Source organism: Paenibacillus sp. J22FR83 (assembly GCF_059691955.1).
In genome coordinates this window covers 1-57,671 of sequence record NZ_JCAUAM010000019.1, presented here as the reverse complement: position 1 = coordinate 57,671, position 57,671 = coordinate 1, and the positions used below count along the sequence as shown (strand labels likewise).

The following is a 57,671-nucleotide window of genomic DNA, read 5'->3' as shown; positions in this document are numbered from 1 at the left end:
GCTTCTCGTCTGCATGTAGCTGGAAATACCGATCGTTGAAACCGTAAAAATCAGAATAGTAACGATGATGGAGATGAGCCGCCATTTGAGGGAACGTTTCAAGCTCTTGACCATATAGTTAATCAAATTGATCTCCCCTTGTGAACAGACAGTGGTGTGCTTAGCGTCTCGTATTTAAATAATATGCCCATTTTCGGCCCTGAGCAATGAGGTAAGCGTTTTATTTACTGTAGGGATCGTACTTTTTCGTTTACAATACGACAAAAACCGCGCCTACGGATAGGCACGGTTTACGCCTTGCATTTTATTAGTACATAAATTGGAATAATCGGTACAACATAACGGCCGTTTCCGCTCTGGTTGTCTGGCCCAGCGGATTTACTTTGCCGGCGTCGCCTTCGACTAAACCTTGCTGAACGAGGGCGTTTACAGCCTGCACCGCATAAGAAGCGATATCGGCTCCGTCCGTGAATTTACTTGCGTTATTCGCTGCTGGCAAGGCTTTGTTCACTTGAGCCAGGGCTCTAGTAATCATAACGAACATATCTTGACGCGTGATATTCGCTTGCGGGTTAAAGTGTTGATCGTCTACGCCATTGGCAATCCCAAGTTTACTTGCGATGCCAACTGCCCTCTCGTAGTAGCCCCCCCTCTGAACATCCGTGAAACGCGACTCAACTGTCGCTTGCAGCCCGAAAGTTTCGACTAGCAATTTCGTGAAGTCAGCTCGTGTAATAGCTGCTGTCGGATTGAACGCTTGAGCCGTAACTCCTTGAATAATCCCTTTGGCAGCAAGGGTTTCAATGGCTTTCTGCGCCCACGTTGTGGAAGCGAGATCTTGGAAAGCTGGCTTGTTGTAGGAAACCGCGTACATACTGAAATGATTCGTGCTGAATTCCATGCTGCCCGTAGCAGCATTATAGCTGCCCGTCGGTACGAGTTGAGCTTCACCTTGTGCATTCACGTACCAAACATTTAACAGTTCTGGATGAGCTTTCTCTTCTGAAGATAGAGCGTAAGGGATACTCACCGTAACAGAAGCAGCCTTGTTCTCGAATTTCAGCGGTTGACCCGATGCTGTGAATTGTAGATCAATGACGACTCCGGCTCGACCCAACAGATCGGTTTGTGCAGGGAGTTTATCTCTCGAAATGTTGAGCGTAAGCGTGGACTGCCCAGCCGCTGCTGCGTTAGTAGCAAACATATGGCTAGAAAGAACAACCGTACCCAGTTCCGTGGAAATCACAAACTCGTGTGCTGGAGCTTGCTGTGTCAGATACACCGTTGGCAGCTCAAGGGCGTAGCTGTTAGCTCCTGCGACTTGGGGTACTTGCAGGGTTACTTTGGAAGTCGTGCCCCCCGCTTGTGCAGCCATCTGCTTAAAAGCTTCTTCCAATGTTGTTGTATCAATGGTTGCTGTGGCTTTCCCATCTTTGGTTGTTACGCTAGTTGCTGGGAAAGTAATCTTAGCCTCCCCATTGGTAAGAGATATCGTCGGCTTTCCAGACTCTGATTGCGTCCCGGTCCCTGTTCCTGTAGATGGCCCAGTTGGCGAAAGAACAGTTTGCGTTCTAACCTGAAGCGTTGGACCATTGCTTGACCAGTTGTTCGCCGCATCCGCCGCTTCAACCTTGAAGTCATAAGCCGTATCGGCAGTTAATCCGGTCACCTGCCATGTCGTGTTTGGCGTAGTTGTCACTACATTGCCATTCATCAGCAATTTGTATTGGGTTACACCTATACGATCAATTGCTTGACTCCATGAAAGTTGAATGGTACTTGATGTTACGTTTCCTTGTGTCAAAGCGCTTCCCGCAGGCCAACCAGGCGCTGTTGTGTCACTCGGTATTGGAATTTCTGGATCATCCGTGCTCGGCCCGAATACGGTCGCGTTGCCGACATAATCCTTCGCCTCAACTTTATACACGGCTGCAGCGTCTGGTGTACCCATGATGGAGTAACTTGTATAAGTAGCGTCTACTTGTGCCACTTGAACGCCATTACGGTACACGAGATACCATTCAATGCCAGCGTTGTCTGTAGCTCTATCCCATTCCAAGTTCTCGCGATCGGACAACTTCGTAGAATGGATTCTTGAACCAGTCGGCCATTGCGGCGTAATGGTATCTAGCTTATAGACACTAGTTGTCAGTTGCAGCGGTTGTGACGCATTACCTGCCTTGTCCATGGCGACAACGGAGAAAGGATACTGAGTATTAGCGTCCAGGCCATTAACGTAATAAGTTCGTACATCATTGGCAACCTGTGCAATTGCCACACCATTCTGCTCTATGCGGTAGGCATGAACCTCCGTATCATCTGAAGCCGTAGGCCAATTCAGTTGTAACCCCGATGATGTTATACCCGACACGATTAGTGTACTATTCTGGCTCCATGTAGGCGGAGCCGTATCCGGTGCAAGCGTCGTTACTTGAATCCCAGGTCCTGCAGCATGATTGCCTGATGCATCTCGCGCACTGACATGGAAGTCATAAACTGACCCTGCCGTAAGTCCTGTTACGTGATAGGTTTGCACATCACCATTAACAGTGCCTACAACCGAATTTCCGTTATAAATATCATAGGCTGCTATCCCATACTGATCCGTAGCTGCAGGCCATTGTAAGGTAACGCCAAAACGCGATACATCTTGCGTAGATAAAACAGCCGCTCCTGACCAAGTTGGCGCTAGGATATCTGCGCTTGGGGTTGTAAGGCTAGTTGCAGGACCTGTCGTTGATACCAAACTTCCATCTTTGGCCTCAATCTTGAATGTGTACGCTGTTGCAGGCGTTAACCCCGTTACTGCATAACTGTAGACATCAGAGCCAACTGTGGCAATCTCAGTACCATTACGATAGATGGTATAGCCATTAACGCCCCTCTGATCCTGTGCACTGGACCAAGTCAGCGTTGCTCCGAGAGGTTGTACTTGTGTAGCACTTAATGTACCGCTGCTCCAAGTAGGCGGTGTTGCATCCACGGGCATTTGCTCTGTGCCGACAGATAAGTAAGGCTTATAAATGGCATTTGCACCCGCTGCTTCTTTGGAATGGATATCAACATTCTGATCTAGCCAAGCATCGTCTTGAAGCTTGAAGGAGATCGTTCCATCTCCATGGAGTTCTGTTGCCACCTGACTCGTCACCGAGAACGTTTTCCAAAAATTAGCGTTTCGTACAAGGGTAGAAGCTATCTTAGACCCGTCAACAGGTTTGTTCAACCAGTTTACCGGTGTTGCGCCTGCTTCCGACCAGTTATCCCCTGTCTGATAAAGATCCATAGGAATATCCATATTCGGTGTTTGAACAGCAAACACATAGAGATTCAATGAGGCATCATACACATTTCCAGTAACCGATGTTAATGGGAACTTTAGATAAGCACGTCTGTTATTTCCTGTATTTTTGTTCGTATCACTCGGCGTAGCACCTGCCGCATTCTTATAACGAAGATAGGCAATATTATTGTTCGTACCTGCTCCTCCGAATGTTGCTGGCGCTTGGATGAAGGTATCATCGCTCGGGTACAGAATTTGCTGCGTTCTTGTCACTCCTGGAACGGTTGTTACCGTGACTGAAGGTCCACCCGCGCTCCAATTCCCCGTTGCATCACGAGCTTCAATGCGGAATGCATAGTTCCCACCTGCAGTCAGATTGGTTACAGCATAAGTCTGTTCAGACCCATAGACATCCGCAATGACGCTGTTGTTCTGATATACCCGGTAACCGGATACATCCATGTTATCAACGGCTGGCGTCCAGTTTAACGTCACCGTGTGATCCGTTAAGGCACTGTACGTCAACATACGATTATTCGGCCACTGTGGTGCTGAGTTATCCGCTCCTATAAGCGTTTTAACCGTACTTACCGGCCCCGTTACAGACCAGTTATTACTGCCATCTCCAGCTTCTACTTTGAAGGAATAGCTAGTGTTAGGAGCTAACCCGTTCACTTGGAATTGTTGCGCTGTGCCTGGCAATGTCACCAGCTCTTGATTCCCCTGATATACACGATACGCACTCACTCCGCGTGCATCCTGTGCGGTGTTCCAGTTTAATTTCACACTGGTCGCTGTAGTTTCCGCCGCATTAAGTTGATCTGACGATGTCCACGCGGGAGCTGTCACATCTGTCACACCGAGTGATCGGAACGTAACGATCGGTCCACCTGCGGACAAGTTCCCCTCAGCATCCTTCGCTTCAATACGAACCGTATAGAGACTGTTCTCAGATAGATGACTCAACGAATAAGAGGGTACATCCGAGTCCCCTACGATTTGACCGTTAACATAAATACGATAGCCTGTAACAACATCATTATCAACAGCTGCCGGCCAAGAAAACGTAGCCTCTGTCTCCGTTATGTTGGAATTGTCTATGGTGATAAACGAGCCCTTCTCCCAGCCAGGTCTTGTCGCATCCGCTGCCGATCCTGTTGCCGTCTGAATATCTGGGCTAGGAAGCGAAAGATTGCCATGCGCATCTACCGCCTGGACACGCAGCACATAAGTTTGCCCCGGTGTTAGTCCTGTCACATCATAGCTCGTTACATTCGCTGTCGTTTGTGTCACGAGGCGGCCATTATTAAAGATGCGATACCCCGCTACATTCAAATTGTCATGAGCTGCTGGCCAACGGAATGTCACTGAAGTCGGCGTTGCCTCCGATACGGCAAATGTGCTGCCATACGGCCAAACTGGAGCCGTGATTTCTGCATTTTGAGCAGGTATAGTTAGAGGCACGAAGGTTTCTGTCGTTCCACCTTGTGAGGGTACTCCCCATACAACGGACACTTTATTATCTTGGCCTTGCAATAAGGAAGCTTTAACCGTCTGACTGACGCCGTCCTTCGTGACGATAATGTCATAGTCCCCATAGAATCCACGCGTTTGGTACTGACCGCTGGCATTCGTTGTGCCTGTCACGTCCGTCCACCATGTTCCGTAGATCAGATTGCGCCACTGCTCGCCTGAAGGCTTCAACGTCCAGTTGCTGCGAAACAGTGGAGCGTTATTCTGCCAATGAGCGCCATCCCAGAATCCCCACATCGTAAACGATGTCACATTCGGGTGGCTAAACGAAGCAAGCAAGATATCCCGTGTAAATTTCCCTTGAATATCTTCTTTCGGTGAATTCACGTCAAATTCCGTAATGGCAATTTCAGGTGCGTACTGCGTAAAATGCGTAAGTTGATTATAGAACGCCATCGGACTTACCGGCGTACTGCCGAAATGCGCCTGAATGCCGACCCCATCGATAGGAGCGCCGTTATCTTTCATCCCTTGCAAAATATTCGAAAAATTTTGAATCACAGGCGCATCTACGCCAAGAATTTGCGTTTCATTGACATATAGCTTAGCCGCTGGATCCGCTTCTTTGGCCATTTTGAACCAATTCGCCATCAGCGCGCCTTGGTCTGTATACGTACTGCGGATCATGCTGTTCAGAACAGGTTCATTCAGCACATCCCAGTTATATAATCTCCCCCTGAAGAAGCCTGCCAGCTCATGGAAATGATCTTGAATCCGCTTCTCCAGCGCTGTCTTATTGCTCACCATACCTGGAATATCTGCTGGCACGCGCGTAGAACCATCCCATAAGAGAGCATGTCCGCGAATATCAAATCCGTTGGAACCCAACCAATTATAGAGATTTACGGTGCGGCTTCGATCTTGTTCCCACCATTGCCACTTCATTTCATTTTCCATAACGACCGAATTAAAATTCTCTTTGAGCTTAGTTCGATACGCTTCTGCATTCGCATCCGTACCATTAATCATCGTGCTATTAACAGCAGTACCGAACTTGAAGTCATGTTTCATCATCTTCACATGAACATCTGCCCCCTGGATGGGAAGACCGTTCTCATCCTTCACCTCAACCTGCATATCTCCTTTGCGAATCTGCTCAATACGCTGATTGGCTTCTGCGCGCCATGGAGCGTCTTCTTCCATTCCATCGTAAATAACTGGCGTGCTCGGCAAGTTCTCGAATGTAACCGCTTTCTTATAATTCACGACTTTCAGATTGCCGATTTCGATCTCCTGTGGCTTATAGCCAAGTCGGAACGCAATCTGTGGTGTGTTCGTTTCCATCAACAAGGCAGCTTTAATCGGCACAATGAATTTCTTCCATTGTGTAGGAACCGTTATCGTCTCGGTAATCGACTTCTCAAAATTCCCTCTCTTCTCCATTACCAATGCGACTGTACCTTCAGCCGTTTCAACCGTGGATCGCAGCGTTCTTGCATAGAATGTTGCCAGAATCACATCATCTTTCTCAATACTCGCTTCAATTGGGAGCACATATTGCAAAAGATACGTACTAGCTGGCTGCACGTTCGTCGCAAAGCGTAATGCCTCTGTAAACGATTGCCCCTCCACTGTTGAGTTTGCAACAGTTCCATACAACGCAGCCTCGGGGTTCAGCGCCGCTCCCTGCATGCGAATATCAGAAATAAGAACCTCACTGCCAGGCAGTTGACCCAATTCCTCTTCCGTCAGCACCTGTGCTAAGGAAACCTTGGGTTGGAACGGTACAACCAGCATCGCGCTGATTAACAGAAGAGCAAGAAGTCTCCCCATTTTACCCATTCTCATCATCACCGATCTCATCCTTCCTTCAATTACATCCATCATTCATAAAAGAGGACCCATCTGAGCAAGTATCCTACCAGCTTCAGATGGGCATGTGTCAAGTCATGCGACTACCTTACGACTACCTTACTTCTTGCGGTTAGCGTTATACCAGTCCGTCAATTCCTTAATTGCTTTGTCTCCACCTTGTTTCTTCCAGTTCGCTACATACTCATCAAAGTAGTCCAGCGGCTTCTCGCCAAGAATAATTTTGGCTGCAGCTTCCTGGAAGGAACCTTTATAACCAAGATCTGCGTTCTTCGTCAACGTTTCTGAAGGCGGCATACCTGCCGTTGGATTCGGGATACCTTCTTTACGGGACGTTTCGATCGTTTGAATCAGCTTGTTGTACGCTTCATCGTTATTGATCAATACTTTCTGAGCTTGCTCATGGAAACCATGCATTTGGAATACAGCAGAACGCCATTTCAAATCAGGATCTTTGTCTGCATTGTACTTAAGTGCTGTACCTTCTTTGGTATACGATTGACCTTCAATACCTAGCTCCGTGAACAATTGTCCTTCTTCCGAAACGAGCCAATCGAACATTTTGACAACAGCCTCAGGATTTTTCGTATCTTTGTGCACGACAAATGTTTTCAGAACAGGCTTCTCAACACGTCCCAGTTTCCCATCGTAACCTTCACCTCTTGGTGTCGGAATGCTTAGTACGTTAGGTTTTTTGTCAGGAAGCAACTTGCTAAGCTCTTTTTGCCAAGGATCCCATGCGCCAAATACAACGTGATTCCACGAACCTACGAGGTCGGACTTAATTTTTTGATCCCAAATCGCCCGTGTATTCGTCAAGAATTCCGTATCGATCAACTTCTCTTTGTACATTGTGTTGAGCATGCCCAGCGCTTTTTTCATATTCGGGTTCACATAACCAGGCATAACCTCGTTATTGTAGAGACTGTTGGAGTCCAGATTCACACCGTACATGCCAAAAATGTTATCCGCCCACTCGAATTTCTCACGGGAAGCAAAAGGAATCTCATCCTTCTTGCCATTGCCGTTCGGGTCTTTATCACGGAAAGCACGCAGCATATCCAGGAACTCAGCAGATGTCTTCGGTTCCTTAATGCCCAGCTTATCCATCCAATCCTTACGCACATAAATGACACGTTCCGCTGGTGCATTCCCTTGTGCTAATTGTGGGATCGCAAGGATTTTGCCATTCAGCGTAACTGCATCCCAAGCGGACTGCGGAATGTTTTTCTTCAAATTCGGTCCATATTTATCGATTAAAGGCTTCAAATCCATCGCTAGACCATTGATAACAAGATCAGAGGTCTCAATGCCCCAAACCATGTGAACGTTGGGAATATCACCGGAAGCGAACTTCAATTTCAGCTGATCCATGTAGTTTTCATGCGGGAGGAAGGTGATGTTTAGATCTGTATTTGTTTTTTGAGCGAGATACTTAACGGTAGCTAGATCCATTGACTTTCCTGCCGGAATCTGTTGGGCGTTATTGGAGACGAAAATGCTAATTTTCTCTGGTGCAGCCGGCGTCGTGCTTTGACTTGCAGCAGGTGTCACTGGAGCCTGTGTCGTTGCAGTCGTGGAGCCCTTATCTGAGGAACAGGCAACTGTTGCACCTGCAAGACATACCATACATACAAGCGTAACCATTTGTTTCATCTTTACTTTCATCGAATAGACCCTCCCTAGTTTCTTCATTATAGTGTAGTTCGTTTCTCATATACATCTGGGCATTACTGGAATACGCCACATCACCTCTTTCATGGAATCGGGTCGACGCTCATTTATACCTCCCCTTATTCCTTAACTGAACCTAACAGTGCACCTTTAATGAAATGCTTTTGTAAAAATGGATAAACAATGATAATCGGAAGCGTAGCAATGACAATCGTCGCCATTTGCAACCCCTGTGGGGTTACTGCCGTGGAAAGCTCCAAAATGGACTGGCCTCCAGCAGAATCCATATCAAATTGTGAAATGAGCTTATAGAGATACAATTGCAGGGGCTGCAGCTCGCGATCGGTGATATACAATAGGGGTCCTAAATAGTTGTTCCAATGCCCTACCGCGTAGAATAGAATCAGGGTCACATTAATCGGCATAGATAATGGCGCTACGATTCGCCACACGATGTTGTACTCGGACATGCCATCCACTCGTGCTGCTTCAAAAAGTTCTTCCGGAATCGACCTCATGAAGGTAATGCACAGCATCATATTGAACGCGCTCAGCGCACCTGGGATAATGAGTGACCAGATACTGTTGAGCAGGCCTAAGCTTTTGATCAAAATGTACATCGGCACCATCGGCGCCTGAAAAATCATCGTGAAGATGATGAAAAGCAGAATCGCTTTGCGGCCGCCTAGCCACCCTTTGGATAGCGGATAGGAAGTAAGAATCGTAAGCGCCATGTTGATGGCCGTTCCAATCAATACAATCTGAATCGTGACCCCGAACGACCTCCAGAACACCGCATTGCGGATGACAAAGTCATAGTTGTGAAGATTGAAGCCAACTGGCCAAAGTGACACTTCGGAGTGGATAATCGCTTCATTGGAGCTAAAAGAGCCCGCAATGACATTCATTAGTGGAATGGCAACTGCCGCACAAAACAGTAATAAGAGAAGTGCATTCGCTGAGTCAAAAGCGATTTCACCTGGTGTTCGTTTAATTTTCATCGTCGTATCGCCCCTTTAATATAGCCCTTCACCGGTTGTCCATTTACTCACACGGTTCGCAATGACGAGTAAGATAAAACCAATAACCGATTTGAACAATCCGATGGCTGTCGTAATACTGTACTGACCTTGCAGAATACCTGCCCGATAGGTGTATGTATCCAATACATCCCCCGTCTCGAACGTTGCCGGATTAAGAAATTGATAAATTTGCTCGAAGCCTGAATCCATGATGTGTCCCATTTTCAGCATGAGCAGAATCATGATGGCCGGCAGCAAGCCTGGGATCGAGATATGTAAGAACTGCTTCCAACGGTTTGCGCCATCCATCCTCGCCGCTTCATATAAGGAAGGGTTAATGCCCGCAAGCGCAGCGATGAAAATAATGGCGTTCCAGCCCATCTCCTTCCAGATGCCTGAGAAAATAATGATAGAACGGAAGTATTCCGGCTTCTGAAGATAAGCAACAGTATCACCGCCGAAGGAGGAAATGACATGATTGACGAGCCCTTGTGTCGGTGACAGCAACATGTATGTCAGTCCGAACACGATCGTCCATGATAAAAAGTGCGGTAAATACAGCACGGTTTGCGTAATTCGCTTGAACGCCATCGATCGCACTTCATTGAGCATAATTGCCAGTAGGATCGGCAACGGAAAAGCGAACACAATTTGATATAAACTAATTAACAGCGTGTTTCGTAACAATCGTCCGAACTTGTCATACGTGAATAGTTGATGAAACCATTTGAACCCCACCCATTCACTTCCTGTGAAGCCTTTGAAAATGTTGTAGTCCTGAAAGGCGATAAAACTCGCCAAAAGTGGAACATACTTGAACACAAGGAAATACAGCAGTCCAGGAATCAGCATGATATAGAATGCTCGATGCTGCAGGACGTATTTCCACCAACCTTTCTTCTTCGTTGCACTGGTTGACCGCCGGACAACCTCATTGACAGTAGCGGATTTCATCTGCTCTCACCTACACTATCTATTTGTCTTATGTGTTAATTATAGGTTTCAAGGCACGGGACCAACAATGAGGGCGGATGTCGATTTACTGTAGTAAAAGTCTTTTTATGGGGATGGTTATCTAGCTAATTCTTGCTATCTGAATCACTTATTTGCCAACTTTACCCCTAGGTACCACCACGCTGACCCTTTTCATGACTCGCCACGCAGAGGAACCATCGTTATTGAAATAAATGGAAAATATGTAGTTAATTCTCTTCGATTTGCCCGTTTATACAATATAGATGGAAATTATGTAGCTAATTTTGCCCAAAACGACAGTTTCAACAGGTAGGGTGCTAATTAACTGGAGGAAATACAGTTATTGGTGTCAACGGACGGATTGGCGTGAAATTAGATGTAGAAAATCCAGTTAATGTTGTGCTGAACGCAAAAAAGAGCTGCCCTCAGCAGCAAATAGCCGCTGAAAGACAACTCTTTTAACCAATGAACCAAACTTACCAGAACAACTCGCCATGCCCGAGCAATCGGGAAAGACCCTCTACGAAATAGTAGTCGCCGTAGATGAGCGGCACGTCGATGTTTTTGCCTTCTGGGTAGTGGCTTGTACCATGCGTGACTAACCCTTCTTCGGTTTCGGAATCCCACGCACCGTAGTTCGTGTAGAGTGAGTGCAAGATCCGCTCTCCAGCTTCGCGATAGAGGGATGCCTCTTGACCGTTCACCTGCTCTGCGATCAGGAGCAGACCGCAAGCCGCACACGCGCCAGCCGAGGAGTCGCGATACGCTGGAATGCCATCCGGCAAGCGGAAATCCCAATGTGGCACATGATCTTCTGGCAGGTTTGCCAAGAAGAAATGCGCAGCACTCTTCGCCGCATGCAAGTACTTCTCATCACCCGTGTACTTGTAGCTGAGGCTCATACCGTAAATCGCCCACGCGGTTCCACGCGACCAGGCCGATTCAGGTGCAAAACCTTGCCCACCGTTCACGGAAAGCTTCTCGCCTGTGTGCGGATCAAAAATCACGATATGATTCACCGATCCATCGGGACGAATAAAGTGCTCGGCCGCCATGTCGGCATGTCTTATCGCGATTTCTTTAAATCGCGGGTCGCCTGTAGTCAGCGTAGCCCAGTGCAGCAGCGGCAAGTTCATCATGCAGTCGATAATTGCCCAGCCTGCGTTGTCTTCGCCTTCGCGCCAAGGATTCCACGCGCGAATGTAGCTGCCTTTCACGTTGAAACGCGCAGCCAGCAGATTCGCCGCGAGCAAGGCCCGGCGCTTGGAATCATCTGCGCCTGTCAATTTGTAGCGTGCGACACTCGTCAGCGTCCACATGAAACCGATATCGTGATCCAGACGATAGTAGTCTGTTACAACTTGATCCAACTGTAGTTCGCAGGATTCAGCCAACTGCTTCAGGCTTTCATCTTTCGTGTCCCGATACAACAGCCACAGCAAACCAGGCCAGAAGCCCGCTGTCCACCATGAAGCTGGCTCCAGCTTATATTCGCCACCCACACTGGCGTGCGGAAACCCATCACCAATGCGTTTACTTGTTTTGTCCACTTTCGTTACGGTTTGTGCCCATGCTTCTTGAGCCCAACCCTTCTGAATTGCCGTCATATGTAACACTCCTCACCAGGTTTGTTGAAACGTTTAACCTATTATACCACCTGGCTTCGCGGAATGCTCGCTTGTTTAAAATTGGTTTTTCTGTTGTATCTACAATGACAACTTCCATGCCTCCAAGCTTTCTAAACAAGCATCACCATGCCTTGTAAAAAGCTTAACTCCTGAATTTCCACTATCTGGATAAATCCGATTCGTTACCGTTTTCACCCCGTTATTCGCGAACAGCTCCAACGAAGATCGATCCACGAACAGATGCAGCTTGATGGTCCTATCTTCCAACGGTACAACTTGTACTTCGCTCACACCCGTTTCACCTGAACCTGCGTGTGTCCGATCAACGCGAAGTATATGCTCCGCAACCGAGTACGACACTTCCGTGTACGCAGAGCCATCCTCTGAGCAGCGAACGAGAAGTCCAAACACGGCCTCCGCGTCAGATTCCTTCGTGTTAAACACAGCAATCAGTTCTAACTGGTCACCTACAATGCTTGTTAAAGATACATTCGTATCTGCAGAAATCACCTGTCGCTTGACACGCTCCCCGCCATTCCTCAGCGCCGCCAATTCCGCCACAGGCTGCATGCGCAGCGTGCCATCCTCTGCCAGTGTCAATTCTCGCGGCAAGGTAAAAGCGCCCATCCAGCCATCCACTTGCTCTGGCATCAGAGCACCCCAAATGTTCATCCAGCCCAGCAGGATGCGTCGTCCCTGTCCATCCACCAACGTTTGCGGCGCATAGAAATCATACCCATAATCCAACCGTTCGGCATATTGGTAATCGAATTTGCCTGTCTCGTAGCTTAATTGGCCTGTAAGGTACAACGTCTTGGTAGTTCCCATGTTCATCGGGGAAATAATAAGCACATGATGATCCCCCTCACCGAGTGGAAATAAATCAGGACACTCCCACATATCGCCCATGGTGCCGTTACTCTCTGCTGCAATCCCGAGATAGCGCCATGTGAGCAAATCAGAGGACGTGTACATCAGCACTTTCCCCATGCCGTTCTTGCCATAACCAACAACCATGTACCACTGTCCATCATGCTGCCAAACCTTCGGATCACGGAAGCCGAACCCGCCTTCCTCAGGTGCTTCACCAATAACAGGATTAGCCCCTGATTTGTTAAAAGCAACCCCGTCCGTACTGGTCGCGAGACACTGAACCTCCGTCGGCGTACGTCCATCAACATGCCCTGTGTAGACTAATGTCAGAACACCGTTATCATCGACTGCACTGCCTGACCAACAGCCATAACCACCTGTTTCCCCGCTATCATAGTCTTCAGAAGGCGCCAACGCGATCGGCAGATGCTCCCAGTGAAGCATATCCTTGCTTTTGGCATGCCCCCAATGCATCGGCCCCCATTTCGGCTCATATGGATAATGCTGATAAAATACATGATACTCCCCGTTCCAATAAATAAGCCCATTCGGATCATTCATCCAGCCCGCTGGTGGCATGAGGTGATAGCCTAACCTGAATGTATCCTCCGTGACAAGCTCGGCAGCCTTGTTTAACGCTTGATTCGCTTGTTCCACGCGTTCCATGTGAAGTTCCTGACTTTCACTCTCTAGCCGCTGACTCATCCTAGCTCCCCCTCCCTATCTCCATCCCGCATCAACGCGTGAATCTCTTCCAATGTACCCAGCGACGAAATCGCACCATTCCGAGTCGTCGCCAAAGCTCCCGCCGCATTCGCAAAGCGCAATGCCAACCGAAGCTCCTCTTCACTCCACGATAGCAACGGTTTCCCCTTTTCTAACACGCCATATAATAAGGCCCCGAAAAACGCGTCGCCAGCACCAGTCGTATCTATCGCACGAACAGAAAAGCTTTCTACCTTGCCCCACCAATCCTTTAACTGATAAAAAGTACCTGCCTTTCCTGCTGTGACCAGGAGCAAGGTAATCCTATGCTGTTCAACTAGTTTTCTCGCTGCCTTTTCTATATCTTGCTCCGCTGTCAAGAAGATAAGCTCCTCTTCTGAAACCTTTACTACGTCTGCAAGGCTCAAACCAACGCGGATTACTTCCAACGCATGTGCCTCATACCGCCACAATGAAGCACGCCAATTCGGGTCATAGGAAATAAGTGCTCTCTCCTCCTGTGCAAGCTGGACAGCCTTGATGGTAGCCGTATACGCAGGCTCCGCCGTCATTGAAATCGAGCCAAAATGGAAAATCCGTGTCTCCTTCAGCATGGCAAGATTCAACTCATCCGCTCTCAAAAGCTGATCAGCACCGGGATTCCTTGCGAAATGAAACGATCTATCTCCATCCGCATCCAGCTGAACGAAAGCCATCGTCGTATGTGCTTCGTCCGTCTTGACTAGGCCCCGATCGGACACGCCGATTTCGAGTAACGCTTCACGTAAATACGCACCGAACGGGTCTCTGCCCACCTTCCCGATGAACCCCGCTTTCTTGCCGAGCTTCGCCAACGCAGCGACCACATTCACGGGCGCTCCTCCTGGGTTGCGCTCAAACAATGGCTGCCCCGCTTCGGATCGACCACACGGCGTGAAGTCAATCAAATACTCCCCAAGTGAAACCACATCATAGTTCATGCCCTTAGCTCCTTTCTTTTTACCCTCAACCATTTACCCCTTAATGCCCGACATTGTAATTCCTTGAATATAGTATCGCTGCAGAAATAGAAACAGCACAAGAATCGGTACGGTAGACAACGTATTTGCTGCCAAAACCTTCGACCAATCCGTCCCCTCATTCGAGGAAAACGTAGAGATCCCGACTTGGATCATCTGCATCTTCTGATCATTGATCACAATGAGCGGCCACAAATAGGAGTCCCAGTTTCCTAGAAAAGTCATCAGTCCGAGCGTAATTAGCGCAGGTACAGCCGCCGGCAGCACGATTGCTACAAAAGTACGGGACAAACTCGCTCCGTCAATGCGAGCAGCCTCCATCATTTCGTTCGGAACCTCCGCGAAAAATTGCCGCAGCATAAAGATGCCGAACACGGACAGCATCGAAGGAATGATAAGTGCTTTATACGAATTGAGCCAACCCAAATCATGCATCAGCAAATAGTTAGGCACGAGTGTTACTTCGCCTGGGATGATCATCGCGGACATAAATAGAGCAAATGCAATCGTTTTAAATGGAAATTGGAGCTTCGCAAACGCAAATGCTGCCATCGAATTAATGATTAGCACCAGCGCTGTTACGATGGAAGCCACGAATAATGTATTCCAGATGTAGCGTAAGAAAGGATTTCGCGTATTGAAAATGACATTATGGAAGTTCTTCCATGTCCATTCTACGGGGACTAGTAAGTGAATATTCAGCGATGTATATTTGAATAGCTCCTGATAGGGTCGAAAAGCGCCTGTAACCATCCATAGGATAGGAGCGACAGATATCAGAGCAATTACGATCATGACGATCATCGTTACGACGTTTGTTAGCCTCTTCACAGCGAATCCCTCCTCGTAGTTAGTCTGTGTCTTTGTTAAAAAGCTTCATTTGAATCAGCGAAATCGTCAATACAATCGCGAACAGTACAAACGCCGCCGCCGTCGCATATCCCATCCTCATTTGCGTGAATGCCTGCTTATAAATATAGAAAACAACCGTTTCCGTTGAACTATTGGGGCCGCCATTAGTCAGTACGAAGACTAAGCCCGAGAGCTTGATCGCATCGATTGTCGTCATGATGACCACGAAGGCCATTGTCCGATTCAACAGTGGAAGCGTGATTTTAACAAATTGCCTAATTCGAGATGCGCCATCCACTCTAGCCGCTTCATAGAGATCGGGTGAGATATTGTTCAAGCCTGCCAGGAAAATAATCATGAAAAAACCGGCGCCCTTCCATATGCCGAGCACGATAATACCGTTCATCGCTGTTTTCGGATCAGATAGGAAGCTTGTAACCGGCATGTGCAGCGCTTTGAGCACACTGTTCAGGAGGCCAAACTCTTTGTTATAAATGAGCTTAAAAACCGTTGCCGCCACCGCCGTCGAAATAATAACAGGGATAAAATAAAGCGTTCGAAACAGCCCTGCTGTTGCCGTTTTCTTCTGAATCAATAGGGCTAGCCCTAAGGCAATGCTCGTTTGGATCGGAATCACAATCAGTGCAAAATAAAAGGAATGCTTCAAGCTATTAAAAAAGGCGCGATCCTTCATAAGCTGCACATAGTTGTCCATGCCGACGAACACGTCGCCAGCGCCGACTAACGAATAGTTTTTGAAACTAATCAGAAAAGCTTGCAGCATGGGATAGAATACGAAGACAAGCAGCAAGGCTATTGCTGGGAATATAAACCAGAAGGCAGTAGCTTGCTCATGCTTGCGAAAGCTTTGCGATTTTTTCATGCTTGAACGAACCTTATTCATTGTTTCCATCGTTTCAACAGTAGCCATAATCACTTCTCCATTCACATCTGTCATTTGCCATCAAAAACATATACTTGGAGACTCGACATGACTGTCCCGTCCTGGCTAGTCGCTTTGATTTCAGCCTGCCCGGACTTGACGCCTTTCACCGTTGCCCCTTCGTCATCCACTGAAACGGATGCAATTCCTTCATCGCTAGATGTCCATTGCAGCTCCTGAGATGCGCTCAAAGGAATAACAGATGCTTCGATATACTGGCTGCTATTCACCGCTACATCAAGCGTGGTCTTGTTTAAGACAACCCTTATTGGGATTGTGCCATCCACATCTTCCTTCCGCCAAACCGTCCCCATCGGATAAAACAAGGCTTTTCCCAACGTCACATTGCCTTCGGTTGCGGTCAGTTCGAGTCGATTGCTCGTAGGATCAGGGAAGATCAGGCTAGAGACAACAGCCTCGCCATCGTTGGCAAATACCTCCAAACTAGCCTCATCCACGAAAAACTGAAGTTTGAGCTTCCCGTTCTTAAGCTTCAGCGGTGCCGATACTTGTTCAGCGAAGCCTTTCTCGAACGAGGTGATACCTGAGTTGGTTCTGTCTATCGTTAGCTGTTCCGCCCCAGCATCGTAACTGACGATCGTTGCCTGATCGGTTCCTTTACGAAGGTGGAACTCTACTTGACTATTCGGCTGAACGGTAAGCTCCGAGATTAGCTCATAAGATGTTCCTTTTATCGCGTCAAAAGGATTAACCCCCACTGCTAACTGCTGCCTCTTCACCGTAACTTCTTTGCCGCGCAGCGACTGCAATTCTTCGATCGGCTCCTGAATCAAGCGTATACCTTGATCAGGAATATTCCTCAGTCTCAGCTCGCGCGGGATGGACATATTCCCCTTCCAAGCCCCCGTCGGCATCGCAAACGGATAGCGCCAGTTCGACATCCAGCCTAACCAAATGCGTCGGCCATCCTTAACCGGAATATCCGAATAGGAAACTGCGGCATAGAAATCCTTTCCATAATCCGTCCACAAGACATCGGAAGCTGGGTTATCATTCTTAAACGTGTGACCGTCGAACGTTCCGACGAAGTATTGAGCCGTGGAGCCTTTGGTCGTATTATTGCTGCCAATGCTGACGGCTAACACCCATTTCTTCGTTTTGGTGCCCTCTACAGGTAGCTCAAATAAGTCCGGACATTCCCAAACCGCGGCATGCGAGCCCTGATCGCTTCCGAACTCACTAGCGAGCTTCCATGCTTTCAGGTCAGGTGATGTATAGAATTGAACGCGATTATCCACAGACACCACCATCACCCAAGATTTCGTTTGCTCGTGCCAGATCACTTTGGGGTCTCGGAAATCTTTCAAGCCAGGATTCGGGATTACTGGATTCCCTTCATATTTGGTCCATGTGCGGCCTTTATCTGTGCTATAAGCAATACTTTGCGATTGTAGGCCGCCTTTGAAATGTGTAAAAATCGCAACCAAGCCCGATTTTCCTCCAAAGAAGCCACTCGTATCCTTGGTATCCACAACCGCGCTGCCCGACCAGATTTCACCGAGCGAATCCCGCGACAAAGCAACCGGAAGGTGCTCCCAGTGAATCAAATCTCGACTTACTGCATGGCCCCATTGACCACTATTTTGATAGAATTGATGATACTCTCCTTCAAAATACACCATCCCATTCGGGTCACTTAGATTACCTGACGCCGGCGATAAGTGATACTGCGGACGAAACTTTTCCGTATAATAAGTCGGATCCTTCGCGTAAGAGAAAACCGATCCCTCTGCGGAGTCCGTCGATTTGCTACCACCAGCTACCAAAACCGTCACCCCCCAACTCAGAAGTATGATCACAGCGCTACACGCCACCCATAATCCAAAATTCTTCCGCATGGTTCCTCCCTCTACTCGCTGTCTATTATGATGTATCGTTATTATACCGAGTCAGCGAATAGAAGGATTTCAATATCATTGGGAGTTTGCTTTTAAAATGATTTGTAGAGACGTTCCCCGTCCTCGCTCACCCCTGTTAGCGCTGTTTTTTAGACGGCTTGGCGCACCCCCGATCACTAACTGGAAAACCTCCCGTTATTTTTCTGATTTCAGCTGGAATCTATAGAATAACTGGAAAATAGGTAGGTAATTTTAGCGTTTCTGCTGTTTCTGGAACAATTACTTGAAATTAACTGTATTTTTTACAGTTACTTCTATAAAATCGAGGATTCTCGCGGAATTACCTGTATGTTTTCCTGTTATTTTTGTGCAAGCAGCTCTTGACTTAGCTAGACAACAAAAAGCCCCAAAGCCATACACTTACATGGCTTTGAGGGCTTTTTACTAATCACTCACTCGTAATTCCTCCCGATACTCCTTCGGTCCCTTTCCATAAAACTTCTTAAAAGCCGTACTAAAATAGCTCGAACTAGAGTACCCCACCAATGTAGCAATATCCGTTAGTTTGAGCTCACTTTCTTTGAGCAAATCCGCAGCCCGACTCAAACGCAACCTCGTGACATAGTCACTAAAAGTCACACCCACACTCATCTTAAACAACCCAGATAAGTACGTTTCATTAATATGAAACATCTCGGCCAAAGAGGCCAGCGTAAGCTCATAGGAAAAGTTCTCATTCACATAGTTGCGAATGGCTTCCATCATTTGCTGACCACTGGAGAACCTGGTTTTCCTCACTTCTTCCATGACCAGCCGAGCCATGTCGTGCAGCTGTTCGAGCACCTGCTCTCGGGAAGAGTAGTCTCTCACCGTCATCTGGCAGTTCCAGAGATAACTCTGCAGAGACATGTCTCCAAGCTCGAATTTCTTAGCAATAGCATTAAACAAGAGAATAATACGCAAGGTTAAAAAAGTGAACACAAACATCGGCGTATCTCGATCCACAGAGAAAATAACTTGTAATCCCTTGGTAAAAGCAGGCATATCAAGATTTTCAATGGTTTGCATCAGCTTTCTCTCCACTTCCGGTGTAAAGCTGTGCGTCATGGCTAGCACATTTCGATCCGGCTCAGTTTTATCGTGATGAATCGTGCCTTGACTCCAGGCGAGCATACTTGATGCGTAGCCATCCTTCAGCTGCCTCAAACCATGGATAGGCTCGCCAATACCGAACACACTATCTACTTTGAGGTAGCTTTGGATATCCCGCTTCAGCTTTCGCACGAAGTCAGCCAACAAGCGGTCATGCTCGGTATTTTCAACCCGAATGACGAAATGAATGATCGCAGGGTGACTCATCGCGTAGAATGGATAGATGTGCTCACATTTCTCGGCGGACTCCCGGCATAACATCTGAAAAGCTAAGTACAGCAAGTCTTTCCGCTCATTCCAATCATCCAAGCGTCCTTGTGGAATGCGCATCTCTACGGTTACAAATTGAGCATGAACATTGTCACCAGCTAGAGCCGATAACTGTAACTGCGCCATTCGCTCCTTCATGGTGGACACGCTGAACCATTCATCCTTCACCAGTTGCCATAGAAGCTGCTCTTGCATCAGCACAAGCTGTTGATGGTTTTTGATCTCCTCTTGATCTTGCTCCCGCAAGCGGTTGCGATCTTCTTCCAACTCCGCGGCAAGCTTGCCAAGAAGTGCGGTCAGCTCACTGCGAACCACAGGTTTGAGCAAATAATCCCTCACCCCAAGCTGAATCGCAGCCTTCATATATTCAAAATCCGAGTAGCCAGAGAGCACAACAATTCGAAGTGCGGGGTATTTTTCCTTGCAAGCGCTAACGAAAGAAATCCCATCCATTTGCGGCATGCGAACGTCTGTAATTACAACATCCGGCAGCGGATGTACCTCCAGAAGCTGCAGCGCTTCCAGACCGTTAGCCGCTTCCTGCGCAATTTCGTACCCAGCGGATGTCCAATCAATTTTGGCTTTAATGCTATTTCGAACGCCGACCTCATCATCAATCAGCATGATTCTGTACATCTGGGTTGTCAGCTCCTTATCAGCGGCAGGATCAGGTTGATTTCCGTCCCCTCACCAAGCTTGGAATGCAGCTCTAAATGAAATTGCTCACCATAATTCAATCGACAGCGGGATAACACATTGCGAAGCCCGATGCTCTGCCCCTCGGTACTGAGGATTGCTACAGGATTACCAATCTTGATCTCTTCCCGTAGATTTCGAACCAATTTCGAAGACATCCCAATGCCATTATCCTTCACCGAGATTACCAATTTATCCTCAAACAGCTTCGTCTTTATGGTAACCCGCGCAACGCCATCCTTCTCTAAGCTATACTTCACCGCATTTTCTACCAGTGGTTGAATGATAAATTTGGCGATCATAAAATGAGCAGCCGCTGGATCTTCTTCGATCACAATATGCAATCGCTCCTCGTGCCTCAAATGAAGGATGAACAAATAATCCCGGATATACGCCATTTCTTCTGCTACTCGAACCAAATCACTACCCAGGTTAAGCGAGTATCTCATCATTTTGCCCAAAGCTTCCGTCGCATCCATCACAAGGTCTTCCCGCTTCATCGCCGCCAGACCACTAATGATTTCAAGCGTATTATTATAAAAATGCGGATTGATCTGCAGCAGCAGTGCTTTGTACTCGGCATTTTTCCTATGCAAGTTCGTCTCGAACTCCGTCTCGATCAAATAGCGCAGCCGATGGGTCATCTGCTCGAAAACCCTTATCACATAGTTCACTTCACTATGGCCCTGGCCAACCTTCGGCATCACATGCAGTGCCTGATGAAACTCCCCTCGCTCTACATGCTTCATAGCTCTCCCCATCACACTCAGCGGCTTGGTAATACCTGCGGACAGCCAAAAGGCTGCCATTATCGCAACGATTAGCAACAAAATGCTAACAACAAGCATCGTTTGACGAATGTGTGTGATTTTCTCATACAATTCAGACACTGGCACACTCCCGATAATCGTCCAATTCTGAGCGGGCAGCTTGCGGAAAAAGAGTAGATTCGTCTCTCCTTTCGCCTTCATTGGGAAAATCCCACTGCCATCCTCTTCGAAACTTGCATCGATATACTGAATCCCCCTCTTCAGCATATCCCCGTCATCCGTCAGATTTTGATCCAGCACACTGTTGCCCTCGTGCGTCAACAAAACGACCTTCCCCGTCTTCCCCACATGGATCTTTTCAATGGCATTGCGAAGCAGGGTTGTCGGATAATTCACTTTGATGAATCCCATATTCTTAAGTGATTGCAGCTGTACAAGCGGAAAAAGAAAGCTATTAATCGAACGCGCCCTCATAAATTCGTCCGACTGATCGACATCTTTGTGTGCCGTCGTCCAACGTTTACTATCATTTGTAAAATCCTGAAACCACGCGCTGTTCTTGTAGGTTCTGTCCTGCGCCCACACACCGCCGGCATCCTCGACGAACGCACTAATGGAAATACCGCTGGAGTTGTTCACCCCATAGGAGGAGAAATACGCCCGCAATCGTTGCTTCGCGAGCACTCGTTCCTGAATGGTGCTATCCGGATTCAACTGCACGGTCAACCACTCCTGCGTCGTTCGGGAGCTCATCACCTGATTGCCCGTATCCTCAACTTGCGTAAGCAACGTCCCCACATGCGAGGCAAACTGCTCAATCGTTTGAGATGTGGAAGCTTCGATCGACGACTTGATTGACTCCGTCGCTTCCTCACTAAGGATATAGGCCAAAGTGGCAAAAGGGAGAAGCAGTAGAACCGAGAAAACCGCCATCAAACGGCTCCTCAATGAGAAAAACATGATATCCCCCCGTTATATCTGATTCTTTCTATCATACCTTCGGGCCGTCTGACGAAACAACGACAAAGAGACGATCATCGAAATGATTCGTCTCACATATCAGGAACGGCTTACTTCTTCTGCTGTGCTAGGACATCTGCGTACGCTTTATCGATTGTCGTAACGGCCTCTGCGATAGACGCATCAATGTTTCTTTTGCCGATCGTGACATCCTCAAACATTTTGTTCACAGCATCTGACATTTGCGGGAAGATCGGCGTGATTGGGCGCGGTCTGCCATACTTCTGATTCTGAATAACGAAGATGTTCTTCGGATACTCATTCAGCTCTGGGAACGCTTTTGCAGAAGAATAACGGGATGGGATATCTTTCGTCATACCTGCATACGTTTTCTGACCTTCTTCACCCGTTACCCAGTTGATAAACTTCCAAGCTTCATCTGGATGCTTACTCTTCCCTGAAATACCGAGGGCCCAACTGCCATTGGCGACCGCTTGCGCTGTTCCTTTTGGCAATGGAGCAATATCATAGTCTTCACCCAACTTGAAATTAGGGAATTTCTCCTTCAAATTAGCCAAGGACCACGAGCCGTCAATCGTAATCGCCAGCTTGCCGTTCGGGAACGGATCCGGTGGGTACTCCAGTGCAGATACTTTATCTTTGTTGTACAAATCCGAGAAGAACTGTACGGCTTTTTTCGTTTGCGGGGAATCAAGGTAGCCTTTGGACGTTTTACCGTCCGGGCTCATGATCTCGCCACCTAACTGCCAAATGATGGGATACTTGAAATACGCTGTACCTCCTGCGTTACCAAATCCCTGCGCTGGATCGATACCGAAGATGCCGTTCGTTGGATCGTTCACCTTCTTGGCGGCTTCCAAGACTTGATCCCATGTCCACGGTTCATCTGGGTTTTTGGAAGGAAGCGTAATGCCTTTCGCTTGGAAAAGCTTCTTATTATAGAACATCGCAATCGAAGACTCGGTCAGCGGTGCCATATAGATTTCATTTTGATACGTATACGTAGCTAATGTTGATTTCGGAATATCATCCATATTGCCATCTGCCTTGAAATATGATGTCAACGGCTTAAGCGCTCCCGCGTTCGCATACGAACCAACAGTTGGTGCGTCAAGGGCCATGATGTCTGGCGGACTTCCGGAAGCGATGGACACACGCAATTTCGTGTCATAATCCGAGTAGGGAATCGGTGTCATTTCCACGGAAATATTCGGATGCTTTTGCATAAAAGAGGCTACTAACTTGTCGTACGCTGCATTCTCTGTATCATTCCCCGAGTTTCTCCAGAACGTGAGCTTTACTTTCTCTTCTTTTTTCACTGCTGTGTCTGTTTGGCTCGGTGCTGATGAGGGAGATGTGCTTGCCGCGTTTCCATTATCACTTTGCGAAGAACATCCCGCCAACAAACCACCAACTACGATAGCGCTTACGACTGTTTGACTGAGCTTTTTCATACGATTGTTGCCCCTCTCATTACTCTTTGTTGTTCTTGACATCATCTTATCAAAGGGGATGAAACATTAAATTCAAAATGCTCTGCTTCTAACTTATAAAATTATCATGCCTTGGCGGGAATGTAAAAGGGATGTAGGACGGGATTTCAGACGGTGTTGGGGGCGTTTGTAGGTTCGGAGGGACACGTAAGTAACAATTTTATATTAACTGGAAAATATGTAGCTATTTATGAGAAATTCCTTCGAAAACTCGATTTAACTGGAAAATATGTAGTTAAAATCATCTCTATATGTTCAAATTAGCTAAACTATATTAAATTAACTGCATATTTTCCATTTATTAAGTATTTTATCAAAAAAAACCAAGATATACCTGTATAAAATCCATCTATTTGACTGGGGCACCTTATATTTACGATACATATAGCCTCCTTATCATGAACTTATACATTCTTATGCGGCAAAAAACGAGCCCAATGGGCTCGCTTCGTTTTAATTTGTAGTTGTCGACACGCGCGTCACCGTTTGAGTCACTTCCATCTCTGCCTTCCGCGATTGGTAGCTTCCAATCCGAAATGCTTGCCAGCAACTAATGCCAAAGACGAGCATAGCAGCAATAAACCAGCCACGAATACCGAAATGAGCGACGATCACGCCACCAAGAAGCGGTCCGGTTAGGCAGCCAAGGAACATCCATGAGTTCACCATGGCGAAGGTCTGTCCCTCCAGCCCTTTGCGGACTAAGCCCCGCACCTGGGCTTGAATGTTGGGCATCATGCCCGCTACACACAGGCCGAGCGTGAACCGGCACGCCAGGATAAGCGGATACAGGTGCGTCACAGCCTGCACGATACAGAGGAGAAACGCGGTGCTGGTCGCTATTTTGAGCAACACCAAAGGTCCTACGCGATCGGAGAGCATGCCCAGCAAAGGGGAGAATACGATAACGGCGAGAGACGTCGCCGATAAGGTGATGCCGAGCAGCCATTGATCGTTGAGAAAGGTGAGCGTATGCGTGGATTGCCGCACATAGTAGGGGATAATTGGATTCGTCCCGACTAGCGCGAAATTGATGCATAGGGCACTAAGCAGCAGCGAGGGGAGCGGCTTCATCCGCCAGATGATCTTCCAGTCCGAAAGCAGCGTGCTCCGTTCACTTTTAGAAACAACGGGTGCACGTGGGCCTTCTTTGACAAAGCAAAGTACGCTGATGGTCGCCAGCATAATGCACACACTCATAGCGGGATACGCACCCCGTACGGAGTAAAATGTAAGTAAAGAGGATGCAATCAATGGTCCGATTAGCGAACCGGTCTCGCCCATCATTTGCATGGTGCCAGCCGAAACGCCAACCTTATTCTTGGCAGCTCCAATCAAGATCAGCACCATGGTGAATGGCAGGATGCCAGTGAAGCACCCTTGTGCCAATCGCAGCAGCGCCAACTGCCAAGGCTCTGTAGCCAGTGACATGCAAGCCGTTACAAGGGTCATCCCAAAGCCGGACCATAGCATCACAGGCTTACGCCCGTAACGATCACCGATGCGCCCAAGGAAAGGCATGAGCAGCATCATAATCATGAAATTGGCCGAGAAGATGGCGCCTGACCATATGTAAAGCGAATCCCCGCTTATATGCCCAATATCCTGAAGGAAGCTGGGCAAAAGGGGAACGAACATGCCGTGTGCGGTCGATACGAGCAATTGTACAGAGAGCAAGGCTGCAAACTGTCGATTCCACGAATCCATCGAACTAGAACGAGCCTTCGATGATACTCTCGTTCAATGCGCGGCGTCCATTCGGCAGCTCGCGCTGCTGAAAGTCCTCAGGCAACGTTTCAGGTGCTCCACGGTAGCCTAGAGCAATTACGGCATGAAGCTCATACTCCGCCGGAATTTGGAGTACTTCCCGTGCCTGCTCTCTCTCGTAACCACCAACAGCGCGCGTCGCTAGACCTAACAAATGCGCTTGAAAAGCAATGGATGCCCAAGCGGCACCTGCATCGAACGCATGCGCACCACTAGGTTCACCATCTTGACGGAACTTGTTAGACAGGATCAGCAATAGCACAGGCGCATGATCCGTCCACAAGCGGTTGTTCGGCTTAATAAACGATTGAAACTTCTGTTTCTGCTCTTCTGTGTGGGCGACTACGAAGCGCCACGGCTGCAGATTGGAACTGGAAGGCGCCCAACGGGCAGCCTCCAGTATCGTATACAAGGTTTCTTGTGTTACTTCCTTCTCTTCAAAAGCTCGCGACGACCAACGATTAAGAAACAGCGAATGTACAGGATAATCGGCCTTACGATTCGCCTCTACTTCGGGCGTTAAACCAGCTTGATTATCTACTTGCGTGGAGACCGTCATGACATCATTTCCTTCCGAGTAGGCGTGTCGCCTTTATTTAAGTAACCACTGATTCAGGTCGAAATCCTTCTCGGCCAACTTCTCTTCAACCAAGAATTTCTTCGTTCCATCCAGCAGCTTCACACCATCATCTTTAAAATTAACCTCTTTAATCGTCTCAATTGGTGTAACTTTCTTGTTTAATTCCGGTGTGAACCCATTTAACTGCGATAAGAATTGGTAATATTCATCCGGTTTGGATTGTAAATCCTTGAGCGCTTTCTCCCTAGCTGCATTCCACACCTTCGGGAAATCAGGGAATTTCTTCAGGTAGTCCTCGGAGACAACCGTAATGCTGCCACCGATTAAATTCGGATGCTTGGTCGCATCATCAATTAATGGGAATCCATTTTCAATTTGTTTCAAAGCGAAGATCGCACTGTTCGTCATCGCGTCCACTTCGCCACGAGACAACGCTGCTTCACCATCAGGACGCAGCATATGGATGAACTTCACGTCGGGCACATTCTGTTCCTTCACAAGGCCGGCAATATAGCGGTGCATGAAGGAGCCTTTTTGAATCGCGATCGTTTTACCCTTCAAATCAGCAAGCGTTGTTGGGCCACCTTTTTTACCAATCAAGTAACCGATATTGTCAGTTGAATTCTGGGTAATCGCTCTCGTCTTCGCTCCAGTCGAACGAGCAAGGATTGCCGGCGTGTCGCCCAAGCTGCCGAAATCCAATCTGCCGCTGATTAACGACTCGCTTTGGTCAGGTCCGTTCGGGAACGCAACTGGCTTAACCTCGGTGATACCGTATTTCTTGAGTTCCTCTTGGATAATCCCTTTATATAGGCCCCAACCCTCTGCGCCACCTGGAAAATTCAGCTTGTTCGTGCCAATGTAGCCGTAATTGATCACTGCTGGTGGTTGCACCTTGGCGGCTCCGCCACTTGTCGCTGCAGCACTAGCACCAGCTGTCTTGGTGCCTCCATCTGCATTGCCGCAAGCCGCTAAGAAAGCGACCATGGCTGTTAAAGTTATAACCAAATGTGTGGTACGGAAAAGTCCGATTCCCCTTTTACCCTGCTTCTGTCTCTCTAACATCTTTCATTCTCCTTTCAAGTTAGCCACACAATGGGTACATACTGCCCTTACCCGATGGAAGTTATTTTCGATAATTCATACATATAGGGATGTTCAGCAACGGGCTTACGCCCTTTCCCCCAGCCGACCTTCTCCCGATAACCGCCAAACAATCCTTGTTCATCGAGGATTTCTTCGCTCACGAACGACGGCCCTTCAGCATCAGGCGCCACATAAAGCGCATCTGCTGGGCAATACAGCTCACACATGAAGCAGGTTTGGCAATCACTTTGCCGAGCAATGACAGGAATCCCATTTTCCACGCGATCGAATACATTCGTCGGACATACCGACACGCAGAGGTTACATTCTACGCATTTGGACTCGCTGACTAACTCTATCATGGTGTAACAGCCTCCTTGTTCACTTCAGCCTTTTGCGTCCAGACCTTATCCAGCCCTCCGCTAATCAAACGATACCCTTGCGCTGCATCAATTTCAGGGAAATCTTCCCGCTTGTGCATGCCTCTCGTTTCGGTACGCTCGCGTGCCGTGTTGTACATCAGGCGGGCTGTTGCTGTCATAGCCGCTGCCTCGCGATGACGAACACCTGCGATATCAAGCGTCGTCACACGTTCACGCAAATCGTTCCAAAGTCCATCCAGACGAGTGATTGAGCCTTCCAACCCTTTCTGCGTACGGAACAAATTGCGGTCATACGGTGTGACTTCCTCTTGTACGGCTTGTATGGCTTCGCCTGTTTTGCTTAAAATTTGACCCGATCCCGACTTCGTAAAGGTTGTCGTTGAGACACTTTTCAGCTGGCGATTCGTCGCTTTATCTCCAAGATCCTTGGCGAATTTGGCAGCACCTTCCCCTGCAAATGAACCAGAAGACATCGCCCAAGCCGCGTTATGGCTGCCGCCTCCGGTGAAACCTCCGCAGATCAGCTCACGTGTCGCTGCATCGCCAGCCGCATATAAGCCTGGGACGATAGTTGCACACTGCTCATCCACGATGCGAATACCGCCAGTTCCACGTACCGTGCCTTCTAAGCGGAGGGTAACAGGGAATTTATCTTTGAACGGATCGATGCCCAGTCGGTCGAACGGCAGGAAGAAATTCGTTTGATTCACACGCAGTAAGGGACGAATCTCTTCCGGCGCTTGATCCAAGCTAGCGTAAACTTGACGACCTTGCAGCAAATTCCGCGCTATGATCGAGCGGCCGCGTTGTGAACCTGCACCCTCTACAATGGATCCATCTTCGTAGTAGAAGGAGGCGTAGCGGTAATAGGCTGTTTTGGTTACGGACGAGAAGGTCGGGCAGATTGCATAGGCATTCGAGAATTCCATTCCCGAGAAGTCAGCGCCGGCTTCAGCAGCCAGTAAATAGCCATCCCCAGTCAACACGTTCGTACCTAAGGCTTTGCTCAGAAATGCGCAACCACCTGTCGCGATCACTACTGCTCCTGCATGAACCGTCCAAGTCTGCCCGCTCTGCGTTCTCACGCCGGTTGCACCGCCAACACCATGCTCATCGGCAAGCAATTCGAGCACGGGACTGTGGTCGAGGATGCGTACGCCGGCTTTTTGAACCAATTTGCGCATCAGCTTCATGTATTCAGGCCCTTGCAGACCACGTTTATACGGATCGCCAATATCATCCTTCGGAAACGGATATCCCAAGGAGCCTAGCTTATTCATGTTCGCATAGGTCTGATCGAGCACCCGATTCATCCAAGGAATTTCCGCCAGCTTGCCGCCTAATAAATAGCGACTCGCTCTAGCTTCTTCGCGCAGCTTTTCGTCAGGCTTCACGTACCACACTCCCGTACCGGATGGTGCTGTTGCTCCACTCGTTCCGCAATAGCCTTTGTCCACCAAGATTACCTTGGAGCCATTCGTTGCCGCTGTTAAAGCCGCCCATGTTCCCGCTGGACCTCCACCAATGACCAACACATCTGCAGTAAGACGCAAATCATTCTCTTCCAAAACCTTTGCCATCTCTATGACCTCCTCTAAAATGAAAATAAAAAGAGGCATCCCTTTATGTAGGAATGCCTCCGTGTGTACGGTTGGACAGGATATTCAGTTATATTACGACAAAACCAAGTTGTTTACTATGATTAAACACATAGTAGCACCGTATTTCAATGCCGTCAACCCTATTTATTAAGATCAACTTATCGTTTTGAGGGTAAAATGCGATCAATAAACGGGGTTGTATCCAACTCCGCCAACGTTGTTCGCCCTTTGCCCCAGCCGAGTGTTTCTCGCCAGCTGCCGAGCAGATTGGCCTCAACCAACTCCGCTTCCGTCGGCACTTTCTCCAAGGGAGAGTCAAATGGAGATACATATAGGGCATCTACGGGGCAATAGGCCTCGCAAATAAAACAAGTCTGGCAATCTTCCTGCCTTGCTATGCTCGGAATACCATCCAGTCCTTTATCAAATACATTAGTCGGACACACCTTCACGCAAAGCGTACAACCCACGCACCGTTCCGTACTTACGAATTCAATCATCGTGCTGCAACCTCCTGATCCGCCGTCTGCTCTTTGCGCAGCACAATCTCCTCAATTCCGGAGAGAATCAGGCGGTACTGCTGCGCAGGGTCTGTATCCGGGTACTCCTCCAGCGAATGCAAGCCCCGCGTCTCCTTGCGTGCGAGCGCAGCGGTGTACATCCACCTCGCGGTCGCGATCATCGCCGCGACCTCACGTGCCCGAACCCGACCCTGCACCGTCGGGTTCACGGCTGCCCCCCGCAAGCTCGCCCACAGATCGTCCAATCGCGCCAGCGATTGACGGATCACGGGCTCACTGCGGAAATAATTGATGTCCAGCGGGAAGACCTCCCGCTGGACGGCCTCAACCAAGCCCCCCGCATCGAGGATGCGATCGGGGGCTGCCCCAGGATCGACCAGGCCGTAGCGGCCTGCTGGTCGCAAATCTCTAGCGCTGCGCCCCAGCGTCAGCGCATGCTTCGCAGCACCGGCACCTGCCCAGGTGCCGGAAGAGATGGCCCAGGAGGCGTTGAACGCGCCTCCGCCCGACTTCGCACCCGTGACGCGTTCACGGGTGGCCGCATCGCCGGCGGCATATAGGCCCGGTACCGTTGATGCGCAGCTCTCATCGGTGAGGCGGATGCCGCCCGTCCCGCGGACGGTTCCCTCATAGCGAAGCGTGAGCGGGAACCGCTCTGTGAAGGGATCGATGCCTGCGCGATCCAGCGGCACGAAGAAAATCGCGTGCGATTTGCGCAGGATTTGCTGCTTCTCTTCCGTATCCGCATGGTTAAGCACCGCGTAGACTGGGCCTTTGCTCAGCATCGTAGGCAGGAAATCGCCTGCTCTCGGACCACCGCCTTGCAGCACCGTGCCATCCTCCGAGGTATAGGTAGCCCAGTTCAGCAAACGACCACGGGTTACCGTGCCGAAGGCTGCGCTAGGCGCATACTGACGTGTGAATTCCATCCCGGAAAGCTCTGCTCCGATCTCCGTTGCCATCAGGGTTCCCTCTCCGGTAAGGACATTACACCCCAAGCCTTTGCTTAGAAAAGCGCATCCGCCAGTTGCAATCACGACGGCATTCGCTCGGATTTCCCATTCGGAATCATCCAAACGTGAGATACCTCTAGCTCCACCAACCCCATGCTCATCAACGAGTAGCTCAAGAGCTGGCGATTGATCCAGAATCTTCACACCTGCACGACTAACCTGTCTACGCATGATTTTCATATACTCTGGTCCTTGCAAGTGATCCCGCAAAGGAACTCCTTGCTCATCACGGCGAAAAGGGTAGCCCCACTTCTCTACTAGCAGCAAGCTTTCATATACTTGATCAAGTACGCGGTGAATCCAGGCAGGCTCTGCCAAATACCCACTTTCCTTGTATCTCTGTTGTACTGCCTTCTCTCTAAGTTCAGGATCTGGCGGCAGATACAATAAATTCGTACCTCCCGGAGCAGTAGCTCCGCTGGATCCTAAAAATCCTTTGTCTACAAGGATAACCTTCGCATGTTGCTGGGCTGCACTCCAAGCTGCCCAAGCACCGGCGGGACCTCCACCGATAACTAAGACATCGGCTACTAATTTCGTAATTTTGCCCGAGCTCATCGCTACCCCTCCTTGATATAACCTACCCCTGGAAGCTGTCACGCCAGCTTAGCCATCTTCTTTCTAGCCAACGCACAAGTGAATCAACGAGTTTACCAATCACCGCAAAAATAATGACCCCAACGAAAATAAGCTCAGCGCTTGAATTTTGTTTGCCGTAATTGATAAGGAAGCCGATCCCTTCCTGCGAACCGATCAATTCTGCTACGACAAGACCCAGCCAAGAAATAGCTACAGATAAGCGTAAGCCTAAGAGAATGCCAGGCAAGGCAGCAGGGAGGATCAAGCGGAAAATTTGCTTCGATTTGCTGAAATTCAGCACTTTAGCAACCTCGAATAGTTTGTGATCCACATTTCGAATGCCGAGAAAGGTATAGATATACATAGGGAAAAAGGCACCATTCGCTATGATCACAATTTTCGATACCTCGCCAAATCCGAACCAAAGAATAATTAACGGCGCAATGGCAAGATGCGGAATCATGCGCAGCATTTGAAACGAAGGATCGAGCATGAACTCCAACTTTTGAACAAATCCAACAAGAAACCCGAAAAACAGCCCGATAGTTCCACCAATTAGAAAGCCGATAACGGCGCGTTGTAAGGAAATTGTTAAGTGCTGAGTCAACTCGCCCGAAGCGATTAAAGAACGAAATTCAGCAGCAATTTGTAATGGTGTGGGTAAGAAGGATGGCGAGAATACCCCCAAATCCCCAGATACTTGCCATATGACAAGGAGTAATAAGGGCACGATCCCGCCGATAACGAAATCGTTCACTTTCTCCCACAACCATTTGATACGAACCAACTCTAGCTTCTGCCCCTTCGATTTCCCTATTCCTTGCGTGGCTTGACTTAGTGTCTCGACACGATTGCTCATCCCTTCTCCCCCTTAGCTTTATGCTGTAGATAGTGGTAGTGATTAGTTCCCTTTATAACTGTCTTGCCAGCTAAGCCATTTGCGTTCAAGCAGCCTCACCGCAGAGTCCGCCACGATACCGAAAACGGCAAATATGAGAATTCCAACGAACACAACAGGTGTCTTGGAAAATTGCCGTGCATCCGACATCATATACCCGATTCCTGCGGTTGATCCCATTAATTCAGCTACAACAAGTCCAAGCCATGACACGCCTAATGAAATTCGAACGCCTAGTAAAATATGAGGCAGCGCTCCAGGAATCGTTAATCGGATGACTTGTTTCCATCGGCTAAACCCTAACACACGTGTCACATCGAATAGCTTGTTATCCACGCCTCGAATACCCAAGAAAGCATTAATATAAAGTGGAAAAAAAGCCCCTTTGGCAATGAGTAGAATTTTGGCCGTCTCGCCAATACCAAACCACAAAATGAATAAGGGCGCGATTGCTAAATGCGGCACCATGCGCAGCATTTGGACCGTAGGATCTAGCGCTTTCTCCGTTCTACGAAATAAACCAACCAGAATACCGAAGGCAAGACCCAACGAGCCACCGAGGACGAAACCTGTCAGTGCCCGCAACACACTAATTTTAATATTGTCATAGAGCTCACCCGTTTGAATGAGTCGAATCCCTGCGTTAATAATGCGAAGCGGCGTTGGAAACAGCAAAGATGAAATCACGCCTAAATGACCTAGTAGTTGCCAGGCCAACAGTACAAGTAACGGTACCAAAGCACCAAGCAGCACGCGATGTAATCGTTGCTTGTTTCTCTGTTGATCGACGCCTGCCAAATGTCCTTGTTGACTCATTTCGAGCTCCCCTTTCTCTTAAATGCCGGAACTATCTATTAATTCTAGCTCTTCGATTTTCTCAAATTCATTGAGTACCTTAAGGCGAAGTTCCTGGAAGGACGTCGTCGTCTTCTTTCTCGGAATCGGCAGGTCAATAGAGACAATGTTCCGTATGGCACCAGGCCTCGGTTTGAGAATAACGACACGATTGGCTAAATAAATGGCTTCATCAATATCATGCGTAACGAAAATCATTGTCGTTTTATTCTTCTGCCAAATATCAATCAACACTTCCTGCATGTGCGTCCGCGTAAAAGCATCCAGAGCACCGAACGGCTCGTCAAGCAGCAGCACTTTCGGATTACGGAGTAAGGCTCTTGCAATAGCAACACGTTGCGCCATACCACCAGAGAGTTCTTTCGGGAACGACTTCTGAAAACCTTCTAGGCGAACGAGTTTAATCAGTTCATCTACTTTCTTACGTACTTCAGGGTCTCTGAGCGAAAGATCAGCAGCGATATTCTTCTCCACATTCAACCATGGAAACAGCCTTGGCTCTTGGAAAATAAAGCCCTTATCAATGCCTGGTCCTTGGATCACCTGACCACCCAATTGAGCCTCGCCTGTATGCGAAACATCCAGTCCAGCGATGATCTTAAGCAGTGTGCTCTTGCCGCAGCCGCTAGGTCCTATGACGGTAATAAATTCCCCTTCTTTTACTTGCAGATCAATATTGTGCAAGGCTTGAACAGACCCTTTGCTGGACTGAAAAGTTTTGTTCACATGCTTGAGATTCAATAGTGGTTGGCTCATCCCATTCAACTCCTCTTTAAAATAAAAAAAGAGACACTTTTCTCTGGAAAGAGAATAGTGTCTCCGTTCATACGGTGGTCACATTTCTAGAGTACCACTTCGGATGAAACTTCGTCAATCATAATTTATTATATTCCTATAAGTTTTATCGGATTTAATTTTCAGCCTAGTTAATGCCCTATGTGCTCTTCCAGCGTCCCCCTCATTGGATTGCCCGTTAGGCACTGCTCGAACATGTCAATGATCGCAAGGAAACGCTCCGCCTCGCGGAACACGTGATCCGCAAGCAAGGGATGGATGATGCTCTTGATTTTGCAAGCTTCAATTAAATCTCGAGCTGTCTTCTTGAAATCACGTAGGGCAACGACCGAGACACGGTTCTGATCAAGGAACTGATCCAACAGCGGCTCGGTTTGGGATTGCGGACGCATCCCGCTTAAATCAATCGCTTGGAAGAGAAGCTGGTCGAAATCATGACTGAAATTCCGTGCTTGCTCCACCAATAGACGTTCAGACGGATCGAGCAGATGACCAATAAACTTGGCGTGATCCGCCATGATGCGCAAGAAGAATATATTTTCATCAATAATGGCATCAGGGATCGGTTCTAGTTGTCCTGTATTTAATTCGTGTAATCGATTGCGAAAATAATTAGCCTCACGGCTCGTATGGTCGACTAACAACGGAAAGTTGTTACCGCCAGGCAGCTTGCATTGGATGATGAGTCCGAGCACTTTTCTTTTGAATGCCCATATATGCGCTGCAGCCGAAGACACTTCCGTATTGAATCGTCGAATTTGTTCAGGGTCAGTCAACTCGGTATAGGCGTGAGATCGACCCTCAATATGCTCAAAAATATGATAATAATGATTCGCTTCTTGGATCAACATCGTATCTTCGCATCGGAAACCTAGCTTGAGAAACAAGGAATGCTCCTTCATAATACGCGACCAGAACCGGATCTCATCCAATGAACGCATCACGAACTCATTTGACAATTTACGCACTCTCCCCACCATGATGTTCTCCTATCCCATGTATAATGAGCGTCTGTCGCACATATGCTACATTACCTCAAATTAGGACAACTCAGGTGCGTAATTACCTCCTTCCTATGCGTTCAAGTATCCCATTGCAACAAATCATCCAGGATTTGATGCTGTCCGCTTGGTGCCCAGCTCATACTGATCCAATTCGAAATCACGCGAACTTGGTTGTTCTGCACAGCTTTCATCGCATCCCAAGAAGTTCCTTTCAACATGCTGTTGTACAGATTAGCCTCCTCTTCCGAGGTAAGTCGTTTATCAATTAGAAGGAAATCCGTATCAAACGACGGCATGATTTCCACCGCATACTCCTTCGTTCTCTCGTTTAATGGCACACAACTCCCCGGCTTTAACCCAAGCTCTGTATATAGTAAGTGGCTTAGCGGGTGATCGATCATGCCGTGGATGCGAATTTTTTCACTATACAATCGGATGACGGACACACTTTGGAGCCCGATGATGCCCATCAACGCATCCCTGGTATACTTCACTCGAAGATCAAGTTGACTGAACGTTTGTTGCGCTTCTTTCTCCCGTCCAACTAACTCAGCAATCCGACCATAATACGCGCGCCAATCCATCGAAAAATCCATCATAACCGTCGGTGCAATCAGCTTTAATTGGTTATACATCGGCAGATGCCTGTAATCGGCAATGATTAACTCAGGTCCATAGTTGCGCAGCTCTGCTAATTGAACTTCGATTTGCCGAATGTTCTCCTCGACACCTAACTCCAAATGTCGATAGCCATTCAACTCATAGGTGTCTTCCACACCAAGGTCTCGCAAACAATCCTCAAATCGAAAGCAGGAGGCAGTAGCTACTCTCAATTGTTTCCTCTTGATATACATCGTTGGTGAAATGCCAAAGCTATTCTTGAACATCCGGCTAAAATAAAACTCATTCCCGAACCCAACCGCTGTTGAAATGTCCTTGATCGAGGGGTTGTCCTGCTGCAATAGCTCCTTGGAAGTGTCGATACGAATGTGATTTAAATATTCGACGGGTGACATCTTCTTTGATTTCTTGAAGCTTCTTGAATAGGAAGTTGGCGTCAATCCTGCGATGTCCGACAATGTTTCTAGCTTGATTTTGTGATTAAAATGCTTGTACATATAAGTGATGCTTTGATCGATTCCTTTGGACGCATCCTCCAGCTCAATCGGTTCCGGCACTTCCCCTGGCATCACGTGGATAAGACTTTGGAATTGGAGTTGGATACTCGGATCCTTAACAGACTTGGATTGGCTTTCTTCATAGAGCTGTTCAATGCGCTCGAGGGGCTGCTTTCCTTGCTTCAACTGCAGCTTGCTCGTCTGAAAAAGCCAAGAGTCGGTTGCCGCATGGGTACAATGCCAACCGCCTTTCGTTTTGGAAAACGTCACGCGTCTTATGACTAAGACATAGAACTCGATAAAGTCAGACTCCAGCATCACTTCAATAGGCTTACCGCCAACCAGATAGAAGGTCTGATTCGGCTTGATCGGTATCGCCTGAGTATCGATGCAAAGGATGCCTTTGCCTTGTGTTATAACCAAGACCATATCGCATGGGATATTTTTTCTATGCAGCGTATTCCGTTTATGGAAACGACGTTTGCGGATGGATGAAAGCATTAGAAGGGAATATTCCTGTCCTTGAACTGGCAGCATATGCAGCTATAACCCCTTTCACGGTTATCATTGATAATGATTATCAGTAGGTACAGTATAAAGGGTATCCTTTTTTTTGAAAAGGGGTTACTCGGGGCTTGGATAGCTGCATAACACCCGTCTAAACGATGATTTCGTTGGAAAAGCTGCGAAATAGCTGGAGAATCCAGTTATTCCAGCGTTGGGATCGAGCTTCTCTGTGCTCCTCCAGGCTCCTCCCTCTCAAAAATGCAAAAATACAACCTTTTTCGCTTTTTTATAGGTGAATTTGGTAAATAAGTGCAAATAGGCAACCTTTTTTGCGTATTTCACTGTAATCTCCTGAAATCGCTCCAAATTGATGCCTATTTGCAACAATTTCCAATAAGAGAGGGGAAAGCCCCTTTGAAAAGTGCCTTTTTGCATTTTTGACAGGGCTTGAGGGCTTCATTGAAGTTCTTATGAAATCAAGTCCCATACTCCATCGGGCAATGCAATTCCACTGTACTATCTAGCTACTTTGCTTTCTTGCTACTTTACTCCACTTTCCCTCCTACTCTGCAATTACTCCACTTTTCCCTTACTCTGTAGTTACACCACCTTTCCCTACGTTCTTCTCGCTATCCTCCATCCTTCTACTCTACAGCTACTCCAAGCACTATACATTCTCCTCATCCTCACTACACTCTAATTACTCTCGATCACACACACTTTTGGGAAACGTCTATTCGGATGTCGGAAATAGTGGCGGGGATCGCTGATGCCGTGTTGCTGATAGTGGTGACGAATCGCTGATGGCGGAGTTGCTGATGGGGGCGGGTGGGTTCGCGAGTGACTGGGCTGATAATGGTGACTTGCGTATAGCAGGTGGCCAAGGAGCCCACGGTGGGCGAAGTAGCTGAGCTTTGCTGGTTCAGGGTGGCCGGTGTCTCGGGGGTGCTGCTGCTGATGGTGCGATTGCTGATTGAACTGGGCTCTACAAGTTCACTAACAAAAAAGTGACCCACAGCAACGCGCTGAGGGTCTAAGTTTATATATTAAAAAAGGGGGTCGAGGTTTATTATAAGCTACGTACATGAAGAACAGATGAAGATTAGATTTCAATTATATTACATTTACTTACATTTAAGACAAGGCTGTGGGTCTAACCATAATTTCGCTGATGAGCGTGTCATCGGGTTCACTAATGGCAAATGCAATGGCTCTAGCAATAGAGTTAGGCGAAATCCCCAGGCCGCTTATTTGATTGGCGATCGCTTGCACTTCCGGGCTGGTAATAGTGTCAAAAAGTTCTGTGTTCGTCAATCCTGGTGCGATCAAGGTCGATCTAATGCCTGAAGTCGCTGACTCTTCTAGACGAAGTCCTTCCGAAATGGCCCTAACCGCAAACTTGGTTGCCGCGTATACGGCTGATGTCGGGGACACCTGGTAACCCGAAGTTGAGGATAGGTTGATGATGTGGCCCGACTGCTGCTCGCGCATGGTAGGTAATACAGCGGCGATACCGTACAGAACGCCTTTAATATTCACATCAATCATCTGATCCCACTCCGCTACGCGTAATTCATTCATCCTAGAGCTTGGCATGATCCCTGCATTGTTCACCAGTACATCAATTCGGCCATACTTCTCCATAACAAACTTGGCCACATGCTGCATATCCTCAGCAGATGCGACGTCCGCTTTTACAGCAACCGCCTCGCCGCCTTGTTTAATTTCATTTACAATCGTATGCAGACGTTCTTCTCTTCTTGCAGCCAATACCACTTTTGCCCCACTCTGCGCGAGCAGTTTCGCTGTAGCTTCTCCTATTCCGCTGGAGGCTCCTGTAATAATAACTACTTTATTTAAAATGTTTTTTTCCATCGTGACATGCTCCTCTACCTTTAATATTGAACACGTGTTGAATATTTAACGGCCGTTGATTAATATTATAGTGGGAAGCACGAATTACTCAATGGTTGATTGATACGTAATTGTTTCATATACAACAAGTCCCGTGGGAATGTTGATTAACTGAAGGAGGCAATGAAAGAAATGGAGTCCGTTGTTAAGACCGACCGCCGTATTCTCCGAACCAAGCAAGCCATAACGAAGTCGTTCCTGGAGCTTTTTGCGGAAAAGGATTTTGAACACATCACCATTAACGAGATCGCGGAACGCGCCAATGTGAACCGAGGCACCGTCTATCTGCATTTCAGTGACAAATACTACCTGTTGGATACATGCATTGAAGATCACATAAACGCATTGATCTCATTGTGTAAGAAAGACGATAGGGTTAGCCGAGGAATGGTTCAAGAACCCAAACCGATTTTTGATTACCTACATGACCATTTCCCGTTTTTCTCAGCTATGTTTTCCAATCAGAGGTCCTTTCTATTCCGAGACCAGTTCCTGAAATTTATTTCCGTCAATCTGATGGCCAAACTAGATAGGCTGGACAACACACCCATTATTGACAGCGAGATCAAAGCCCAATTCATGGCTTCTGCCTTCATTGGCATCGTGGAATGGTGGATACGTCACGACATGCCGCAATCCTCACAATTTATGGCCGACCAAGTTCGGACTTTATTCGAAAATAATCAAATTTAGGATTCGTTCCTAATTGAAATCAATAATCGTCAACATCTCTTCCGCAGCCTGCCGCGGCTGCACTTTGGGGATGGATGCCGGGTACCCGATATTGAGGAGGCCAACGATTTTCTCATCTGCCGCTAAACCAACGACTTGTTGGAACCCCTCTTCATAGTTGTAGTTGTTCGTTTTCCACACGACGCCAAGCCCTTGCTCCCATGCGGCCAGTTGGAAATTCTGGATGAGGGCGCAGACCGCGCCGTAGTCTTCATCCCACTGCTTCTGGCGAGAGTCTTCTTTCAGAATCACAACAAGATGCGCGGGAATCCCCATGAAATCCCTCCACTTGGGCTTGCCGTGCTTTTCTCTCATCTCATCGTCATCATACGAGAGGAGCATCGCATCTGCCAATGTCCTGCGCCCCTCTCCTTTATACAAAATGAATCGCCAAGGCTGTCGGTTCCCATGATTCGGTGCCCATACCGCCACATTCAGTAACTGGAGCAGCAATTCATCCGATACAGGATCTTGTTTGAAATCGCGAATCGTTCTTCTATCCTTAATTAACGCAGCTACGGTTCCTATTGGTTTAACTTCGGATAAGCTCATGTTTCACGTCCTCCTCTAATTTCTTAGGTATAGGCTTGTCGGATTTGCGGCCTTTTCCTTTCGGAATACACATTGGTGTACCGAAGAACGGATCCCCGATAATTTCGCATTCCATGCCGAATACATGGCGGACAAGCTCCGAATTAATGACATCCTCAGGTTTCCCTTGCGCAAAGACGGATTTATTCTTGATGGCTACGAGATGATGGGCATAGCGACAAGCGAGATTGAGATCATGCAGAACCATCACAATCGTGCGCTGTTCACGTTCATTCAGTTCAAACAATAGATCCAAAATATCCACTTGGTGAGCCATATCCAAATACGTTGTAGGTTCATCCAACAGGATCGTTTGGGTTCCTTGTGCGAGGGTCATCGCGATCCACGCCCGCTGACGCTGTCCGCCGGATAAGGAGTCCACCGCCGTTTCCGCCAATTCCGTTGTTTTGGTCACCGCTAAAGCCTCATTCACATATCGCTCATCATCTTCTGACCACGATTTCAGCCAATTCTGATACGGGTACCTGCCTTGTTTCACCAACTGAAAGACCGTCAACCCTTCTGGGGCAATCGGGCCTTGCGGCAAAATGGACAAGTTCTTCGCGATTTCCTTGGTTGGAATTTCCGCGATGTGCTTGCCATCCAGAATGATTTCGCCATGGGAAGGCTTTAATAAGCGAGCCATCGCACGCAGAAGGGTTGATTTCCCGCAGCCATTTGAACCGATCAACACAGTAATCTTCCCTTTGGGAATAGACAGGTTCAACCCCTCGATAATATTGTCGTTGCCATAGGTCAAATTGAGATTTCTAGTCTCCAAGGTTGGCACGCTCTTCACTCCTATCTTGAATTTCGCTTGGTGTATAGCAAATAGATGAAAAAGGGTGCCCCCACGGCCGCCGTAAATACACCAACTGGCACATCGAGTGGTAAGAAGAATGTTCTTCCCGCTAGATCAGCCAACATCACGACGGCTCCTCCGAGCAGCGCCGAGACGGGTAAAAGACTATCAAAGCTTGAACCTACCCATTTGCGAGCCATATGAGGCGCAATTAAGCCAATGAATCCAATCGCCCCGGCTACCGAAACAGCTGCCCCGGCCAAAGCCACGCTAATGAGCAGCAAGACTAAGCGGTTAACCTCAACTGCACTTCCCGCACTGGCTGCCACATCATCTCCGAGCTGTCCAATATTGACATGGCGTGCTAATAGAAATGCAAGTGGAATCAAGATGACCGTCCAGGGCAGTACGGTCATCACATTTTCCCAATTCGCCGCATAAACCGATCCCGTTAGCCATAAATAGGCTGTGCCTGGATCGTTCTTCGGGCTAAACACGATCATCATCGTCGTTCCCGCTGACATCAACGAGGACATCCCAATGCCGACTAGAATAAGGCGGATGGGTGTGACCCCTTTTTTCCAAGCCAATATATACAAAATTATCGAAACAACTGCAGCCCCCAACATAGCCGACACAGGCAGCCACCGAATGCTGATCATGCCATTGAAGTAGGTAAGGAAAGTGACCGCCGCCACCGAAGCCCCGCCTGTCACACCCATCATATCTGGCGATGCCAATGGATTCCGAATGATTCCTTGCATGATCGCACCTGCCGCAGCAAGCGCAGCACCAACTAACATGGAAATGATAATGCGTGGCAAGCGCAGCTTCTGAACAACCATCGCATGATCATCCGCGCCGATGCCTATGACACTTTTGACCACATCGATCGGCGATATGTACATTTCTCCCATCCCCGTGCTAACAATCGCAATCACGACGCAAACCACGAGTAACAAGAGAGATATCTTTAATGCCTTTTTTTCCACTAAAAAAGAAATCCTACCTTGCCGCCATCGAACTGGAACATGCCCCTTCATGATTTGATAATCCCCCTTCGTGCAATATAAATAAAGAATGGGGCACCAATAATGGCCGTCATCACGCCGACAGGCATTTCTTCAGGAATCATAATAAATCTTGCAGCCAGGTCCGCTAGTATGAGCAGAATCGCCCCCAGTACAGCGCAATAAGGAATAACCCAGCGGTGGTCGCCACCGACGAAAAACCGCGAGACATGAGGGATCACAATCCCGATAAATCCGATAGGACCTGCTACTGACACGGAGCAGCCCGCAAGTACGACAATTAGCAGACCTGCGACTGATTTGACCCAGATCGTCTTTTGACCCAACCCTTTCGCCGTATCCTCACCCATGAGAAGTAAATTCATATCTCGCGCGATGAACCAAGCAGCTACCCAGCAGATGGCCATGAAAGGAATTACCGTAATTAACATATCCGGAGAACGTCCTGCAATGGTACCTGTCAGCCAGAACAGCACCGTACTAAGTCCCTGCTGATTCAACACCAAGATGCCTTGTGTGAAGGAAGAGAACAGAGCCGTCATAGCTGCCCCAGCGAGCACGATCTTCAGTGGCGTCAGTCCATCTCGGCCAAATGAGCCCAAAATGTAGACGGATAAGGCACCGACTGCGGCTCCGACGAAAGAGATCCACATCAAAGCCTGCATTGATGAGATCGATAGGGCAACTGCGCCAAGAACGACGAACAACGTCGCTCCCGCATTAACGCCAAGCACACTCGGTGAAGCTAATGGATTGCGTGTAAGTGTCTGCATCAACGTACCTGCGATGGCTAAACTGGCGCCTATGGCAGCGGCTATACAAGCTCTAGGTACACGCGTCGTGCGAAGTATGATTTGATCATTGATATTCTCGTCGTAATGAAAGATGGAAGCCCATGCCGTATGCCAATCAAACTGCGTCGCACCGAACAGAATGCTGGAAGCAAAACTTCCAAGCAAAATAAGAATCAGCGCTAACAGCCCGGCGGTTTTCCATAAGCTCGTATTCATAAGGTTCATGATGATCTCCTTGGAATTCACAAAGGAATGAACATAGTGTTCATCCCTAAGTGTTTCAACTATTTAATGTCAAAATATTTGTAGAGATCCGCCAGCATGGCTTTGGCAGCCATCGAACCGCCCGCTAAGTTCCAAGTAATCGTGTCAACTTTAAAATATTTGCCGTTCTTCACGCCCTTGAGATTTTTCCAAAGTGGGTGCGAAGTCCAATCGCTCTGCGATTTTTCTACCGCAGGTTCTTCCGAACTCAGACGTGTAATATCAAAGATATACTCGCCATCCAACTGCGACATTTGCTCTTTCGTGGTGATATTGACTACTGCTTTGCCTTCTACGATTTGAGCTTTCGGACGCGGTAAACCAAGTTCCTTGAAGATCGTTCCAGCAAATCCTGTTGCATAGAAACGCGCACTGCCATCTCTCTCAAAACGGATAATGGAAACTTCGGCATTAGCAAGTTTGTTGCCAGCTTTCTGTTTAAACTCGGCTACCCCTTTATCCCAATCCGCGATAATCTTCGCACCTTCTTGCTCTTTATATAGGGCATCTGATGCATACTTCAAATTCGCTTTCCAGTCAAAAATTTCTTCCGTAATGAGCGTAGGAGCAATGCTCTCCAATTGCGGATAAATTTTCTCGTGACGAGCTTTGGTCCCGATAATCAAATCTGGTTTCAAAGCTACGATCGCCTCAACGTTCGGCTGCGTTTCTTCGCCCAGGTTCTTAACGCCTTCCATATTAGCTCTCAAATAGTTGTACCAAGGCTTCTCTTCCCATGACTCGACCGAGCCGACAGGCTTGACGCCTAAGTGTGTAACGATATCCGTCATACCATTGAATAGAACAACTACTCGTTCTGGTTTTTTCTTCAAAGTAACTGTCCCCATGGCATGCTTGATGGTTTTCTCTACGGCTGCTGCAGCTGTAGCTTTAGCCGCTTCTGGCGATGCACTTGGACTACTCGTACTGCTTGCATTTCCGCCTGTTGTCGAACTGCCACAAGCCGTCACGGCTAGTGCTAGCAACAGCACGATCATCATTTTTAAAGATTTCATTCGATTTCTTCCTCCTTGTACAGCAAAGCACACACGGGTGATAAACACGCCATCTATTTAGAATGCTGATGCTGACTCCCTGTTTTTTTAATTGATAATAATTCTCAGTCTCAATTATAAAGGGCATGTTTTCCAAAGTACATATCCGATTTTATCCGATTCGTGTACTGAATTTATCTTCGATGGGCTGTTTGGAGGTGGTACTTTATTGGATTTTAACTAACTGCTAAACATTGTAAATGTTTTCCTTTTGTTATATAGTATACCTAGATATTCGATGCATCGTAATTCTATAGTCGAGAAGGAGCTAACCATGAAAATCAGTAAAGAACTCATGAAAGGAAGCACCGTCATTCTGATTCTTACCCTTCTGGAGCGAAAGGACATGTATGGCTACGAGATGACCAAAGAGATGGAGAAACATTCCGATGGCGTGTTCACCCTCAAGGAAGGAACCCTCTATCCGATTCTGCACATGTTGGAATCAGATGGCTTTGTAGAAGCCTTCTGGGATGAGAAAGACGGCCGCAAGCGCAAATATTACCGCCTAACGAAGCAAGGTAAAGGCGAACTCAGCGTTAAGAAGCAGGAATGGTCGCTTTTTCGCAATACGGTCGATCGCGTACTTGGGGAGGGCGGCGTATGAGCAGTTTCCGAGTTCGCCAGCATGAGGAGATCTCGCTTTTTCTGAAGCAGGTTTGCCACGAAATTAAAGCAAAAGAGGTTCACAAGGAAGTCCGTATGGAGCTCGAAAGTCATTTGGAGGAATTAATTGAGGAGAAGCTAAGTAATGGGGTTGATCTGGACATAGCAGTTAAAGAATCCATTGCTCAAATGGGGACGCCTGATGTGATCGGGCAGCAATTCCATCTTGCTCATCGGCCTCGATTTAATTGGGGGCTGCTGGCTGTTATTGTGCTTTTTATGGCGATCGGGTTGGTTGCTATCTTTTCTGCTCAGACAGCCTCTTATCGTCAAGATCTCACTTCACTTGCTATGAAACAAGTTGTTTTTTTTGGAATAGGATCATGCCTAATGTTATTGATTGGTTTCAGCAACTATCGAAAATTAACCAACTACACCTGGGTCATATATATAGGAACAATTTCGTTACTTTCCTACTCCCTACTCACTGGGAATGAGTACGCAGGACTAAGGGGTTTCGTAGGGTGGGGCCCCTTCCAACTGAATATCTCTGCGTTATCTCCTTACTTGCTGCTCATTGCATTAGCTGGTATTTGGAGTTCACCATCACAGCGAATCATGACGAAAGAATCCTCTCTGCTCGCTTTTTTGCGAAATAGTTGGATCAACGTAGGAGCTGTTTGGCTTCCAAGTTTACTCATTTTATATACACATTCTATCCAAAACTTCGTACTTTTTTTTATAGGTTGCTTGACCTTGCTGCTAGTTTTGCGAAAAAAGCGAGTCATACTCGCTGTGCATTGCGGTCTACTTGTAACTGCATTTGGCATATTCATATTCAAATTAAGCTACCAGATCGATCGTCTTTATGCTTTCATACATCAGGATCAAGATCAACTAGGCATGAATTTCGTACTGACTCAATCCAAAATGGCTATACAATCCGCAGGTTGGCGGGGACATGGGTTTGGCGCTCCACTTAGTAGATTGCCCGTGCTTCAATCCGAGATGATGTTCCCTTTCCTCATCTATTGTTTCGGACGGGGAGCTGGGATTGCCCTGGTAATGATGATTGCCCTATTCGTACAACAGACCGTTAGCGTTTCAAGGAAAGTGACTGATCCGTATGGAAAAGCCATCGTATCTACCTTATTGGCTGTCTTTGCTACACAGTTTACATGGAGCATCCTCATGTCAATCGGTCTAGCGCCATATAGCTCATTTCAACTCCCATTCATCAGCTACAGCGGATTACATGTCATTTTTCAATTTATAGCCGTCGGCCTCATACTAAGTGTGTATCGACGCAAAGATCTTGGGACACGGCAGTTTACGTAGGCGTATAGCTCACCTCTTTTTTCACCCACTCAGCCCCTATCCCTTACCAATTTGTCCTAGGGACATATACTTAAGAGAGAACCCATAGGGAGGATCTGAGTGCAATGAAATCAGACCGCGTCACGATTATTATTGAAAAAGGGAAAAAACGCATTATTGCGCAATCGCCTATTCATGGTGTTAATCGGTTGGTTTTCATCATCAACCATCAATTTACAAATGCGCCTAATACGACGCAGCTCGCTAGTGGTGCAGGCCGCAGCTCTGCATCTGGCAGCAACGCCGCTATTCAATCGCCGCATAGTCAGCAACAACAAAGTGTCGGTGCAGGCGGCAAAGCGAGAAACAAATTAGGGAAAAGCGCTAAAGGCAAGTTAGCCGGCAATAAAAGCCTTACCGAGATCCGCCGTAAAGGCAAAGAAATCGTCGTTGTCATTAACGATCAAATCGTGAAACTCCCCAAACATGCGGCGAATGCCTCAGCTACCCAGGTGGCAAGCGGGGCTGGCAAGTACAGCACGAGTGGGACCAACTCCGCCATCGAAAGTCCAGGCACGAAGCAGCAGGATGCCGTCGGTGGGAATGGGAAGGCTTCCAATACGCTCGCTAGCAAGCGTAGGAAGAAGTAGCATCTGGGAGTAAAAAGGAGCTAAGCGATTGAAGTGAACCCCACAAGTTAGACACAGTCTACTACTTGGAGGTGCAGTTCAGATTAATTCGCTTAGCTCCTTACTTTTGGCTGCATTGGTTGGGACGGGTTATTCCCTGTGGGTCAATTAGTCCGAATTTGCCCAACTAAATTCAACGACTAGGTCGTTGAATCAAGAATAGTCCGAAATAACCCAACTAAATAGCTCGAAACAACCATCTCACATGAAAAACATACAAATAGTTCGGCATAATCGGACTATTGGCCGTTTTTCTGAAGGAATCCTCGTTTTAGTTCGGTAAAATCGAACTATTGTTGAATGACTGCTCACGAACGATCCCTCGTTTTATTTATCCAAGAAATAGTCATAGTAAGCACCTTGGATGAGCAACACGACGTCACCAAATACGCCAACACTAAAAAACAAGAAGTAGTACGTTGCCTTAGATACATCGCACCTCCGATTCACTTTTACAGCCGATCCCAAGCCACATACAGACACATCCCTGCGAGCACATAGAACGCTACAGAAACCTTCACAATCCTTCGCATTTTAATCGCATATGTACAAAAAAAGATAGCCGCAGCCAATTTACCTACACTTTGGACATTCATCGGAAACCCAGAACTACTAAAGATAATTGAAACAATCAATGTAGTAAGAACAAGTATTTTAAACCATAGTGGCTCTTTCAGAAATTGCTTATACATAAACTTAAACCGCTGCATACTCCCAGATCACCTTTCTCCAGTTAATTCATCCTTACTAGGTATTCTCCAGCTTTCTTAATATGCCTTCACTTTAAGCTCTAAACTTAGAATGACCCGTACTCTGCTACCACGACGTCTGCCACTTCTACTCTGCTTATTCTTACTCTACCTACTTATGCTTCATTTTTACTCCAACTCTATTTACATCTACTCTACCTACTACTGCACCTACTTCGCCTTACAATTCTCCTACTCCTACTTTCATAAGCAACTTCTGCGTGACTTCAACTGGTAACTACTGCTACTTACAAAACTCCTAAAATGCACGCAACTAGTTCCTGCCGACACCATTGCAACCATTACTCAACTAGCTAGATCTGCTAATCACTCACCTAACTGTTACCGCCTACTGCCCCGCCCTGCGCCTCACGAATCGTATTAAATGGATTTTATGTAGCTATTTTTACTGATTTTACTCGTTTAGAACCATTAGATGGATTTCATACAGTTAAATTCCACCTAAAGCGCAGATACCGATAATTCTGCTTATTTTAACTGTACATTTTCCATCTATTCACGAAATCTCAGAAAATACAGCATGATTAGCTGTATATTTTCCATTTATTTTCCAAATTATCGCCAAAGGAGCAGCAATAAAGGGAAAGTGAGAAGGGAGAGAACCCGCGGGCGAGGCGGGATGACACGCGTGTCGGACGAGCGAAACGACGACCAGCAAGATGAGCGGCTGAGCGGACAAACTTACGCGCGGCACGAAGCGGTGAGGAAGACGCGGACGTCCTCTCCAAGCCAAAAGAAGCCGCCGCGCAACGCGCGGCAAGCTCCTTAAGAACACCCAGCCGATAATCGGTTGGGTATTGTCACTATAGTGAAGCGGCTGCCTGGCTAAGCAGCGACATCAATTGCGCAGCATCGACCGCTTGTTCTTGGCGCAGCTTCACGGTCTTCCTCTCTGGCGGCCCATCGAACAAGGGCTCTGGAAACGCAAGCCCGCTTGCGTTAAAAATCGTGAAACTTACAGCATCTTTTGATGTGGAGATGACTGCAGCGTATTTACCATTTTTCAAAAAATGAGGCTTTTTATATTGTATACGTTCCGCCACATCGGGTATCACCTGCAGCACCGTCTGACGCAATTGCGTGGCCAGCTCTCGCTGCCATGGTTCCTTTAAGATATCGATAAATTCGATTACTTCCTGGCTCATTTAACATTCACTCCTTCGTCGAACTGCTCTCTCGCTTGTAACATGTACCTCATTTCTTGTAAATCTGCTTCCAATGCCTGCCATTTACGCTCCTGTATGCAATGCGAACGCTCCTCGAGCTTCCGCATCTCAATCTCATACTCGCCACGTTCGGCAGGAATCGGCATGCGGAGCGCCCAGTGCAGAGCCTCTTCCTCGGAGCTGACTTCAATCAAGGTATATGCCGAAAGGAACTCTTGGCTAACTGGAAAAGGCCCCGCCACTAACGTCGGCTCCCCGCCTTGTGATGAATAACAGATACGAATTCCAGCCCAGCTTGGCTGGAGCTCTTCTTCTGCAAGCAGCACCCCAGCCCTGGCTAACGCCTGCTTGTAGGCACTCATTTGATCGTTGTAGGTTGGGCTCATCTTCACTCTCGCCTCCGAGAATCCTGTTGCCTTCGCCATCAATATATAGCGCAACTAACGTTCCCCTCCTTCGCATTCGGCTGCACGCTTCAACAAAACAGAACGTTCACGCTCATTCCTCGTCATGGATGCGGCTCGTTCAAATTCCATTCGGGCTTCCTCGGCTCGCCCTAGCTTCACGAGAAGATCACCACGCACGCTCGGCAGCAGATGGTACCCTTGTAAAGCGGGTTCGGCATTCAGCTCATCAACTAGCTGCAGCCCAAATGCCGGACCAAAAGCCATCGATATCGCGACTGCCCGGTTTAATTCCACAATTGGCGAAGGAGCTGCGCGCGAAAGCGCTTCGTACAGAGCGGCAATTCGGACCCAATCCGTCTCCGCAGCAGTCACCGCCTGCGCATGGCAGGCAGCGATAGCAGCTTGGAGCGAATAGGGACCTAGCTGCCTTCCAATCTTGCGGCTGCGATCTAGAGCAGCCAAACCACGGCGGATCAACAACTGATCCCACTTCCCCCGATTTTGATCCATAAGAAGGATGGGTTCCCCATTGGTGTTTACTCTGGTTTTAAACCTCGAAGATTGAATCTCCATTAAGGCTACCAGTCCGTGAACTTCCGGTTCCATGGGGCTAATCTCAGCGATCATCCGTCCAAGTCTTACTGCCTCCTGACACAGGATCGGGCGAAACCAGTGTTCCCCTGCGGTTGCCGAGTAACCTTCGTTAAACATCAAATAAATGACTTCAAGTACAGTAGACAGGCGATCTTGACGCTCTTCAGCTGATGGCACCTCGAAAGGGACTCCCTCGGCACTTAAAGTACGCTTCGCACGGACAATTCGCTGGGCAATCGTGGCTTCAGCGACGAGGAACGAACGTGCAATTTCTTCTGTCGTCAACCCGCATAGAAGCCGTAGCGTTAGCGCAACTCTGGCATCTTTAGATAACATCGGGTGACAGGTCATATAAATGAGACGAAGCAGATCGTCGCCAATATCCCCGTCCAAAGCCAGATCACTTTCCTCGATCGTATACAAATCCATACCTTGTGCAATCTCAACATACTTCTGATTACGCAATTTATTTCTGCGCATATGGTCAATCGCACGACGCTTGGCAGTCGTCATTAACCAAGCGCCAGGGTTGTCTGGAATTCCGATTTCCGGCCACCGGTCTAAGGCGATTAACAACGCATCTTGCGCAAGATCCTCCGCTAGCCCCACGTCCCGCGTCATTCGTGTTAACCCAGCAATAATTTTAGCTGACTCTATTCGCCATATCGCATCTATCGTTCGATGTGTGAGAGATAAGCTCACGCTTTGTTCTGCTCCTGAGCTTGCTTGCGAAGTGCTGCATCTTTCTCTAGCATTTCTGCATTATCCGTAATATCCTCCATTTCAAACACCTGTCTGAGTTCAATCTCACCTTGACCGAATCCATGAGGATCTGGCATACGCAATGCCCATTCCACGGCTTCTTCCCTCGATTTAACCTCAATTAACGTATAGCCCGCGATCATTTCTTTGGCTTCTGTGAATGGACCATCTACCACTTTCGGTTTGCCCCCCGGCTCCGGGTAGGAAATTCGAATTGCACTTGAACTAGGTTGCAGACCATCGGCAGCCAGCAAAACACCGGCTTTCACGAGTTCCTCATTATACTTTTGCATCGCCTCAATAAGTTCCTGACTTGGTTTAGCCCCAGCCTCTGAATCTGTTGTTGCTTTCACGATCATCATAAATCTCATATGTGTTCTCCTCCTAATAATATGAATTTATACCTGTTATTTTCCGCCTAAAAAGAAATCCTTAAGCGCCATCGAAATGAGTTTCGTATGGAGTTTCTTGGTATGTCCGAGCCCTTTCTTACTAAGTAGCTGCGCGTTAGGCAGTACGTCTGCCAGTTCCTGTGCGCCGTGACGCAGAGAAGCCGGACTCTCCGTACCTTCAAGCACAAGCGTTGGCATCGCGACCGCTCGCCATAGCTCTCTTGGCAGTGGCTTCCCATCGAAATAGCCTTCCAACAAAGCCGCATCATAAGGAAGTGTATGTGCCACAGCCATGAGATTGGACCAAACCGATCGCATCATACGCATTATACGGACAACAAACGAAGGCGCCCCCATCCCCTGTGTCATAAAATACTTGATAGCCTCCGCCCGCTGATCCGAAGCAATGAGCTTCGTAACGTGCTGCACGAAATCATTAGGCGCTTTGCGGTCTGTGGCTTTCACCACAAACGGCGGTTCATGCAACGCTAATTTCGTAATTTTGGCTCCCCTCGCTGCTGCCTGGAGTGCAAGTACCGCACCAGAGGACAATCCCCATACATACGCGGAACCGCCAGCCTCTTCAATCATCGCCTCAAGATCTTCGAACTCGCGCACTGTCTCGTAGGGCAATGTATTTCCGCTATCCCCTCGGCCACGACGATCATAGTTATACACGGTGAAGTCCTGCGAAAGCAACCTCGCGAGCTCCACCTGCCCAGGAAATTTGCGATAGCTGAAAGCTCCCGCTACCAGAATGAGCGCTGGCCCTTGACCCTCTTTGTCATATGCGATTGTTGTACCGTCTCTCGATGTCGCTATGTGCATGTTAGTCTCCTTTTCTTTCTCACAAATTTGCTCTCTATATGGACGACGAATTGATTTCGAAGAAATCGACACAGCGAGAAACTTTTTTTGAAAAAACAAAAAAACTTCTTCCCCCTATCCCCTTTGGTAGTTTAACATTCTCTAATTAACAGGAAATCCCTTCCTATTTTTACCTAAAATAAGAGGTCACACCGTCCTTCGGGGACGGGAGTGGAGCGGTAGCAACGGACTAGGCTGGATACTTTTGCGTGACCGGGATGAGCAGCCATAAGAGATTAACTAGTTTTCCTTCCCAGACTGGCTAGCCCTAGGAGATTAACTGGATTTTCTACATCTATTTTCGGCTAAAACTAGCCGTTGGGGAGTTTAACTGGATTTTCTACATCTAATTTTGCTCAAAATGTTCCATTTAGCGAAATTAGTCTGGAATAACTGTAGAAAATCCAGTTAAATGGAGAAATACCGTGATTTCGCTTGAATTAGCTGTAGAAAATCCAGTTATTTGCTTAGCCAGGGTGCCGGAGCCTCGTCATTAATGAAAAAGCAGCCCCAGACACCCAAGTGCCCTAGACTGCTTCTATTACTGGTTTCTATTACTACTTCTACAACTACTTCTACTTCATCCTTACTATATCCGCTGCACCGCAAGCGCGCACTCGATCATCTCCACGTGCACTTCAGGAAACGCCTCGCGCAGCATTTCCACGACGGTCTGCATCCCTGCTTCTTCACTCTTCTGATGCCCCGTTACGATTAGTGCTTTCGCAAATCCCATGTCTGCGGCGTCTCTCACATATTCGTTCGTTTCCCATTCATTGGTCTCACCGACAATCAACAAGTCGATATCCTGACTTCCAAGAAACTGGATATGAGAACGGCCACCGGATGCCCCAGGCAATAGCCCCATACGCTTCACAGGAAGATCCAGATCCCCGGCTACGAGCATACTTTCTATGCTCAGTTTGCTTTTTAGATGAGCGGCAATTGTACGTACGGTATGCACTTCACCCGAAGGCAGCGCTAGCAACCGCAACTCCTCTGGGCTACTATAAGATTCCCATTCAAGCTGCTTCAACATGCCGATTAGAATACCATCAGGTTGATAGCTATGCACATAATCGTGCAGGCGAAAAATCGCAATACCCGACTCCTCGATCAGCGCACGCTTCTTTTCATACACAGGATTCCCGCTAAGCCACTCGCCTTCATCCATATGATTGTAATACGTCGGTTCGTGCGTGATGATGAGATCAACGCCAGATTCAACTGCTTGCTTAATGGCCGCATACGTCGTCATAAATACAACAGCCACTTTCCGAACCTCCGCATCCAACCGTCCGCTTTTCAACGTATCCACTGTCTTCTCTAGTTGTCCAACGGGTTCAATAAGACGATCTAGTACCATTTGCACCGTAATCATGATAAGTGAAACCTCCCCATAGGTTCGTAAGCCTTACTTGCAGGAACTAGGAATACACTGGATGAACGATTCGAGATAACCATCAAACGGATATGCCCGTTGCACAACCTTTTCCTGTAAAGCCACCAGCTCTTGCTCAGCCTTCTGAATCAGATCATCGGGATAACCGAATTGAATCGCATGGGCTGCGAATTCATCCTCGTCAACAACTTGCCAAACACCATTTCTTCGCACATAATCTAAATCCAAATCGACAAAAGAAACCGTGTTCCCCTTCATCACTGCCGGCTGATTGATATTACAATAGAACTGTTCTAACTTACCGTCAACAACTTCAGCACTTACTGTAAACCAAGAATCAAATGAGAAAAATTCAAGGGACCAATTATTAATCGTAAATACACTTTGCTTCGTGTAATGGTGCAGCTGTCTTCCGTACTCACTTAGAACAACAATATGTGAAGGGGTCTTTTCTAATAAGGTTGTGTTCCATTCGTAATGGAGACGATTGCCATATTTTAATGCCTGAATTGTGATTTGCTTTGCCATTGTCCCGTCCTTCCACGCTTCGATCAGAAATCTGATTTCCCCCTTGATCGCATCAGGGAGCGGCTCATTCATCAGTCTGTTCAGAATGTCTTGATTGGCACCAACTTTTTTCAAATAGGACAGTAAGACCGCCGCTTTCGCGCTCCTATTCATAAGTGCATAGGCAACATACCAAACTTCTGGGGAGCCAACTTGAATACCGTTCCATGAAGAGCTCGGAATAGAAGGGAGTTTGCATAGACCTCCGTCCGTATAGATCGAGAGCCATCCGATAATCTCTACTTGAGGTGTATCACTATGTATGACTAACTTATACGCTGTGCCAAATGGATAGTCCCCACTCGTTTTTTCTTCGACTTGCTCGTGAAGCAACGCATGTTTGACCCCCTCAAGGGGTGCTTCAACCATCACATCCCAATCGCCCACCGTTTCAGTTAAACCAAGACTCAGCATTAACCCACTGCCGCCTAACGAGTAACGAATTCCAGCTTGTTCCAAGCTTCGAGTGACGGCAACTAGGCTCCTTATATCTGGATTCACTTCGAGCTCTCCTTTTTCAAAAACAAATCTACTTCCTTCTATTCTATCACGTTTCAATTCTTGTTCAATTCTTGTTCAATCCCATCCCCGTCGTTCGTTTCTGTTCCATCCAGAAGGCATCCCACTTGCTTAACGTTTCTTCGATTGTGGCATTCCCTGACAGCATCGCCTGCCCGGAATCCATGGCTACCTTATCCCAACTGCTGTTGCCTGGATATTGAAAGGGTGGTTTGAAGAGCAGGAAGATATCTGGCTTGAGCGTCATATCGAGCAAGGTTTTATAGGGGCCAGTTTGGAAAAAAGGATCAGAAAACGCAGAGGTGTGCGTCGGGATCACGCCGTATTTTTTGGATAATTCCGTATTTGACTTAGCTCCAGAAAGAAAAGCGATCAGCTTCCATGCTTCAGCTTTATGTTTGGAATAGGAGGCCATCCCCCAGCCCGCACCTCCTACACTGACAAGTGCATTCCCTTTGGGTCCAGTTGGCAGCGGTGCTGTTGCCCACGTTCCTGGCTGCATGGTATCCTGAATCGTTTGAATGACATCTGGATCCTGCAGCAAAATCCCTGTCACACCCGAGGTGAATGCGTCCACCTGCTCTTGGAATCCCCAGTATAGCGAATCAGGCGGCGAAGCATCCTTATACAGTTTCACATATAATTCCATTGCTTTTACCGCTTCAGGAGAACTGTAGATGGTTGACCCATCATTAAGGAATTGACCGTCATCTAGATTAACGAGATCACCATTGTAAGCCCGGATTAACGGATCCGATATAGCAATCGCGCCTTTCGCGCCACGAAAGGAAAAGCCAAACTGATTCTTCGCAGGATCTGTTAGTTTTTTACTTACTTCATATAACTCTTCCCATGAAGAAGGTGGTTTAAGGCCGGCGGCCTCCAGCCAATCTTGGCGGTAGAACATTTGACGTTGATATAAACCGTTCGCAATGAAGTAATTCTTACGTCCAACAAGGGAAATGGATTGGGCTGCATGGGAGAACGTATTGCGCTCATCCCAAGCGGTTATGTAGGTGTTTAAAGGATCAATATAACCTTGGCTTGCCAGATCAGCAACATTAATATCTCTGACTTCCATAACATCGAGCTCTTGTTTCACATTCAGCATCGTCTTTATCGTTATATCCGCCTGAGTGAAAGGTGGTGATATCAATTCGACATGGATATTGGGGTTTTGGCTTTCAAATTGAGCAAGTAAGTCTTTCAGAATGGCCGTTCGATTCGGATTCGTCAAGCTCTCGATCATGCGCAGTGTTACTTTCGTATCGTCCGTCGGCGATGAAGTTGGCAAGAGTTTCTCCTGACTGGAGCACCCCATTACGAGCATTATAAGCACAATCCAATTCATAACGAGCAATCCATTGTTTCTTCCTCGTCGTTTTATTCTCATCATGGTTCCCCCTCTCGCTCCAATGGTTAGCCACCTTGTAACATTTTCATAGACGTGTCAAACACCCTTCCCTCGGCCAGCAGTTCTGCGCATTCGCTTGTCGGAATGGGACGGCTATAGATATATCCTTGAATCTCATCGCAATTGCAAGCCTGTAACAGAGCTACTTGTTCCATAGATTCTACGCCTTCGGCCGTCACTCGCAAATTCAAACTGTGTGCCATAACGATGATCGCTCCGACAATAGCGCGCTCTTTGTCACTGCTGACAATATCATCGAGAAACGATTTATCGATTTTCAACCGTTGGATCGGGAAGTTTTTCAAATAGTTTAAGGAAGAATAACCTGTGCCGAAATCATCGATTGAAATTTTCACCCCTAAAGCATATAAGTCTTGTAAGGTTAAAATAACTTTCTCCACATCTTGCATCGCAATGGACTCTGTAATCTCTAATTCCAAATACTGAGGCTCCAGGCCTGTTTCCTCCAAGATTTGCGCCACAGTTTGAATAATTTCTGAATTCTGGAACTGGTAAAGAGATAAATTCACAGCAACATGCACCTTAGGGAGCCCTGCATCTTGCCAGGCTTTGTTTTGCTTACACGCTGTGTATAGAATCCAATTGCCAATAGGTACAATCAGTCGTGAGTACTCTGCAATTGGAATAAACTCCGATGGTGGAATGAAACCATGCTTTGGATGTTTCCACCGGACCAGCGTTTCAACACCAAGGATACACCCGGTGTCCAGTTCAATTTGAGGCTGATAATAGAGCAATAACTCCTCTCGCTCTATCGCATGACGCAAATCTCTTTCTAACGACAGCTTCGCATATGTATTTTTTTCCATCGTGCTGTTATAAAATTTATGATTATTTCTGCCGCTCTCCTTCGCACTGTACATCGCAGTATCCGCACGCTTGGTTAAGCTTTGGATATCATTCCCATCATGCGGATACATGCTAACACCTATACTGACAGAGACATAAAGCTCTTGCTCGTCATAATATACCGGCTTCTGAATTTGAGCGGTAATCTCCTGAATGATGGTCAAAATCACATCTTGATCCCCTGAGTTCGGTATCAACACGAGGAACTCGTCACCGCCGAAACGCGCGATTGTACAAGATTTATCCAACGTATCTTCTAGTCGGCGCGCTGTTTCAATCAGCAGTTTATCGCCAGCTTCGTGGCCAAATGTATCATTAATAATTTTGAACCTATCCAAATCCAGAAAAAGAATAGTAAATTGCATCTTATGTTGACGCGCGGCTTGAATTTCCTTTTCGATAACTTCCATAAACAACTTCCGGTTTACTAAATCCGTCAAGTGATCATGGTAAGCCAGATATAGGATTTTCTTCGCATTCCGCCGCCTTTGCAAGTAGTAGTTAACTAAGTAGGTTAAGATCGCAATTCCGATCATACTAATCAACATACTATTGCCAATGGTGTTCGCATCTTTGAACAATTCCGAGCCGGGGATCACAGCTTGTACAGTCCAATCACTGGCCGCGATTTGCTCGGCAACGATCAGTTGCATCTCCTCATTCACTTTGATCGTTTTACTTGCGGAAGGATGTCCCGCATGGATTGGGGTCGCTTCGAATACGTTAGGAATTCGATAGAAGTCACCTTCGGATTCTGAATTCGTCCTTGTCAGCAATTGATTGGCGGAATTCAGGATGACCATTTCGCCATTCGGAATATCACTGATGGAACGCTTCAATACCTCAGAGCTGATCTCAATCAGAAGCACATATTTCATACCTGAACCCAATTTAACAAGCCGATTGATGGCAAACGAGGGTTGTCCGATGTTCGAGTAGCCATATCTTTTGGTAGGAAGCCATGCGATTTCGCCATTTGCAATAACCGCTCTCTGAAACCACGCTTCCTTACTATAGTCGATTGATTCAGCATGAAGGGTATCTGTTGTAATTTCTTTCAGCTTCGGATCCACCGGAATCAAGTGAATATTCGTGATATCGCTTTTGCTAAAAAAACGAATGGCTAAGCTCTCTACAATTTTATTCTTTGCCGCGAATTTATCGTTCTGACTCGTAAAGGCACTGCCGTATACGTGGAGTTGATTCAACATTTCCTCATCGGTCAAGATATTGAAGGTTAAATCCTCATAATTCCGGAAAATGATATTTAACGTGTCTCTAGTTTGCGCAACCGTTTGCTTGGTAGTTGAGGTCATCTTGTCTATGACAATCTGTTGTGAATGAGAATAGGAAAAAAAACTAAATCCAACAAAAATAATCGCCGTACCGCCAATTGCCCAGACCAATAACTTCAGACCCACCGACTGTAAGCCTGGGGCTTTGCGGAACAAGTTCAATTTATGCCGCCATTGCCTAGCGAGCCTGACTATGAGGTGTATCAAAAGTATGGTCAACTCCTGTCTACTGCTGTCTAATTCTGTCTACTATTGTCTAATACTGTCAACTACAGTTAGCTAAATTCTATCATAACCTATAATTGTTTAATATCTATAGCGAAATTCGTTAATAATGTATTAGTTTTACAATAAAACTGCAAAAAGGACTACCCTAGTTGGGCAATGTCATTAAGTTAACCTCAAAGAACGATCAGGAATAAAAATATAATTCGAAGCGGCATGGGAAAAAGTCCTGTGTCGTTTGTTTTTTATACAAGCATGAATAAAAGCGTACAGCAAACAAGCGGATGGACAATCCGCTAAAAAAATGTTCATATGAGCCGAATTATGCTACTCTGTAGACGAAGCTAACCGATGATTTATAGCGGGTTTTGCGCGTATTCTG

46 protein-coding genes (1 of these 46 running past the window's edge) are annotated in these 57,671 nt (G+C 47.4%); 4 read left to right on the top strand and 42 right to left on the bottom strand.

The genetic code is table 11. The features are described 5' to 3' along the window. The 27 genes from AC58PV_RS28330 to AC58PV_RS28200 all read right to left on the bottom strand — a co-directional run. Positions 1-126, bottom strand: partial view of a sensor histidine kinase gene (locus tag AC58PV_RS28330; RefSeq protein ID WP_497436086.1) — the 5' end (the start) only. Its footprint begins 1,674 nt before the window's first position; 126 of the gene's 1,800 nt are visible here — the first part of the coding sequence; its start codon is at positions 124-126; its stop codon lies off the left edge, out of view. A gap of 181 nt (positions 127-307) precedes the next feature. After that, positions 308-6,604, bottom strand: coding sequence for a fibronectin type III domain-containing protein (locus tag AC58PV_RS28325; RefSeq protein ID WP_497436177.1), 6,297 nt, complete (start codon positions 6,602-6,604; stop codon positions 308-310). Positions 6,605-6,724: 120 nt separating this feature from the next. Continuing rightward, positions 6,725-8,293, bottom strand: coding sequence for an extracellular solute-binding protein (locus tag AC58PV_RS28320; RefSeq protein ID WP_497436085.1), 1,569 nt, complete (start codon positions 8,291-8,293; stop codon positions 6,725-6,727). Between the two features lie 125 nt (positions 8,294-8,418). Beyond that, positions 8,419-9,300: a carbohydrate ABC transporter permease gene (locus tag AC58PV_RS28315; RefSeq protein ID WP_068662080.1), complete on the bottom strand. Its 882-nt coding sequence runs from the start codon at positions 9,298-9,300 to the stop codon at positions 8,419-8,421. Between the two features lie 15 nt (positions 9,301-9,315). Further along, the gene (locus AC58PV_RS28310) at positions 9,316-10,275 is read right to left on the bottom strand and encodes an ABC transporter permease (RefSeq protein ID WP_497436083.1); all 960 of its coding nucleotides are present in this window, start codon (positions 10,273-10,275) and stop codon (positions 9,316-9,318) included. Between the two features lie 497 nt (positions 10,276-10,772). Then, entirely contained in the window at positions 10,773-11,903 is a 1,131-nt protein-coding gene (locus AC58PV_RS28305) for a glycoside hydrolase family 88 protein (RefSeq protein ID WP_497436081.1), read from the bottom strand. 99 nt (positions 11,904-12,002) lie between these two features. Continuing rightward, entirely contained in the window at positions 12,003-13,502 is a 1,500-nt protein-coding gene (locus tag AC58PV_RS28300) for a glycoside hydrolase family 32 protein (protein ID WP_497436080.1), read from the bottom strand. Continuing rightward, positions 13,499-14,482, bottom strand: a complete 984-nt coding sequence (locus AC58PV_RS28295) for a carbohydrate kinase family protein (protein ID WP_497436079.1) — start codon at positions 14,480-14,482, stop codon at positions 13,499-13,501. The genes AC58PV_RS28300 and AC58PV_RS28295 overlap by 4 nt, the downstream gene beginning before the upstream one ends. A gap of 33 nt (positions 14,483-14,515) precedes the next feature. Beyond that, the gene (locus tag AC58PV_RS28290) at positions 14,516-15,352 is read right to left on the bottom strand and encodes a carbohydrate ABC transporter permease (protein WP_497436077.1); all 837 of its coding nucleotides are present in this window, start codon (positions 15,350-15,352) and stop codon (positions 14,516-14,518) included. A 19-nt stretch (positions 15,353-15,371) separates the two neighbouring features. Next, on the bottom strand, positions 15,372-16,304 hold the full coding sequence (locus AC58PV_RS28285; RefSeq protein WP_497436076.1) for a carbohydrate ABC transporter permease: 933 nt from the start codon (positions 16,302-16,304) through the stop codon (positions 15,372-15,374). Between the two features lie 23 nt (positions 16,305-16,327). Beyond that, on the bottom strand, positions 16,328-18,175 hold the full coding sequence (locus tag AC58PV_RS28280) for a GH32 C-terminal domain-containing protein (RefSeq protein WP_497436075.1): 1,848 nt from the start codon (positions 18,173-18,175) through the stop codon (positions 16,328-16,330). 444 nt (positions 18,176-18,619) lie between these two features. Further along, positions 18,620-20,233, bottom strand: coding sequence for a response regulator transcription factor (locus AC58PV_RS28275; protein WP_497436074.1), 1,614 nt, complete (start codon positions 20,231-20,233; stop codon positions 18,620-18,622). 8 nt (positions 20,234-20,241) lie between these two features. Beyond that, on the bottom strand, positions 20,242-21,996 hold the full coding sequence (locus tag AC58PV_RS28270) for a sensor histidine kinase (protein WP_497436072.1): 1,755 nt from the start codon (positions 21,994-21,996) through the stop codon (positions 20,242-20,244). Positions 21,997-22,133: 137 nt separating this feature from the next. Beyond that, on the bottom strand, positions 22,134-23,498 hold the full coding sequence (locus tag AC58PV_RS28265; protein WP_497436071.1) for an ABC transporter substrate-binding protein: 1,365 nt from the start codon (positions 23,496-23,498) through the stop codon (positions 22,134-22,136). A gap of 492 nt (positions 23,499-23,990) precedes the next feature. Next, positions 23,991-25,244: an MFS transporter gene (locus AC58PV_RS28260; protein ID WP_497436070.1), complete on the bottom strand. Its 1,254-nt coding sequence runs from the start codon at positions 25,242-25,244 to the stop codon at positions 23,991-23,993. A 4-nt stretch (positions 25,245-25,248) separates the two neighbouring features. After that, positions 25,249-25,863 carry a nitroreductase family protein gene (locus tag AC58PV_RS28255; RefSeq protein ID WP_497436068.1) on the bottom strand — a complete coding sequence of 205 codons (615 nt, stop codon included), beginning with the start codon at positions 25,861-25,863 and terminating at the stop codon, positions 25,249-25,251. A 33-nt stretch (positions 25,864-25,896) separates the two neighbouring features. Next, the gene (locus tag AC58PV_RS28250; RefSeq protein ID WP_497436067.1) at positions 25,897-26,949 is read right to left on the bottom strand and encodes an ABC transporter substrate-binding protein; all 1,053 of its coding nucleotides are present in this window, start codon (positions 26,947-26,949) and stop codon (positions 25,897-25,899) included. A gap of 47 nt (positions 26,950-26,996) precedes the next feature. Continuing rightward, a complete protein-coding gene (locus AC58PV_RS28245) occupies positions 26,997-27,332 on the bottom strand; it encodes a 4Fe-4S binding protein (protein WP_497436066.1) in 336 nt (111 codons plus the stop codon). Next, the gene (locus tag AC58PV_RS28240) at positions 27,329-28,933 is read right to left on the bottom strand and encodes an FAD-dependent oxidoreductase (RefSeq protein ID WP_497436064.1); all 1,605 of its coding nucleotides are present in this window, start codon (positions 28,931-28,933) and stop codon (positions 27,329-27,331) included. The genes AC58PV_RS28245 and AC58PV_RS28240 overlap by 4 nt, the downstream gene beginning before the upstream one ends. 179 nt (positions 28,934-29,112) lie before the next feature. Next, positions 29,113-29,454: a 4Fe-4S binding protein gene (locus AC58PV_RS28235; protein WP_497436063.1), complete on the bottom strand. Its 342-nt coding sequence runs from the start codon at positions 29,452-29,454 to the stop codon at positions 29,113-29,115. Beyond that, positions 29,451-31,046 (bottom strand): FAD-dependent oxidoreductase, encoded by a 1,596-nt coding sequence (locus AC58PV_RS28230; RefSeq protein ID WP_497436062.1) that lies wholly within the window; start codon positions 31,044-31,046, stop codon positions 29,451-29,453. The genes AC58PV_RS28235 and AC58PV_RS28230 overlap by 4 nt, the downstream gene beginning before the upstream one ends. A 22-nt stretch (positions 31,047-31,068) precedes the next feature. Beyond that, positions 31,069-31,926 carry an ABC transporter permease gene (locus tag AC58PV_RS28225; RefSeq protein WP_497436061.1) on the bottom strand — a complete coding sequence of 286 codons (858 nt, stop codon included), beginning with the start codon at positions 31,924-31,926 and terminating at the stop codon, positions 31,069-31,071. A gap of 42 nt (positions 31,927-31,968) precedes the next feature. Then, positions 31,969-32,781 carry an ABC transporter permease gene (locus tag AC58PV_RS28220; RefSeq protein ID WP_497436060.1) on the bottom strand — a complete coding sequence of 271 codons (813 nt, stop codon included), beginning with the start codon at positions 32,779-32,781 and terminating at the stop codon, positions 31,969-31,971. A gap of 18 nt (positions 32,782-32,799) precedes the next feature. Continuing rightward, on the bottom strand, positions 32,800-33,576 hold the full coding sequence (locus AC58PV_RS28215; protein WP_497436058.1) for an ABC transporter ATP-binding protein: 777 nt from the start codon (positions 33,574-33,576) through the stop codon (positions 32,800-32,802). A gap of 170 nt (positions 33,577-33,746) precedes the next feature. Continuing rightward, the gene (locus tag AC58PV_RS28210) at positions 33,747-34,595 is read right to left on the bottom strand and encodes a DUF2935 domain-containing protein (protein ID WP_497436057.1); all 849 of its coding nucleotides are present in this window, start codon (positions 34,593-34,595) and stop codon (positions 33,747-33,749) included. A 101-nt stretch (positions 34,596-34,696) separates the two neighbouring features. Then, positions 34,697-36,274: a helix-turn-helix domain-containing protein gene (locus AC58PV_RS28205; RefSeq protein WP_497436056.1), complete on the bottom strand. Its 1,578-nt coding sequence runs from the start codon at positions 36,272-36,274 to the stop codon at positions 34,697-34,699. Between the two features lie 1,104 nt (positions 36,275-37,378). Further along, positions 37,379-38,119 carry an SDR family oxidoreductase gene (locus AC58PV_RS28200; RefSeq protein ID WP_497436054.1) on the bottom strand — a complete coding sequence of 247 codons (741 nt, stop codon included), beginning with the start codon at positions 38,117-38,119 and terminating at the stop codon, positions 37,379-37,381. Positions 38,120-38,290: 171 nt separating this feature from the next. Between AC58PV_RS28200 and AC58PV_RS28195 the strand changes: the two genes are divergently transcribed. Continuing rightward, positions 38,291-38,851, top strand: a complete 561-nt coding sequence (locus AC58PV_RS28195) for a TetR/AcrR family transcriptional regulator (protein ID WP_497436053.1) — start codon at positions 38,291-38,293, stop codon at positions 38,849-38,851. A 9-nt stretch (positions 38,852-38,860) separates the two neighbouring features. On the opposite strand, the gene AC58PV_RS28190 is transcribed toward AC58PV_RS28195, so the two are convergent. From AC58PV_RS28190 to AC58PV_RS28170, 5 genes are read right to left on the bottom strand one after another with little or no spacing between them, the layout of a single operon-like run. Beyond that, positions 38,861-39,442, bottom strand: coding sequence for a nitroreductase family protein (locus tag AC58PV_RS28190; RefSeq protein WP_497436052.1), 582 nt, complete (start codon positions 39,440-39,442; stop codon positions 38,861-38,863). Next, the gene (locus AC58PV_RS28185) at positions 39,423-40,271 is read right to left on the bottom strand and encodes an ABC transporter ATP-binding protein (protein WP_497436051.1); all 849 of its coding nucleotides are present in this window, start codon (positions 40,269-40,271) and stop codon (positions 39,423-39,425) included. The genes AC58PV_RS28190 and AC58PV_RS28185 overlap by 20 nt, the downstream gene beginning before the upstream one ends. 11 nt (positions 40,272-40,282) lie before the next feature. Then, entirely contained in the window at positions 40,283-41,326 is a 1,044-nt protein-coding gene (locus AC58PV_RS28180; RefSeq protein ID WP_497436049.1) for a FecCD family ABC transporter permease, read from the bottom strand. After that, on the bottom strand, positions 41,323-42,333 hold the full coding sequence (locus AC58PV_RS28175) for a FecCD family ABC transporter permease (protein ID WP_497436048.1): 1,011 nt from the start codon (positions 42,331-42,333) through the stop codon (positions 41,323-41,325). Before AC58PV_RS28175 ends, AC58PV_RS28180 begins: the two co-directional genes overlap by 4 nt. A 59-nt stretch (positions 42,334-42,392) precedes the next feature. Then, the gene (locus AC58PV_RS28170) at positions 42,393-43,388 is read right to left on the bottom strand and encodes an ABC transporter substrate-binding protein (RefSeq protein ID WP_497436046.1); all 996 of its coding nucleotides are present in this window, start codon (positions 43,386-43,388) and stop codon (positions 42,393-42,395) included. A gap of 313 nt (positions 43,389-43,701) precedes the next feature. Here AC58PV_RS28170 and AC58PV_RS28165 point away from each other — a divergent pair, with 313 nt between their 5' ends. From AC58PV_RS28165 to AC58PV_RS28155, 3 genes are all read left to right on the top strand, one after another. Continuing rightward, complete coding sequence (locus AC58PV_RS28165; protein ID WP_497436045.1) at positions 43,702-44,034, top strand: PadR family transcriptional regulator; 333 nt, start codon at positions 43,702-43,704, stop codon at positions 44,032-44,034. After that, positions 44,031-45,371 (top strand): FtsW/RodA/SpoVE family cell cycle protein, encoded by a 1,341-nt coding sequence (locus AC58PV_RS28160; RefSeq protein WP_497436043.1) that lies wholly within the window; start codon positions 44,031-44,033, stop codon positions 45,369-45,371. Before AC58PV_RS28165 ends, AC58PV_RS28160 begins: the two co-directional genes overlap by 4 nt. A gap of 104 nt (positions 45,372-45,475) precedes the next feature. Continuing rightward, positions 45,476-46,000 carry a hypothetical protein gene (locus AC58PV_RS28155; protein WP_497436042.1) on the top strand — a complete coding sequence of 175 codons (525 nt, stop codon included), beginning with the start codon at positions 45,476-45,478 and terminating at the stop codon, positions 45,998-46,000. A gap of 491 nt (positions 46,001-46,491) precedes the next feature. Here the strand turns inward: AC58PV_RS28155 and AC58PV_RS28150 are convergent, their stop codons facing one another. From AC58PV_RS28150 to AC58PV_RS28105, 10 genes are all read right to left on the bottom strand, one after another. Then, a complete protein-coding gene (locus AC58PV_RS28150) occupies positions 46,492-46,749 on the bottom strand; it encodes a hypothetical protein (RefSeq protein WP_497436040.1) in 258 nt (85 codons plus the stop codon). Between the two features lie 863 nt (positions 46,750-47,612). After that, positions 47,613-47,954, bottom strand: a complete 342-nt coding sequence (locus tag AC58PV_RS28145) for a DUF1801 domain-containing protein (protein ID WP_497436039.1) — start codon at positions 47,952-47,954, stop codon at positions 47,613-47,615. Continuing rightward, positions 47,951-48,415, bottom strand: coding sequence for a YciI family protein (locus AC58PV_RS28140; RefSeq protein WP_497436038.1), 465 nt, complete (start codon positions 48,413-48,415; stop codon positions 47,951-47,953). Before AC58PV_RS28140 ends, AC58PV_RS28145 begins: the two co-directional genes overlap by 4 nt. Next, positions 48,416-49,678: an RNA polymerase sigma factor gene (locus AC58PV_RS28135; RefSeq protein ID WP_497436037.1), complete on the bottom strand. Its 1,263-nt coding sequence runs from the start codon at positions 49,676-49,678 to the stop codon at positions 48,416-48,418. Continuing rightward, a complete protein-coding gene (locus AC58PV_RS28130) occupies positions 49,675-50,109 on the bottom strand; it encodes a YciI family protein (protein WP_497436036.1) in 435 nt (144 codons plus the stop codon). Before AC58PV_RS28130 ends, AC58PV_RS28135 begins: the two co-directional genes overlap by 4 nt. A gap of 36 nt (positions 50,110-50,145) precedes the next feature. Beyond that, a complete protein-coding gene (locus AC58PV_RS28125) occupies positions 50,146-50,958 on the bottom strand; it encodes an alpha/beta fold hydrolase (protein ID WP_497436034.1) in 813 nt (270 codons plus the stop codon). Between the two features lie 628 nt (positions 50,959-51,586). Then, on the bottom strand, positions 51,587-52,378 hold the full coding sequence (locus AC58PV_RS28120) for a Nif3-like dinuclear metal center hexameric protein (protein WP_497436033.1): 792 nt from the start codon (positions 52,376-52,378) through the stop codon (positions 51,587-51,589). 33 nt (positions 52,379-52,411) lie between these two features. Beyond that, positions 52,412-53,467, bottom strand: coding sequence for a DUF402 domain-containing protein (locus tag AC58PV_RS28115; RefSeq protein WP_497436032.1), 1,056 nt, complete (start codon positions 53,465-53,467; stop codon positions 52,412-52,414). A 64-nt stretch (positions 53,468-53,531) separates the two neighbouring features. Beyond that, a complete protein-coding gene (locus AC58PV_RS28110; RefSeq protein WP_497436031.1) occupies positions 53,532-54,881 on the bottom strand; it encodes an ABC transporter substrate-binding protein in 1,350 nt (449 codons plus the stop codon). A gap of 23 nt (positions 54,882-54,904) precedes the next feature. Further along, positions 54,905-57,271 carry an EAL domain-containing protein gene (locus AC58PV_RS28105; protein ID WP_497436030.1) on the bottom strand — a complete coding sequence of 789 codons (2,367 nt, stop codon included), beginning with the start codon at positions 57,269-57,271 and terminating at the stop codon, positions 54,905-54,907. Between the last annotated feature and the right edge of the window lie 400 nt (positions 57,272-57,671).

Excerpts from the sequence above, each read along its gene's own strand:
- AC58PV_RS28325 (WP_497436177.1), bottom strand. The coding sequence starts at position 6,604 with ATGATGAGAATGGGTAAAATGGGGAGACTTCTTGCTCTTCTGTTAATC.
- AC58PV_RS28320 (WP_497436085.1), bottom strand. The coding sequence starts at position 8,293 with ATGAAAGTAAAGATGAAACAAATGGTTACGCTTGTATGTATGGTATGT.
- AC58PV_RS28315 (WP_068662080.1), bottom strand. The coding sequence starts at position 9,300 with ATGAAAATTAAACGAACACCAGGTGAAATCGCTTTTGACTCAGCGAAT.
- AC58PV_RS28310 (WP_497436083.1), bottom strand. The coding sequence starts at position 10,275 with ATGAAATCCGCTACTGTCAATGAGGTTGTCCGGCGGTCAACCAGTGCA.
- AC58PV_RS28305 (WP_497436081.1), bottom strand. The coding sequence starts at position 11,903 with ATGACGGCAATTCAGAAGGGTTGGGCTCAAGAAGCATGGGCACAAACC.
- AC58PV_RS28300 (WP_497436080.1), bottom strand. The coding sequence starts at position 13,502 with ATGAGTCAGCGGCTAGAGAGTGAAAGTCAGGAACTTCACATGGAACGC.
- AC58PV_RS28295 (WP_497436079.1), bottom strand. The coding sequence starts at position 14,482 with ATGAACTATGATGTGGTTTCACTTGGGGAGTATTTGATTGACTTCACG.
- AC58PV_RS28285 (WP_497436076.1), bottom strand. The coding sequence starts at position 16,304 with ATGGCTACTGTTGAAACGATGGAAACAATGAATAAGGTTCGTTCAAGC.
- AC58PV_RS28280 (WP_497436075.1), bottom strand. The coding sequence starts at position 18,175 with ATGCGGAAGAATTTTGGATTATGGGTGGCGTGTAGCGCTGTGATCATA.
- AC58PV_RS28275 (WP_497436074.1), bottom strand. The coding sequence starts at position 20,233 with ATGTACAGAATCATGCTGATTGATGATGAGGTCGGCGTTCGAAATAGC.
- AC58PV_RS28270 (WP_497436072.1), bottom strand. The coding sequence starts at position 21,996 with ATGGCGGTTTTCTCGGTTCTACTGCTTCTCCCTTTTGCCACTTTGGCC.
- AC58PV_RS28265 (WP_497436071.1), bottom strand. The coding sequence starts at position 23,498 with ATGAAAAAGCTCAGTCAAACAGTCGTAAGCGCTATCGTAGTTGGTGGT.
- AC58PV_RS28260 (WP_497436070.1), bottom strand. The coding sequence starts at position 25,244 with ATGGATTCGTGGAATCGACAGTTTGCAGCCTTGCTCTCTGTACAATTG.
- AC58PV_RS28255 (WP_497436068.1), bottom strand. The coding sequence starts at position 25,863 with ATGACGGTCTCCACGCAAGTAGATAATCAAGCTGGTTTAACGCCCGAA.
- AC58PV_RS28250 (WP_497436067.1), bottom strand. The coding sequence starts at position 26,949 with ATGTTAGAGAGACAGAAGCAGGGTAAAAGGGGAATCGGACTTTTCCGT.
- AC58PV_RS28245 (WP_497436066.1), bottom strand. The coding sequence starts at position 27,332 with ATGATAGAGTTAGTCAGCGAGTCCAAATGCGTAGAATGTAACCTCTGC.
- AC58PV_RS28240 (WP_497436064.1), bottom strand. The coding sequence starts at position 28,933 with ATGGCAAAGGTTTTGGAAGAGAATGATTTGCGTCTTACTGCAGATGTG.
- AC58PV_RS28235 (WP_497436063.1), bottom strand. The coding sequence starts at position 29,454 with ATGATTGAATTCGTAAGTACGGAACGGTGCGTGGGTTGTACGCTTTGC.
- AC58PV_RS28230 (WP_497436062.1), bottom strand. The coding sequence starts at position 31,046 with ATGAGCTCGGGCAAAATTACGAAATTAGTAGCCGATGTCTTAGTTATC.
- AC58PV_RS28225 (WP_497436061.1), bottom strand. The coding sequence starts at position 31,926 with ATGAGCAATCGTGTCGAGACACTAAGTCAAGCCACGCAAGGAATAGGG.
- AC58PV_RS28220 (WP_497436060.1), bottom strand. The coding sequence starts at position 32,781 with ATGAGTCAACAAGGACATTTGGCAGGCGTCGATCAACAGAGAAACAAG.
- AC58PV_RS28215 (WP_497436058.1), bottom strand. The coding sequence starts at position 33,576 with ATGAGCCAACCACTATTGAATCTCAAGCATGTGAACAAAACTTTTCAG.
- AC58PV_RS28210 (WP_497436057.1), bottom strand. The coding sequence starts at position 34,595 with ATGGTGGGGAGAGTGCGTAAATTGTCAAATGAGTTCGTGATGCGTTCA.
- AC58PV_RS28205 (WP_497436056.1), bottom strand. The coding sequence starts at position 36,274 with ATGCTGCCAGTTCAAGGACAGGAATATTCCCTTCTAATGCTTTCATCC.
- AC58PV_RS28200 (WP_497436054.1), bottom strand. The coding sequence starts at position 38,119 with ATGGAAAAAAACATTTTAAATAAAGTAGTTATTATTACAGGAGCCTCC.
- AC58PV_RS28195 (WP_497436053.1), top strand. The coding sequence starts at position 38,291 with ATGGAGTCCGTTGTTAAGACCGACCGCCGTATTCTCCGAACCAAGCAA.
- AC58PV_RS28190 (WP_497436052.1), bottom strand. The coding sequence starts at position 39,442 with ATGAGCTTATCCGAAGTTAAACCAATAGGAACCGTAGCTGCGTTAATT.
- AC58PV_RS28180 (WP_497436049.1), bottom strand. The coding sequence starts at position 41,326 with ATGAAGGGGCATGTTCCAGTTCGATGGCGGCAAGGTAGGATTTCTTTT.
- AC58PV_RS28175 (WP_497436048.1), bottom strand. The coding sequence starts at position 42,333 with ATGAACCTTATGAATACGAGCTTATGGAAAACCGCCGGGCTGTTAGCG.
- AC58PV_RS28170 (WP_497436046.1), bottom strand. The coding sequence starts at position 43,388 with ATGAAATCTTTAAAAATGATGATCGTGCTGTTGCTAGCACTAGCCGTG.
- AC58PV_RS28165 (WP_497436045.1), top strand. The coding sequence starts at position 43,702 with ATGAAAATCAGTAAAGAACTCATGAAAGGAAGCACCGTCATTCTGATT.
- AC58PV_RS28160 (WP_497436043.1), top strand. The coding sequence starts at position 44,031 with ATGAGCAGTTTCCGAGTTCGCCAGCATGAGGAGATCTCGCTTTTTCTG.
- AC58PV_RS28155 (WP_497436042.1), top strand. The coding sequence starts at position 45,476 with ATGAAATCAGACCGCGTCACGATTATTATTGAAAAAGGGAAAAAACGC.
- AC58PV_RS28150 (WP_497436040.1), bottom strand. The coding sequence starts at position 46,749 with ATGCAGCGGTTTAAGTTTATGTATAAGCAATTTCTGAAAGAGCCACTA.
- AC58PV_RS28145 (WP_497436039.1), bottom strand. The coding sequence starts at position 47,954 with ATGAGCCAGGAAGTAATCGAATTTATCGATATCTTAAAGGAACCATGG.
- AC58PV_RS28130 (WP_497436036.1), bottom strand. The coding sequence starts at position 50,109 with ATGAGATTTATGATGATCGTGAAAGCAACAACAGATTCAGAGGCTGGG.
- AC58PV_RS28125 (WP_497436034.1), bottom strand. The coding sequence starts at position 50,958 with ATGCACATAGCGACATCGAGAGACGGTACAACAATCGCATATGACAAA.
- AC58PV_RS28120 (WP_497436033.1), bottom strand. The coding sequence starts at position 52,378 with ATGATTACGGTGCAAATGGTACTAGATCGTCTTATTGAACCCGTTGGA.
- AC58PV_RS28110 (WP_497436031.1), bottom strand. The coding sequence starts at position 54,881 with ATGATGAGAATAAAACGACGAGGAAGAAACAATGGATTGCTCGTTATG.